This window comes from Streptomyces sp. NPDC001514 (genome assembly GCF_053597075.1).
This window is the reverse complement of sequence record NZ_JBSFHO010000021.1, coordinates 57672-115342: the sequence shown is the minus strand read 5'-3', so window position 1 is coordinate 115342 and position 57671 is coordinate 57672. Positions and strand designations below refer to the sequence as shown.

Annotated in this window: 41 protein-coding genes and 1 pseudogene (2 of these 42 cut by a window edge); 10 read left to right on the top strand and 32 right to left on the bottom strand. The window is 69.8% G+C overall.

The features are described 5' to 3' along the window. The 6 genes from ACWCXB_RS22550 to ACWCXB_RS22525 all read right to left on the bottom strand — a co-directional run. Positions 1–1342 carry the 5' portion of a glycoside hydrolase family 13 protein gene (locus tag ACWCXB_RS22550; protein ID WP_450725246.1) on the bottom strand. The gene continues 266 nt to the left of window position 1, outside the view, so the window shows 1342 of its 1608 coding nt (coding positions 1–1342); it begins with the start codon at positions 1340–1342; its stop codon lies beyond the left edge, outside the window. A gap of 50 nt (positions 1343–1392) precedes the next feature. After that, the gene (locus ACWCXB_RS22545; RefSeq protein WP_450725245.1) at positions 1393–2268 is read right to left on the bottom strand and encodes a carbohydrate ABC transporter permease; all 876 of its coding nucleotides are present in this window, start codon (positions 2266–2268) and stop codon (positions 1393–1395) included. 19 nt (positions 2269–2287) lie between these two features. Next, positions 2288–3253 (bottom strand): carbohydrate ABC transporter permease, encoded by a 966-nt coding sequence (locus ACWCXB_RS22540; RefSeq protein WP_450725244.1) that lies wholly within the window; start codon positions 3251–3253, stop codon positions 2288–2290. A gap of 3 nt (positions 3254–3256) precedes the next feature. After that, positions 3257–4705 (bottom strand): extracellular solute-binding protein, encoded by a 1449-nt coding sequence (locus ACWCXB_RS22535; RefSeq protein WP_450725243.1) that lies wholly within the window; start codon positions 4703–4705, stop codon positions 3257–3259. A gap of 164 nt (positions 4706–4869) precedes the next feature. Then, positions 4870–5877 carry a LacI family DNA-binding transcriptional regulator gene (locus ACWCXB_RS22530; protein WP_450725242.1) on the bottom strand — a complete coding sequence of 336 codons (1008 nt, stop codon included), beginning with the start codon at positions 5875–5877 and terminating at the stop codon, positions 4870–4872. Between the two features lie 64 nt (positions 5878–5941). Next, positions 5942–10234, bottom strand: a complete 4293-nt coding sequence (locus ACWCXB_RS22525; RefSeq protein WP_450725241.1) for a discoidin domain-containing protein — start codon at positions 10232–10234, stop codon at positions 5942–5944. Between the two features lie 304 nt (positions 10235–10538). Between ACWCXB_RS22525 and ACWCXB_RS22520 the strand changes: the two genes are divergently transcribed. Together ACWCXB_RS22520 and ACWCXB_RS22515 are read left to right on the top strand one after the other, a co-directional pair. After that, the gene (locus tag ACWCXB_RS22520) at positions 10539–12215 is read left to right on the top strand and encodes a sensor histidine kinase (RefSeq protein ID WP_450725240.1); all 1677 of its coding nucleotides are present in this window, start codon (positions 10539–10541) and stop codon (positions 12213–12215) included. Between the two features lie 47 nt (positions 12216–12262). Next, a complete protein-coding gene (locus ACWCXB_RS22515) occupies positions 12263–12940 on the top strand; it encodes a response regulator (protein ID WP_450725282.1) in 678 nt (225 codons plus the stop codon). Between the two features lie 150 nt (positions 12941–13090). Here ACWCXB_RS22515 and ACWCXB_RS22510 read toward each other — a convergent pair whose 3' ends face one another. The 4 genes from ACWCXB_RS22510 to ACWCXB_RS22495 all read right to left on the bottom strand — a co-directional run bounded on the left by ACWCXB_RS22510 (position 13091) and on the right by ACWCXB_RS22495 (position 18416). Further along, positions 13091–13903 (bottom strand): DUF899 domain-containing protein, encoded by an 813-nt coding sequence (locus tag ACWCXB_RS22510; protein ID WP_450725239.1) that lies wholly within the window; start codon positions 13901–13903, stop codon positions 13091–13093. 158 nt (positions 13904–14061) lie between these two features. Then, positions 14062–15654 (bottom strand): solute symporter family protein, encoded by a 1593-nt coding sequence (locus ACWCXB_RS22505; protein ID WP_450725238.1) that lies wholly within the window; start codon positions 15652–15654, stop codon positions 14062–14064. Continuing rightward, positions 15651–16166, bottom strand: coding sequence for a DUF485 domain-containing protein (locus ACWCXB_RS22500; protein ID WP_450725237.1), 516 nt, complete (start codon positions 16164–16166; stop codon positions 15651–15653). The genes ACWCXB_RS22505 and ACWCXB_RS22500 overlap by 4 nt, the downstream gene beginning before the upstream one ends. Positions 16167–16298: 132 nt before the next feature. After that, entirely contained in the window at positions 16299–18416 is a 2118-nt protein-coding gene (locus tag ACWCXB_RS22495; protein WP_450725236.1) for a DNA gyrase/topoisomerase IV subunit B, read from the bottom strand. Positions 18417–18857: 441 nt separating this feature from the next. Here ACWCXB_RS22495 and ACWCXB_RS22490 point away from each other — a divergent pair, with 441 nt between their 5' ends. Next, positions 18858–19088, top strand: a complete 231-nt coding sequence (locus ACWCXB_RS22490) for a DUF7455 domain-containing protein (RefSeq protein WP_450725235.1) — start codon at positions 18858–18860, stop codon at positions 19086–19088. A 160-nt stretch (positions 19089–19248) separates the two neighbouring features. Here the strand turns inward: ACWCXB_RS22490 and ACWCXB_RS22485 are convergent, their stop codons facing one another. The 6 genes from ACWCXB_RS22485 to ACWCXB_RS22460 form a co-directional block, all read right to left on the bottom strand. Continuing rightward, complete coding sequence (locus tag ACWCXB_RS22485; RefSeq protein ID WP_450725234.1) at positions 19249–20079, bottom strand: S1 family serine peptidase; 831 nt, start codon at positions 20077–20079, stop codon at positions 19249–19251. 203 nt (positions 20080–20282) lie between these two features. Next, complete coding sequence (locus tag ACWCXB_RS22480; RefSeq protein ID WP_450725233.1) at positions 20283–21854, bottom strand: RNA polymerase sigma factor; 1572 nt, start codon at positions 21852–21854, stop codon at positions 20283–20285. A 469-nt stretch (positions 21855–22323) separates the two neighbouring features. Further along, positions 22324–23277: a FadR/GntR family transcriptional regulator gene (locus ACWCXB_RS22475; RefSeq protein WP_450725232.1), complete on the bottom strand. Its 954-nt coding sequence runs from the start codon at positions 23275–23277 to the stop codon at positions 22324–22326. 55 nt (positions 23278–23332) lie between these two features. Then, positions 23333–25207, bottom strand: a complete 1875-nt coding sequence (locus ACWCXB_RS22470; RefSeq protein WP_450725231.1) for an ATP-binding cassette domain-containing protein — start codon at positions 25205–25207, stop codon at positions 23333–23335. A 229-nt stretch (positions 25208–25436) separates the two neighbouring features. Continuing rightward, entirely contained in the window at positions 25437–26198 is a 762-nt protein-coding gene (locus ACWCXB_RS22465; protein ID WP_450725230.1) for an NUDIX hydrolase, read from the bottom strand. Between the two features lie 286 nt (positions 26199–26484). Continuing rightward, complete coding sequence (locus tag ACWCXB_RS22460; protein WP_450725229.1) at positions 26485–28086, bottom strand: DUF4192 domain-containing protein; 1602 nt, start codon at positions 28084–28086, stop codon at positions 26485–26487. Between the two features lie 110 nt (positions 28087–28196). Between ACWCXB_RS22460 and ACWCXB_RS22455 the strand changes: the two genes are divergently transcribed. After that, the gene (locus ACWCXB_RS22455) at positions 28197–30368 is read left to right on the top strand and encodes a RecQ family ATP-dependent DNA helicase (RefSeq protein WP_450725228.1); all 2172 of its coding nucleotides are present in this window, start codon (positions 28197–28199) and stop codon (positions 30366–30368) included. 214 nt (positions 30369–30582) lie between these two features. Continuing rightward, positions 30583–31209, top strand: coding sequence for a hypothetical protein (locus tag ACWCXB_RS22450; protein ID WP_450725227.1), 627 nt, complete (start codon positions 30583–30585; stop codon positions 31207–31209). 166 nt (positions 31210–31375) lie between these two features. Here ACWCXB_RS22450 and ACWCXB_RS22445 read toward each other — a convergent pair whose 3' ends face one another. From ACWCXB_RS22445 to ACWCXB_RS22435, 3 genes are all read right to left on the bottom strand, one after another. Further along, positions 31376–31996 (bottom strand): hypothetical protein, encoded by a 621-nt coding sequence (locus ACWCXB_RS22445; RefSeq protein ID WP_450725226.1) that lies wholly within the window; start codon positions 31994–31996, stop codon positions 31376–31378. Positions 31997–32102: 106 nt separating this feature from the next. Continuing rightward, entirely contained in the window at positions 32103–32810 is a 708-nt protein-coding gene (locus ACWCXB_RS22440) for a ribonuclease HII (protein ID WP_450725225.1), read from the bottom strand. Positions 32811–32884: 74 nt separating this feature from the next. Continuing rightward, complete coding sequence (locus tag ACWCXB_RS22435; protein WP_450725224.1) at positions 32885–33511, bottom strand: TetR/AcrR family transcriptional regulator; 627 nt, start codon at positions 33509–33511, stop codon at positions 32885–32887. Between the two features lie 125 nt (positions 33512–33636). Here ACWCXB_RS22435 and ACWCXB_RS22430 point away from each other — a divergent pair, with 125 nt between their 5' ends. After that, positions 33637–35190: an MFS transporter gene (locus ACWCXB_RS22430; RefSeq protein ID WP_450725223.1), complete on the top strand. Its 1554-nt coding sequence runs from the start codon at positions 33637–33639 to the stop codon at positions 35188–35190. 77 nt (positions 35191–35267) lie between these two features. Here the strand turns inward: ACWCXB_RS22430 and ACWCXB_RS22425 are convergent, their stop codons facing one another. The 4 genes from ACWCXB_RS22425 to ACWCXB_RS22410 all read right to left on the bottom strand — a co-directional run bounded on the left by ACWCXB_RS22425 (position 35268) and on the right by ACWCXB_RS22410 (position 40026). Then, the gene (locus ACWCXB_RS22425; protein WP_450725281.1) at positions 35268–37097 is read right to left on the bottom strand and encodes a DUF4153 domain-containing protein; all 1830 of its coding nucleotides are present in this window, start codon (positions 37095–37097) and stop codon (positions 35268–35270) included. 511 nt (positions 37098–37608) lie between these two features. Continuing rightward, positions 37609–38475, bottom strand: a complete 867-nt coding sequence (locus ACWCXB_RS22420; protein WP_450725280.1) for an ADP-ribosylglycohydrolase family protein — start codon at positions 38473–38475, stop codon at positions 37609–37611. 150 nt (positions 38476–38625) lie between these two features. Then, the gene (locus tag ACWCXB_RS22415) at positions 38626–39285 is read right to left on the bottom strand and encodes a histidine phosphatase family protein (RefSeq protein WP_450725222.1); all 660 of its coding nucleotides are present in this window, start codon (positions 39283–39285) and stop codon (positions 38626–38628) included. A gap of 135 nt (positions 39286–39420) precedes the next feature. Further along, positions 39421–40026 carry a YdbC family protein gene (locus ACWCXB_RS22410; RefSeq protein WP_450725221.1) on the bottom strand — a complete coding sequence of 202 codons (606 nt, stop codon included), beginning with the start codon at positions 40024–40026 and terminating at the stop codon, positions 39421–39423. 294 nt (positions 40027–40320) lie between these two features. On the opposite strand from ACWCXB_RS22410, the gene ACWCXB_RS22405 reads away from it, so the two are divergent. Next, positions 40321–40851: a TerD family protein gene (locus ACWCXB_RS22405; protein ID WP_450725220.1), complete on the top strand. Its 531-nt coding sequence runs from the start codon at positions 40321–40323 to the stop codon at positions 40849–40851. Positions 40852–41261: 410 nt separating this feature from the next. Here the strand turns inward: ACWCXB_RS22405 and ACWCXB_RS22400 are convergent. After that, positions 41262–41543 (bottom strand): annotated as a pseudogene (locus ACWCXB_RS22400) (DUF6215 domain-containing protein); the annotation flags it as partial. Between the two features lie 341 nt (positions 41544–41884). On the opposite strand from ACWCXB_RS22400, the gene ACWCXB_RS22395 reads away from it, so the two are divergent. After that, positions 41885–42304 carry a nuclear transport factor 2 family protein gene (locus ACWCXB_RS22395; protein WP_450725219.1) on the top strand — a complete coding sequence of 140 codons (420 nt, stop codon included), beginning with the start codon at positions 41885–41887 and terminating at the stop codon, positions 42302–42304. A gap of 80 nt (positions 42305–42384) precedes the next feature. Here ACWCXB_RS22395 and ACWCXB_RS22390 read toward each other — a convergent pair whose 3' ends face one another. After that, complete coding sequence (locus ACWCXB_RS22390; protein ID WP_450725218.1) at positions 42385–45282, bottom strand: vitamin B12-dependent ribonucleotide reductase; 2898 nt, start codon at positions 45280–45282, stop codon at positions 42385–42387. A gap of 154 nt (positions 45283–45436) precedes the next feature. Continuing rightward, a complete protein-coding gene (gene nrdR, locus ACWCXB_RS22385; protein ID WP_450725217.1) occupies positions 45437–45952 on the bottom strand; it encodes a transcriptional regulator NrdR in 516 nt (171 codons plus the stop codon). A 524-nt stretch (positions 45953–46476) separates the two neighbouring features. Here nrdR and lexA point away from each other — a divergent pair. Beyond that, positions 46477–47262, top strand: a complete 786-nt coding sequence (lexA, locus tag ACWCXB_RS22380; RefSeq protein ID WP_450725216.1) for a transcriptional repressor LexA — start codon at positions 46477–46479, stop codon at positions 47260–47262. Between the two features lie 146 nt (positions 47263–47408). Here lexA and ACWCXB_RS22375 read toward each other — a convergent pair whose 3' ends face one another. From ACWCXB_RS22375 to ACWCXB_RS22350, 6 genes are all read right to left on the bottom strand, one after another. Further along, positions 47409–49382 carry an ATP-dependent DNA helicase gene (locus ACWCXB_RS22375; RefSeq protein ID WP_450725215.1) on the bottom strand — a complete coding sequence of 658 codons (1974 nt, stop codon included), beginning with the start codon at positions 49380–49382 and terminating at the stop codon, positions 47409–47411. A 104-nt stretch (positions 49383–49486) separates the two neighbouring features. Further along, positions 49487–50104, bottom strand: coding sequence for an RDD family protein (locus ACWCXB_RS22370; RefSeq protein WP_450725214.1), 618 nt, complete (start codon positions 50102–50104; stop codon positions 49487–49489). A 219-nt stretch (positions 50105–50323) separates the two neighbouring features. Beyond that, positions 50324–52189, bottom strand: coding sequence for an IucA/IucC family protein (locus ACWCXB_RS22365; protein WP_450725213.1), 1866 nt, complete (start codon positions 52187–52189; stop codon positions 50324–50326). Between the two features lie 59 nt (positions 52190–52248). Beyond that, positions 52249–53016: a GNAT family N-acetyltransferase gene (locus tag ACWCXB_RS22360; RefSeq protein WP_450725212.1), complete on the bottom strand. Its 768-nt coding sequence runs from the start codon at positions 53014–53016 to the stop codon at positions 52249–52251. 51 nt (positions 53017–53067) lie between these two features. Beyond that, positions 53068–55146, bottom strand: a complete 2079-nt coding sequence (locus ACWCXB_RS22355) for an IucA/IucC family protein (RefSeq protein WP_450725211.1) — start codon at positions 55144–55146, stop codon at positions 53068–53070. A 42-nt stretch (positions 55147–55188) separates the two neighbouring features. After that, complete coding sequence (locus ACWCXB_RS22350; RefSeq protein WP_450725210.1) at positions 55189–56565, bottom strand: diaminobutyrate--2-oxoglutarate transaminase family protein; 1377 nt, start codon at positions 56563–56565, stop codon at positions 55189–55191. A 302-nt stretch (positions 56566–56867) separates the two neighbouring features. On the opposite strand from ACWCXB_RS22350, the gene ACWCXB_RS22345 reads away from it, so the two are divergent. Next, positions 56868–57671: the 5' portion of a trypsin-like serine peptidase gene (locus ACWCXB_RS22345; RefSeq protein WP_450725209.1), read on the top strand. It continues 414 nt past the right edge of the window; only the first 804 of its 1218 coding nucleotides appear in the window; it begins with the start codon at positions 56868–56870; the stop codon falls past the right edge of the window.

Below are 57671 nucleotides of genomic sequence, written 5' to 3'. Positions count from 1 at the left end.
TGCGGTAGAGGCTGAGCATCGAGCCGGGGTCGGCCGCCTGGCGGTCGGCGGCGTACGAGAACCAGTCGGCCGGCTGCGGCAGCCAGGGTTCGACGGCCGGGGGTGTGCCGGTCCAGGGCAGCGGCACCCGGCAGCCGTCGCGACCAGGGTCGGTGCCGCCGGAGCGGAAGTGCATCGGGTCCTGGATCCGGTCCCGTGGGATCTCCGCCTCCGGGAGGCCGAGCTCCTCGCCCTGGTAGACGTAAACGGATCCGGGCAGCGCCAGCGAGAGCAGGGCCGCGGCCCGGGCGCGCCGGGTGCCGAGCGCGAGGTCCGTCGGGGTGCCGAAGGCCTTGGCCGCGAAGTCGAAGCCGGTGTCCTCGCGTCCGTAGCGGGTGACCGTGCGTGTCACGTCGTGGTTGCACAGGACCCAGGTCGCCGGGGCGCCGACGGGCGCGTGCTCGGCGAGGGTCTCGTCGATCGTGCGGCGCAGCTTCTCCGCGTCCCAGGGGCAGGCGAGGAAGCTCAGGTTGAATGCGGTGTGCAGCTCGTCGGGGCGCAGATAGCGGGCGAAGCGCTCGGAGTCAGGGAGCCAGACCTCGCCGACGAAGACCGCGCCGTACTCGTCGGCGACCGCCCGCCAGGAACGGTAGATGTCATGCAGCTCGTCCCGGTCGATGTACGGGTGCGGGTCACGGCCCGCCCCGAGGTCGGGCAGGTCCGCGTCCTTGGCCGGCAGCGCCGCCGAGTCGATCCGTACGCCCGCGACCCCGCGCTCGAACCAGAAGCGCAGGACCTCCTCGTGCTCACGGCGCACCGCGGGATGCGCCCAGTTCAGATCGGGCTGCTCGGGCGCGAAGAGATGCAGGTACCACTCGCCGTCGCGCAGCCGGGTCCAGGCGCTGCCGCCGAACTCGGACTCCCAGTCGTTGGGCGGCAGTTCCCCGTCCGCGCCACGGCCGGGCCGGAAGTGGAAGAGAGCGCGCTCGGGGCTGCCGGCTCGCGCCGCGCGTGCGGCCCGGAACCAGACGTGCCGGTCGGAGACGTGGTTGGGGACGATGTCGACGATCGTCCTGATGCCCGCCTGGCGTGCCTCGGCGATGAGCTTCTCGGCCTCGACGAGGGTGCCGAAGGCCGGGTCGATGCAGCGGTAGTCGGCGACGTCGTACCCGCCGTCCGCGAGCGGGGAGAGGTACCAGGGCGTGAACCAGAGCGCGTCGATGCCGAGTTCGGCGAGGTAGGGCAGTTTCGCCCGTACGCCGGCGAGATCGCCCGTGCCGTCCCCGTCGCCGTCGGCGAAGCTGCGTACGTACACCTGGTAGATGGCGGCGGAGCGCCACCAGTCCGAATCCGATGCGGACACGTGGATCCTTTCGGGGTGGGAGAGGCGTCAGCCGTTGAGTCCGAGAGACGTCAGCCTTTGAGTCCGCCTGCCGTGAGACCGCTCATGATGTTCCGCTGGAAGATCAGGAAGATCAGCAGTGTGGGCACGGACGCGATGGTGAGGGCCGCGATGAGGACGTTCTCCGGCACTCCGCTGGCGAGCGAGTAGATCCCCACGTTGAGCGTCTGCTTCGTCGGGTCGGGCAGGGTGAGCATCGGCCAGAGGAAGTCCTTCCAGACGCCGACCACCGCGAAGATGGAGACGACGCCCAGGATGGGCCGGGAGATGGGCAGCACCACCGACCACAGGGTGCGCAGCGGCGACGCCCCGTCGATCGAGGCGGCGTCGAGCAACTCCTGCGGGATCGAGTCGAAGAACCGCTTCAGCAGGAAGATGTTGAAGGCGTTGGTGACGGACGGCAGCCAGATCGCCCAGGGCGAGTTGAGCAGGTTGCGTTCCACGATCGGCACGTCCAGGACCGTCAGGTACTGCGGTACGACGAGGACGGTCGCCGGGATCATCAGGGTGGCGAGCATCATCCCGAGGATCGCCTTGCCGAACACCGGCCGGAGCCTGGACAGCGAGTAGGCGGCCGCGACGTCGAGCACGAGCTGGAAGGCGAGCGCCCCGAAGGCGTAGTACAGCGTGTTGAACAGCAGCCGCGCGAGGTCCATCACCTCCCACGCCCTGCCGTACGTCTCCGGGTGCAGGGAGCCGGGAAACAGGGTCGGCGGCGACTGCACGGCCTCCTGGGTGGTCTTCAGCCCGCCGGTAACCATCCAGTACAGCGGTCCGAGGAAGACGACCGTGAAGAGGACGAGGACCAGGGCGAGGACGGTCCAGTAGACGTACCGGGCGCGGGGCCGGGCCAGCTGTGCGGGTGAGATGAGCGTCCGAGTGGTCATGTGCGTCGCGCTCCCCCGTTCATGCGTCGTCGGCGGTGCGGCTGAGTCGTACGTACGCCGCCGAGAAGCCGGCCAGCAGTACGAGCAGGAGCAGGCCGAGCGCCGCCGCGGCCCCGTAGTTGTTGAAGTTGAAGGCGTACTGGTAGATGAGATAGACGACGGTCGTCGTGGATCCCTCGGGGCCCGCGCCGTTCGTCAGCAGGAACGGCTCGGTGAAGACCTGCATCGTCGCGACGATCTGCATCAGCAGCAGGAGCGAGAGGATGAGCCGGGTCTGCGGGACGGTGACGTGCCAGATCTTGCGCAGCACTCCCGCGCCGTCCAGCTCGGCCGCCTCGTAGAGCTCGCCGGGGATGGACTGGAGCGCGGCGAGGTAGATCAGGGTCGCGCCGCCCATGTTCATCCAGGTGGCGGCGATGACGACGGAGAGCATCGCGGTGTCGGGGTCCTGGAGCCACTGCTGCTGCGGTAGGTGCAGGGCGTCCAGGACGGTGTTGAACAGTCCGTACCCGGGGTCGTACAGGTACTTGAAGAGCAGCACGGACGCGACCGGCGGCAGCATGACGGGCAGATAGACCAGCAGCCGCAAGTAGGCCTGGGCGTGCCGGAATTCGTTGATCACGATCGCGATCACGAAGGGAACGGCGAAGCCGAGGACCAGGGCGAGGCCGGTGAAGAGGAGCGTGCCGCGCCAGGCCTGCCAGATGGCGGGGTCGTCGAAGACCGTCCGGAGGTTGTCCCAGCCGGCCCAGGTCGTCCGCCCGTCCTCGGTCTTCTGGAAGGCCAGGAGGAACTCCCTGACCATCGGGTACCAGGAGAAGAAGGAGAAGCAGAGGACGGCGCCGATCAGGAAGGCGTGCGCGGAGAGGTTGCGGCCCAGGGCCCGTACGAACGCCTCGCGGCGCGGGACCGTGCGAGGGCGGGAGGCGGCGTCGCGTACGCGTGCCTCCCGCTGCTCGCCGGCGGGGAGGGTGGGGGCGGACATGGGCTACTGGTTCGCCAGGATCTGGTTCACCTGCTGCTCCGCTGTCGACAGGAGCTTGTCGACGTCGGCGTCCTTGTTCGTGAGTACCCCGGACATCACGTTGTCGAGGACCTTGTAGATCTCCTGGGCCTTGGGCGGCTCGGCCTTGCCCGTGACCGGGTTGTCCATGAAGGTCTTGAAGTTGGCGACCGGCATGGTGGCGTTCTGGGCGCGCTGGGCGTCGTCCTTGGTCTTGCTGTCGTTCAGCCAGAAGTTCGGCTGCGGGAGTCCGACCGGCAGGCCGTCCGCCTTGGTGCGGGCCCAGTCGAACTGGCCCTTGCCGACGGTGAGGTTCTTGAAGTTCAGCCAGGCGATCGCGGCCTTGATCTTGTCCGGGGAACTCCCCTTCTTGATCATGTAGTTGTTGCCGCCGAAGAGGGTGGTCTTCTCGCCGGGGATCGGGCCCATGCCGAAGTTCTCGTACTTCGCGCCGAGTTGCTGGACCATGTACGTGATGTCGTCGGGCGCGGCGAGGAACATCCCGAGCTTGTCGGTCGCGATCTGCTTCTGCAGGTCGCCCCACTTGAGCAGCTGGGTCTGGCCCATGCTGTTGTCCTCCCAGCGCATGGCGTGGAGGTTTTCGACGATCTGCCTGCCGAGCTCGTTGTTGAACGCGGCCTTCTTGCCGCTCGTGTCGACGACGTCGCCGCCGAGGCCGTAGGTGGTGGCGGTGAAGTGCCAGCCGCCGGTGTTCCCCGCGCTGTACTCGCCGAAGCCCGCGATGCCCTTGCCGAGTCCTGCGATGGCCTTCGCGGCGGTGCGGACCTCGGCCCAGGTGCGGGGCGGGGCGTCGGGGTCGAGGCCGGCCTGCTGGAACAGCTTCCGGTTGATCAGCAGACCCATGGTGTAGTTGCTGGTCGGGAGGCCGTAGAGCTTGCCGTCCTTGGTCAGCGAACTCATCACGTCCGGGTCGATGTCCTTGACGGCCGGGACGGACTTCTCGGTGACGTAGGCGGTGATGTCCGCTGCGCCGTCGTTGTCGAGCACCTGCTCCAGGTCGGTGAAGTAGGTGTAGAAGACGTCGGGCTGGGACTTGGCCTTGAGCATCGCGGTGAAGCGCGGCGGCTCCAGGCACTGTCCAGGGGTGGACTTCCCTTCGATCCTGACGTTCGGATACGTCTTGTTGAACGTCTTGACGTCCTCGTTCCACTCCTTGAGCTCGGCCGCCTTGGCGGCCGGCGGCATGCAGTCGATGGTCAGCGTCACCTTGGCCTTGGGGTCCAGGGGCGCCGACGGATCGGAGGAGCCGCCGCCGTCGGAGTCCCCGCCGTTGTTGTCGCTGCTGCTCGTGCCGCAGGCGGCGAGCGCGGTCAGCGCGAGGGCGGAGAGGAAGGCGGCCGCGGAGGTACGGCGCGTACGACGCGTGCGACTCGTAGGACGGAACCGGGCACTGCTCGACCGAGCACTTCTCATCGGTGGTCCCCTTCGGGCATGAGCGTGGAAGCCCCTCGGCGGGCGCCCTGCGGGACAAGGCGTCGTGCGGGGGCGTCGCACACTCAACCACCGGCTTCAGGAAGCCGCAATATGTCGCGCTGATTCTGTAAATGATTGACAGCGGGTTGACAGTGATGCGCAGATCAGCGAGGCGGTTGCGCCGTGGAGCCGCGCACGACCAGCTCGGGCTCGAACAGCAGCTCGTCGGGCGGGACGACACCGCCCTGGATCTGCGCGCAGAGCAGCTCGACGGCCGCCCGGCCCATCGCCTCGATCGGCTGGCGGACGGTGGTCAGCGGCGGTTCGGTGCAGTTCATGAACGCGGAGTCGTCGTATCCGACGACCGAGACCTCACCGGGGACGGCGAGCCCGCGCCGGCGCGCGGCGCGTACGGCGCCCAGGGCGAGCGGGTCGCTCGCGCAGATGATGCCGGTGACCCCGCGGTCCAGCAGCCGCGTGGCCGCCGCCTGTCCGCCCTCCAGGGAGAACATGGAGCACTCCAGGAACTCCTCGGGCAGCTCCCGCCCCGTGGCCCTGGCCGCGGCCTGCGCGGCGGCCCGCTTGCGCCGCGAGGGCACGTGGTCCGGCGGGCCGAGGACGAGACCGATCCGCTCGTGCCCGAGCGAGACCAGATGGCGCCAGGCCTGCTCGACGGCGACGGCGTCGTCGCAGGCGATGCAGGGGAAGTCGAGGTTCGCGATGGAGGCGTTGATGAGGACGACCGGGATCTTGCGCTCGGCGAGCCTGCGGTAGTGGTCGTGGGGGGCGTCCGCCTGCGCGAAAAGACCGCCGGCGAAGACGACCCCCGACACCTGCTGCTGGAGCAGGAGGTCGACGTAGTCCGCCTCGGAGACCCCGCCCTTGGTCTGGGTGCAGAGCACCGGGGTCAGCCCCTGCTGGGCGAGCGCACCGCCGATGACCTCGGCGAACGCGGGGAAGATCGGGTTCTGCAGCTCCGGCAGGACCAGTCCGACGAGCCTGGCGCGCTCGCCGCGCAGCTGGGTGGGCCGCTCGTAGCCGAGCACATCCAGGGCGGTCAGCACGGCCTGCCGGGTGGCGTCGGAGACGCCGGGCTTGCCGTTGAGGACCCGGCTGACCGTGGCCTCGCTGACTCCCACCTTCTTTGCCACCTGAGCAAGTCGTCGCGTCATGTACGCAAGACTAGCGCAAGCCATGCAAATGGCTTGCGCTAGTCTCCACATCTTCGGAGGTCGCCTAGGGATTGATGTTGATCTTGAAGGTGGAGGTGGTGTTCCTGATGTCCTGGGCGTTGTTGCCGAACGTCAGCCCGTTGAAGGTGACCTCGCCGACCGCGGGGCCCTGGCCGTCCTCGGGCATCTCGTTCACCCAGAGCCCGAAGCCGGACTTGGCGTCGAAGGCGTCACCGCTCTTTCTCGCCCCGCTGATGGACACATCGGTCAGGATGCTGTCCTTGATCGGGTACAGCGACTGGCTGCCGTTGTACTTCGTCTGGAACATGATCCCGGAATAGGTCGGATCGGTGATGTCCAGGCCGGTGATCCTGATGCCCTGGAACTCGTACTCCGCCGAGTACATCCACAGTGCAGGGAAGGTCTGGTTGCCCCAGAAGTGGCCACCGGTCCGTTCCAACGTGATGTTCTCGAACGTCGACCGGGTGCTGCCGAAGCCGAGCGCCGGGATCGGGCCGAACTTCAGCGTGGCGATGGTGAGTCCGGAGTACGTGAGCGTGTCCGCGACATAGGCGTTGCGCACGGTGTTGCCGCTGCCGCCGTAGACGGCGATTCCGGCCGCCCGCCAGGTCAGCAGCGAGGTGATGTTCTCGTACACGTTGCCGGTCTCGTCCGCGTTGACGATGTCCACGGCCGGGAAGAGCGCGAAGGCGTCGTCCCCGGTCGTACGGGCCTCGACATTGCTGACCAGGTTGTCGCTGCTGCCGTTGGTGAAGTTGAGACCATCGGCGTACATGTCTCGGATACGGGAGTTCTTGATGGTGATGCGGTCCGTGTCCGTGCCCCAGTAGAGGCACATCATGTGCTCGACCCACACATTGTCGATGGTCATGTTCGAGACCTTGGCCCAGTCGAAGACCTTGCCCGGTCCGTCGTTGCGTGCGGTGTAGTTGCCGAAGAAGCCGAAGCCGGAGAACGACGAGCCGTTCGCGGTCGCCTGGACGTCGAATCCGGCGTCCGTGTTCTCCTGGTCGGCCGGGGTGGCGAAGCGGCTGAACCACGGCCCCGCGCCGACGACCTTGACCGGCTTTCCGTACACCTGGAACTTGTTGGACGTCTGGTACGTGCCCGGCGGCAGATACACGCCGACGAGCGTGTCCGTCGTGTCCATCCGCACCTTGTCCAGGGCGTTCTGCACATCCTGGTGGCTGGTTCCGGCCGGGACGGTGTACGCCGCCGGGTCCGGGTTGGGCGCCGCCGTGACCTGCTCCAGGTTGACGAAGTCGATGGCGTACGTGTGCCCGTTGGTCGCGTCCTTCTGCAGCCGGATCCTGCTGCCCGCCTGGACGGTCTCGCCCAGCATGACGTTCGCCTCGTCGTAGATGTGGCGCGGTGCTCCGGCGCCCGGTGAGTTGCCCGGGCTCGCCTCGGCGCCGTACTGCCACATGTACTTCGAGGTGAGGTCGATGCTCTTGCGGAAGGTGCCGTCGACGTAGATGTTGAGCGTGGAGCTGATGCCTCCGCCGCTGGGTGCGTCGGGGATGGAGAAGCGGGTGACCAGGGTGTTGGCGGCGGCCCGGGTCGTGAACTCGACGTAGTTGCCGGTGTTGTCGAGGGTGACGGCCTTGCGCCCCGACGCCTCGCCCGCGAGATCGCCGATGGTCCGGTTCGGGCCGATGATCTGGGCGCCGCCGCCCGCGACACCGTCCTCCGCCTCGTACATGTCGTACGGCATGTTCGCGCCGCGCCCGACGAACAGCGGTTTGGTGCCGGTGTTGTTCGCGCGCTTCACCGGCAGTTCGTTGGCGTCGTCCGCGATCACCACCTTGACGGTGTACGTGCCGTCGGCGGCCGGCCACGTGCCGAGGTTCACCGGGGAGGCCGTGGCACCGGGGGCGATGGTTCCGGTGTGGGCGCCCGTCAGGGTCTTCACGGTCGTGCCGGCCGCATTGGTCACGGTCAGGGTGATGCCGTGGCTGCCGCCCGCGGACGCGACCGTGCCCTGATTCCTGAGCGCGACGGAGAAGGTGACGGTGTCACCGCCGGCCGGGGCGCTCGGCGACCAGTTCACCGCGGCGGCGACCAGGTCGGAGCTGTCGACCGGCTTGACGACCAGCGGAACCGCGGCGGTGAAGGAGTTGTTCGTCTCGTTCTGCTCGATGACCGTGTTCGCCTCGTCGACGACCGCGCCGAGCGGGTACGTACCGGCGTCGCGCGCCCCGATTCCGGCGCTGACCGTGGTGGACGCACCGGCCTCGAGAGCGCCGACCGCCGCCGTACCGACCGTGGATCCGCCGAGCCGGAAGGCCACGGCCGTGGCCCCGGAGGGCGCCGGTCCGGTGTTGCGTACGGTCGCGGTCAGGGTGACCGGATCCGACTCGACCGGTGCGGTCGGTGCGGCGGTCAGCGCGGTGATCTGGAGGTCGGGATTCGGCGCCGGGACGCCGATGACCTGGAACTCCGCGACCTGTCCCGCGGGCGCTCCGGTGTTGGAAGTGATCTTCAACTGGACGTCGGCGACCCGCGCGGAGACTGGGATGGTCACGGTGTTCCCGGTCGCCGGGTCGAAGGTGTGGTCGTTGGCCGGCACCAGGCTGCTGTAGCCGGTCTCGTTCTGCTCCCGGCCGAGGACCTGGATGTTCTGCGTCCGGGTGCCCCACGCGCTGTCGGGGTCGAGCAGCAGCTTGATGGTGCTGATGTCGGCATTGGCGCCGAGCTCGACGGTGAGGGTGTTCGGATAACTGCCCGGTGCGCCCTCCCAGTAGGTGGTGGCGCTGTTGTCGTTGGCGTTCTCGGCGACGAAGGTGTGGAGATGGCCCGAGGCCGTGATCGGATTTCCGACGGCGAGGTTGGAGCCGGTGCCGCCGCTGCCGTTGCGGGTCACGGAGTTGCTGTTCCCCGATCGGTTCCCGGCAGCGTCCTTCGCGCGCACGTAGTACGAGACGGTCACGCTCGCCGACTGGGTGTCCGTGTACGTCGTCACATTGCCGGCCACGCTCGCGCGCAGGGAGTTGTCGGCATAGATCTCGTAGCCGGTGACGCCGACGTTGTCCGTGGACGCGCCCCAGGTCAGTTTGATCTGGCCGGCGGCGGGCTCGGTGAAGGCCAGGTTCGAGGGTGCGGTGGGCGCCTGGGTGTCGCCGGTGGCACCCGTGCGGGTCACCGTGTTGCTGTTCGCCGACTGGTTCCCGGCAGCGTCCTTCGCGCGCACGTGGTACGAGACGGTCACGCTCGCCGGCTGGGTGTCCGTGTACGTCGTCACATTGCCGGCGACGCTGGTGCGCAGCTCGTTGTCGGCGTAGATGTCGTAGCCGGTGACGCCGACGTTGTCGGTGGCCGCGTCCCAGGTGAGCCTGATCCGGCCGGTGGCGGGCTCGGTGTAGGCGAGGTTGCGTGGCGCGGCCGGCGCCTCGGTGTCCCCGCCGGCCGGGCCGTAGATCTCCAGCTCGGACAGCTGCCCCGCGGGCTGCACGGTGTTGGCGGTGAAGAGGACGCGCAGATGGCGGGTGGTGACGGCGCCGAAGGAGATCGTCACCGACCGGCCGTTGGCGGCGCCGAACTCGTACCCCTGGGAGGCGGTGAGGTCGGTGAAGTCCGTGCCGTTCGAGCTGATCTGGAGACTCAGCGTCTGGGTCCTGGTCCCCCAGCCGTCAGGGAGCCGCAGCACGGCGCGGTCGATACGGACGGAGGCGCCGAGGTCGACCCGGATCCACTGGGGCAGCGCGTTGTTCTCGCTCTCCCAGTAGCTCGCCTTGTTGCCGTCGTTGGCGTTGGCCGCGGTGTACGTCTGGGTGTGGCTACTGGCGGTGAGAGTCCTGCCGAGGGCGAGGTTCCCGGAGGACGTGCCGCCCGCGAACACCTCGAGCTCGGACAGCTGAGCGGCCGGCCAGCCGGTGTTGGCGGTGATGTGGACGCGTACGTACCGGGCGTCGGCAGCCGGGAAGGCGATGGTCACCGCGTTTCCGTCACCGGGGGCGAAGGTGTACGCCGCGGAGGCCCTGAGGGTCGCGAAGGCGGTGCCGTCGGTGCTTCCCTGCACGGAGAGGCTCTGGCTGCGGCTCTCCCACCCTGCGGGCAGACGGAGCACGACCTGGTCGATGCGGGTCGCGGTGCCGAGGTCGGCCTGGACCCACTGGGGGAAGGCGGTCCCGGCACTCTGCCAGTAGGTGGCCGGGTTTCCGTCGGTGATGTTGGCGGCTGGGTACTGGCTGTGCGCGCTGCCGGCGGCTGCGGGACGCCCGGCGGCGGCATTGGGGCCGCCCACCGCGGACGCTCCGGTTAACGGCAGGCCGAGCAGCATCAGACAGGCGGCGATCATGGCGGTCAGAACCCGCCATCTCGAGCATGGGTTTCTCATCGGTCCCCGATCCCTGGGTCGACATGCGTTTGTGCATGGAGAAACTGAGCTATTTGCGGTCTGCCGTTGGAGAGTTGCAGAGATATGCCAAGGCGTCCACAGTTCAGTTCGGCCGTCAGTGGCCGGTGCGAAGCCTGAGCGCCTCAGCCGCTGAACTGGCACATCGCGTTACCAGCAGCTTTCTGCGGGCGCGTACGGAACGCGACAGCGGGCTTGCAATTCACGCAAGCGGCTTGCATGAATTGCAGAGAGCGGTACGGAGGGATTTCCCGAAGCGTGTCCCGGCCCTCTACCGTGCATATGTATGAGCCCCGCACCGACGAGCCCCGCAGGCGCACCCTCGAGACGGCGGCGGTTCGGCTGGCCGCGGCGGGTCTTCGCGCAGGTCCTGCTGATGCAGCTGGCCATCGCCACCGGCGTCACCGTGCTGGCCACCGGCCTGTTCCTGGCCCCGCTGAGCGCCCAGCTCGACGACCAGGCGATGCGGCGTGCGCTGGCGATCGCCGAGACGACCGCCTCGCCGCGGGTCGCCGAGGACCTCCTCAGCTCGCAGCCGTCCGTGCGCGGCCCGGTGCAGCGGGAGGCGGAGCGTATCCGCCTGGCCGCGGGAGCCGAATACGTCGTGGTCATGGACAGGCGCGGCGTGCGCTGGTCGCACACCGACCCGGATGAGATCGGACGGGTCGTCTCCACCGATCCCAGCCAGCCGCTCGCGGGCAGGCACGTCATGGAGATCGACAGCGGTACCCTCGGCCGCTCCGCACGCGGCAAGGTCCCGCTCCGCGACGACCAGGGCCGGATCATCGGTGCGGTCTCGGTCGGGATCGAGTACGACAGCGTCCGCGACCGGCTCCTCGCCGCGATCCCGGGGCTGCTCGCCTACGCGGGCGGTGCACTGGCCGTCGGCGCCCTGGCCGCGTACGTGATCTCCCGGCGGCTCCAGCGGCAGACCCACGACCTGGCCTTCTCCGACATCTCGGCTCTGCTCGCCGAGCGCGAGGCGATGCTGCACGGCATCCGGGAAGGGGTCGTCGCCCTCGACGGGTCCGGCCGGATCCGGCTGATGAACGACGAGGCGCAGCGCCTCCTCGGCCTCGGGCCGGCGGCCATGGGGCGCCCGCTCGACGAGGTCCTCGGCGAGGGCCGCACGACGGATGTGCTGGCCGGCCGGGTCACCGGCGAGGACCTGGTGACCGTACGCGGCCATCGCGTACTGATCGCCAACCGGATGCCCACGGACGACGGCGGCGCCGTCGCCACGCTCCGCGACCGCACCGAGCTGGAGCAGCTCGGCCGTGAGCTGGACTCCACGCGCGGGCTGATCGACGCGCTCCGCGCCCAGGACCATGAGCACGCGAACCGTATGCACACGCTGCTCGGGCTGCTGGAGCTGGAGATGCACGAGGAGGCCGTGGAGTTCGTGACCGAGGTCGTCGGTGTGCACCGGGCCACCGCGGAGCAGGTCACCGAGAAGATCCACGATCCGCTGCTGGCTTCGCTGCTGGTCGGCAAGGCGACGGTCGCGGCGGAGCGTGGCGTGTCGCTGCGGATCGCGCCCGGGACGCTGCTGCCCGACCGGCTGGTCGACCCGCGGGGGCTCGTCACGGTCGTGGGCAATCTCGTCGACAACGCGCTGGACGCGGCTGCCGGCTCCGACGATCCGCGGATCGAGATCGAGCTGCACGGCGAGGGGCGTACGGTCGTCCTGCGGGTCTCCGACAGCGGGCCCGGTGTCCCGGCCGACCAGCGCGAACTTATCTTCATCGAGGGCTGGTCCACGAAGGAGCTTCCCGCGCACGGAAAGCGGGGCCTCGGGCTGGCGCTGGTGCGGCGTTTCGCGGAACGGCAGGGCGGCAGCGCCCGGGTGACCGAGGCGGGGGCGGCCATGGGAGGCGGCGCCGAGTTCACCGTCGTACTCCCCGAGGCGCTGGCCGAGCCGGGACTGGAGCCGGGACTCGCGACCGTGGGAGAGACACGATGACTGCGCTGCCCGGCACCGACGCCGGCGCCGGCGCCGGCGCCGATGCCCTGATCGACGTCCTGGTCGTGGACGACGACGTCCGGGTTGCGGAGATCAACGCGGCGTATGTGGCCAAGGTGCCGGGCTTCCGGGTCGTGGCACTGGCCCACTCGGCCGCGGAGGCACTCGCCCGGGTCGCCGAAGTGCCGGTGGATCTGATCCTGCTGGACCACTATCTGCCGGACGAGAACGGGCTCTCGGTGGTACGGGAGCTGCGCCGCCAGGGGCACCAGACCGACGTGATCATGGTGACGGCGGCCCGCGACGTCGCCACCGTCCAGGCGGCGATGCGACACGGCGCGCTCCAGTACCTGGTGAAGCCCTTCACCTTCGCGGACCTGCGCACCAAGCTGGAGGCCTACGCCGGCCTCCGCAGGACCCTGGCAGGCGGCGGCGAGGCGGAACAGGCCGAGGTGGACCGCATCTTCGGCGCCCTGTCCACCACGAGCGCCCCCGATCTCCCCAAGGGCCACTCCCCGACCACGGCCGAACTGGTCCGCAAGGTCCTGCTGGCCGCCGACGCCGCGCTGTCCACCCAGGAGATCGCGGAGCGGGCCGGTGTGAGCCGCCAGACCGCCCAGCGCTATCTGAAGCTCCTGGAGCGCTCCGGCCGGGTGCGGCTGTCGTTGAGGTACGGCGAGACAGGGCGCCCGGAGCATCGGTACAGGTGGGTGGCGAGCGCCTAGCCCGCACCCCGCCTCCCCCGTCACCTCGCCGCCTTCCCCCGGCACCCCTCAGAGCCGCCCACCGATCGAGCGCGCGGGGGGCCGTTCGCATCGTCCGGAGGTTCCGCCCGGCACCTGACACCTTTTGCCGACGCCGTCGACGAAGGCGCGTCAGTGGTGGCCGTGCCGGCCGAGGGTCTCCACGGGGGTCGCGCCGGGGCGGGTCCACTGCGGCACGGGCCGGCTGGTCGGGCCCCAGGTGGCGACGCCGTCGGCGTCCGAACGCCAGTACCAGCAGGCTTGGCGGCCCTCGGACGGGTACCCCTCGCGGACATCGCCGATCACGGGCCAGCCCTCGGGGTTGTCCTCCCACGCCTCGCCGCGGCCGTAGGGCGTCATGTCGAGCAGGCCGAGGGACCCGTTGACCGGCTCGTTGCCACGGCCCGTTGTGGAGTAGGTGAGGAACACGCGGTCGCCGTCGCGCAGGAAACAGACGATGTGCCCCATTTCTCCGCCGACCGGCGCCTCCACGCCCCGCACCGAGTACCAGGGCTGGGTGTAACCCATGAACTCGACGTAGGGAGCCACCTCGTCCCACGGGCCCGAGGTCAGGACGGCGAACGAGACGCCCCGGGCGTTGAGGTAGACGGCGTCCTTCACGTGCCAGGCCGTGGTGGTGCAGCCCTCGCACTGCCCCTGGTGCGGTGCGCCGTCGTACCACATGTGCTGGTAGACCACGAGCTCGTCGCGACCCTGGAACAGGTCGAGGAACGGGACCGGCCCGTCAACGCCGGTGACCTCGACCGCGCCGTCGAGCTCGACCATCGGCAGCCGCCGCCGGGCCGCGGCGATCGCGTCGCCCTCACGGGTGTGCGCCTTCTCGCGGACCAGCAGCTCCTCGCGCGCCGCCTGCCAGGTGGCCAGGTCGACGACTGGCGGCTTGCCGGGGAGGTTGCTGCTCGCGTTGCCGGGCGTGGTCGTCATGGTGTCCTCCGTGGTGTCCCGTATCGGGCAGCGTCGTACGACGTCCTACGACGCTCACCAGAACAGACTCGCGACCCGGCCGGAACTCATCGCGGCAGGGGCGCCCTCGGCCGAGCCTGCACGGACCACGTCGGGCTGACAAGTTCACAGACGCGCTCTCAGACGGCGCCCGCCCCCGTCAGCGCCCGAACCTCCGTCTCGGCGTGCTTCGCCGCGTCGGGCTCCTCGGAGGAGGCGACCGTGCCGATCCAGCCCGCCAGGAAGCCCAGCGGAATGGAGACGAGCCCCGGGTTCTGCAACGGGAAGATGTGGAAGTCCACCCCGGGGAAGAGGGATTCGGGGCTGCCCGACACCACCGGCGAGAGCAGCACCAGCAGCATCGCGGGGATCAGCCCGCCGTACACCGACCACACCGCGCCACGTGTTGTGAAGCCGCGCCAGAAGAGCGAGTAGAGCAGCACCGGGAGATTGGCCGAGGCGGCGACCGCAAAGGCCAGGCCCACCAGGAACGCCACATTCAGATCGCGGGCGAGCAGGCCGAGCGCGATCGCGGCCGCGCCGATGCCGACCGCGGCGACGCGTGCCACCGCGACCTCGCTGTACTGCTTCGCGTGGCGGCGCTTCAGCGAGGCGTACAGATCATGCGCGACCGAGGCCGAGGAGGCGAGTGTGATCCCCGCGACGACGGCCAGGATCGTCGCGAAGGCCACCGCCGCCACGACGGCGAACAGCACCGTGCCTCCGGTGGAGCCCGCTCCCCCGCCGAGGTCGAGTGCGAGCAGCGGAACCGCCGTGTTCCCCGCGGCGTTCGACGCGCGCACCTCGTCCGTGCCGAGGATGGCCGCTGCGCCGAAGCCGAGCACGATCGTCATCAGGTAGAAGCTCCCGATGAGACCGATGGACCAGACGACCGAGCGGCGGGCGGCCCGCGCGGTCGGCACGGTGTAGAAGCGGGACAGGATGTGCGGCAGGCCGGCGGTACCGAGCACGAGCGCGAGCCCGAGGCTGATGAAGTCGAGCCGTGCGGTCCAGTCACCGCCGTAGCGCAGGCCGGGCGAGAGGAAGTCCTTGCCGTGGCCGCTCTGTTCGGCAGCGGAGTTGAGCAGCTCGTTGACATTGCCGTGGAAACGCGTGAGGACGAGCACCGTGAGCGCGATCGCGCCCGCCATCAGCAGCACGGCCTTGACGATCTGGATCCATGTAGTGGCTCGCATCCCTCCCAACGACACATAGATCACCATCAGGGCACCGACACCGATGACGGTCCATGAGCGCGCGGCTTCGCTCGTCCCGCCCAGGAGCAGCGCCACCAGGCTGCCCGCCCCCACCATCTGCGCCACCAGATAGAGAACGGACACGGTGACCGAGGAAGTTCCCGCCGCGATACGGACAGGCCGCTCGCTCATCCGGGCGGCGACGACATCGGCGAGCGTGAACCGGCCGCAGTTGCGCACGAGTTCGGCGACGAGGAGCAGAACGACCAGCCACGCGACGAGGAAGCCGACGGAGTAGAGCATTCCGTCGTAGCCGTACAGCGCGATGAGTCCGGAAATGCCGAGGAAGGAGGCCGCGGACATGTAGTCGCCTGCGATGGCGAAACCGTTTTCCATGGGCGAGAACAACCGTCCGCCCGCGTAGAACTCCTCCGCCGAACCGCGCCGGTTGCGGCTGACCCAGGTGGTGATGGCCAGGGTCACCGCGATGAAGGCGCTGAAGAGCAGCAGGGCGAGGGTCTGGTGGTCGCCGGTCAACGCTCGTTCCCCCGTGCCGTCTCCCGGTCCCCGACCGGCTCCTTGGAGCGTGTCTGATCGAAGACCGTCCACCGCAGATCGAGCGCGGCACGGTCCCTGCGGAGCCTGGCGTGCCGGGCGTACGCCCAGGTGAGCAGGAAGGTGCTGAGGAACTGCCCGAGCCCCGCCACCATGGCCACGTTCACCGCGCCGGCCACGGGCCTGGCCATCAGCCCGGGGGCGGCGGTGGCAGCGACGACGTACGCCACGTACCAGACGAAGAAGACGGCGGTGGCCGGGACGACGAATCGTCGGTAGCGGCTGCGGACTTCCTGGAAAGCCGCACTGCGCTGGACCTCCTGATAGATGTCCGTCGCGCTGTGCCGGGGCGCGCCGCCCGCGGCCCCCGGGGCCGGCACCGCGGGCACGGGCACGCCCGTTCCGTCCAGTTCGCCCCAGCCGGAGGCCAGCGCGTCGTACCACGGGTCGTCGAGCCGCACCGCCCCGGCGTCCCGGCCTTCCTGCATCTCCACGCTCAACTCTCCTTGTCAGCGAACCGTTTCGGCCGCTTGCCCAAGGATGGACAGAACGGGGAGATCCAGGACTCTTCTCTTCCCTCGCTTCACCCCATCAGGTGACGGCCGAAGCCGCCACCCGGGTTGTCGTCAGGCGTCGATGCGCGAGCGGTCCAGCGTCGCGGCAGAGCTGGTGATGAACTCCTTGCGCGGGGCCACCTCATTGCCCATCAGCAGATCGAAGACCTGCTCGGCGGACTCCAGATCACCGATGTTGATCCGGCGCAGCGTGCGATGGCGGGGATCCATCGTGGTCTCCGCCAGCTGGTCGGCGTCCATCTCGCCGAGGCCCTTGTAGCGCTGGATCGAGTCCTTGAAGCGGATGCCCTTGCGCTGGAACTCCAGCAGCGTGGAACGCAGCTCGTTGTCCGAGTACGTGTACACGTACTTGTCCTGGCCCTTCTTGGGCTGGACGAGCTCGATCCGGTGCAACGGGGGCACCGCGGCGAAGACCCGGCCCGCCTCGACCATGGGCCGCATGTACCGCTGGAAGAGCGTGAGCAGCAGGCAGCGGATGTGCGCACCGTCGACATCGGCGTCGACGAGGAGAACGATCTTGCCGTACCGGGCGGCGTCGATGTCGAACGTGCGGCCCGAGCCCGCTCCTATGACCTGGATGATCGCGCCGCACTCGGCGTTCTTGAGCATGTCGGAGACGGACGACTTCTGGACATTGAGGATCTTGCCGCGGATCGGGAGCAGCGCCTGGAACTCGGAGTTCCGGGCGAGCTTGGCCGTACCGAGCGCGGAGTCTCCCTCGACGATGAAGAGTTCGCTGCGCTCGACGTCATCGCTGCGGCAGTCGGCGAGCTTGGCGGGCAGGGACGAGGTCTCCAGGGCCGTCTTCCGGCGCTGCGCCTCCTTGTGCTGGCGCGCCGCGATGCGCGTACGCGCGGCGGCGACGGCCTTCTCCATGACGGCCCTGGCCTGCGCCTTGGCGTCCCGCTTGGTCGACGTCAGGAACGCCTTCAGCTCCTTGGCGACGACGTTGGCGACGATCCGGTTGGCCGCGGAGGTGCCGAGGACCTCCTTGGTCTGGCCCTCGAACTGCGGCTCGGCGAGCCGCACGGTCACGACGGCGGTGAGGCCTTCGAGTGCGTCGTCCTTGACGACGTCGTCCTCGGCCACGCGCAGCAGCTTCGTGGCACGGAGCACCTCGTTGACCGTCTTCGTGAGGGAGCGCTCGAAGCCGGTGACGTGGGTGCCGCCCTTGGGCGTGGCGATGATGTTCACGAACGACTTGACCGTCGTGTCGTAGCCGGTGCCCCAGCGCAGTGCGATGTCGACGGCGAGATCGCGCGTGACCTCGGTCGGCGTCATGTGGCCGCGGTCGTCGAGGACCGGGACGGTCTCCTTGAAGGTGCCGTGGCCGGTGAGGCGCTGGACGTCGCAGACGGCCTTGTCCTGGGCGAGGTACTCGCAGAACTCGCTGATGCCGCCGTCGAAGCGGAAGATCTCCTCCGACTTGCCCTCGCCCTCGAGATCGCGCTCGTCGCGGACGACGATCGTGAGGCCGGGAACGAGGAAGGCGGTCTGGCGGGCACGCTGGTGGAGCGTGTCCAGGGAGAGCTTGGCGTCCTTGAGGAAGATCTGCCGGTCCGCCCAGTAGCGCACCCGGGTGCCGGTGCGGGTCCTGGGAACCCGCTTGCCCTTGATCAGCCCGTTGGCCGGGTCGAAGGGGGAGTCGGGGCCGGACTCGGTGAAGATGCCGGGGGCGCCGCGGCGGAAGCTGATCGAGTGCGTCGCACTGTTCCGGTCGACCTCGACGTCGAGGCGGGCCGAGAGGGCGTTGACGACGGAGGCGCCCACGCCGTGCAGACCGCCGGAGGCCGCGTACGAACCGCCGCCGAACTTTCCGCCGGCGTGGAGCTTGGTCATGACGACCTCGACGCCGGACAGGCCGGTCTTGGGCTCGACGTCGACGGGGATGCCCCGACCGTTGTCCCGGACCTCGACGGAGCCGTCGTCGTGGAGGATCACCTCGATGTGGTCGCAGTAGCCCCCGAGGGCCTCGTCCACGGAGTTGTCGATGATCTCCCAGAGGCAGTGCATGAGGCCGCGGCTGTCGGTCGACCCGATGTACATACCCGGCCGCTTGCGGACCGCCTCGAGCCCTTCGAGAACCAGCAAGTGCCGCGCGGTGTAGTTGGAACCGTCACGGTCTGCGGTCAGCAGCGCACTGGACGGCACGGACGTTTCGGCGGTCACGCGGTTCGCTCCTCGCTGAATTTGGATCTGGCCCCTGTGGGGTAAAGGCCCCGGCGTCGGTCGCCGGTCAGAGGGTACCGAGGCCTGGTAGAGCCGATGTAACGCCACCCTCATGATTCCTCATGCTAGTCCAGAGTCGCATACACGTTCGATCCCTCGTTGGAGTGACGTGCACATCACGTTCCCTTCCAGGCATGAACCATTTAGGCTCCGGGCACGTCCTCATGAACAACCGGCAACCCAGCCGGGAGGACCGAACGAGACAAGCAAGCCAAGCGAAACCGTAAAGCGAAGCAGCGATACGGCACATTCGCCGCCAACCGGCAGCAGACAGCCACCTTGACGAAGAAGTTTCAAGGAAAAGGCCCGAGCGGGAACGTTTTCGGCCTGGTTGGATGTTGACCCTGGTACGACAGCTCGTCGAGCTAGAGAAGAGGCGACGTGACTACTGTTCTGACCCCCGCGAGCCCGCTGACGGCCGCTGACCGCTGCGACCGCTGCGGCGCCCAGGCGTACCTGCGCGTCGTCCTGACAAGCGGCGGTGAGCTGCTCTTCTGTGCCCACCACGGGCGCAAGTTCGAGCCGGAACTCAAGAAGATCGCCGCGGAGATACAGGATGAGACCGACCGGCTGACCGCCGTACCGGCAAGCACCGGCGACGACGAACGCTGACTCTCGCGTCCGACGACGAGCCAAGGGCCGGTCCAGGACCGGCCGGTGGGCGGCCGCCCCTCCCGTAGGGGCGGTCGCCCGTTCTCATGACCCCTTGCACTCGCGCGGTCACCATGCGCGTTCGCATCATTGCCGCGAAGGGCGACCAACTGCCCAGCCCTCACAGGAGATCGGCCACCGATCGCAGTGCCGCCGAGATCCGCGTGTACACCCCGGGGTTGTCCGCCCGCCCGCAGCCGCCGCCCCAGGAGACCAGCCCGATCAGCCGGCCGCCCGCCACCAGTGGCCCTCCGCTGTCCCCCTGGCACGCATCGTGCCCACCTCGCTCGTCTCCCGCGCAGAGCATCGTGGAAGCTTCGTAGCGGCTACTCGCACCGCCCGGGTAGGCCTGCGCGCACCTCTCGTCCGGCAGCACCCGCACCGGCGCGGCGCGCAGCGCGTGCGCGTAGGTCCCGACCCCGGTCGTGTCGCCCCATCCGTAGACCTCGGCGGCGGTACCCGCCTCGTACGCAGGGTCTCCGTTGCCCGCAGTCCTGATCACATGGCCCGCGGGGAGCGCGCTCGCCAGCGTCAGTACGGCCAGATCGGTGGTGTTCGCGCGCGGGTCGTACGCGGGCGCGATCCGTGCCTCCCGTACGGGAATCTCCTGGCCGCCCGTACCGAGCAGCTCCTCCCGGCCCGTGATGACGCTCAGATCGCGGACCTCCTCCACAGTCGTCCCCAACACCTCGGGGCTGAGGCAGTGAGCCGCCGTGAGCACCTTCGTCGGCGCCACGACGACTCCCCCGCAGAAATGCCCGGCCCGCGTACCTCCGAACCGGTCACGGCTGGACAGGGCGACGACCCAGGGGCTGTCCACGGACCGCGCCGGACGACCGCCGATGATCACACTGTCGGCGGATGCAGGAGCCGGGTGGGCGAGTGGCACCAGGACCGCTGCAGCCGCCAGGGCCATGGGTCCTGTCAGTGCTCGGGCGATGGGGCGACTCATACCGATCTCCTGACTCTCCGGTGGACTCCGTCCACTCAGAGTCAGTCAGCCCGCGTCGGCCCGCACCCGCTGTACGACGGCCGAAACCACCGCACGACGGCTACCCACTGCACGACGGCCGAGGGCCCGGCTCCCTCATGGGAACCGGGCCCTCGGTCAGGCGGCTGTGCTGCGCAGTCGCAGACTCAGCGGATTCAGCGGACTCAGTCGAGATAGTCGCGCAGCACCTGCGAACGGGACGGGTGGCGCAGCTTCGACATCGTCTTGGACTCGATCTGGCGGATCCGCTCACGCGTCACGCCGTAGACCTTGCCGATCTCGTCGAGTGTCTTCGGCTGACCGTCGGTGAGGCCGAAGCGCATGGAGACCACGCCCGCCTCGCGCTCCGACAGGGTGTCGAGCACCGAGTGCAGCTGCTCCTGGAGGAGCGTGAAGCTGACCGCGTCGGCCGGGACGACCGCCTCGGAGTCCTCGATCAGGTCACCGAACTCACTGTCGCCGTCCTCACCCAGAGGGGTGTGGAGAGAGATCGGCTCGCGGCCGTACTTCTGGACCTCGATGACCTTCTCAGGGGTCATGTCGAGCTCCTTGGCCAGCTCCTCCGGGGTGGGCTCGCGGCCCAGGTCCTGGAGCATCTGGCGCTGCACACGCGCGAGCTTGTTGATGACCTCGACCATGTGCACCGGGATACGGATGGTGCGGGCCTGGTCGGCCATGGCGCGGGTGATCGCCTGACGGATCCACCAGGTGGCGTACGTGGAGAACTTGTAGCCCTTGGTGTAGTCGAACTTCTCGACGGCACGGATCAGACCGAGGTTGCCCTCCTGGATCAGGTCCAGGAACAGCATGCCGCGGCCGGTGTAGCGCTTGGCGAGCGAGACGACCAGTCGGAGGTTGGCCTCCAGCAGGTGGTTCTTGGCGCGACGACCGTCCTCGGCGATGATCTCCAGCTCGCGCTTGAGCTTCGGGGCGAGCTTGTCGGAATTCGCCAGCTTGTCCTCGGCGAACAGACCCGCCTCGATGCGCTTGGCCAGCTCGACCTCCTGCTCGGCGTTGAGCAGGGGGACCTTGCCGATCTGCTTGAGGTAGTCCTTGACCGGGTCGGCGGTGGCGCCGGCCGCGGCGACCTGCTGTGCGGGAGCGTCGTCCTCGTCCTCGTCGGAGAGGACGAAGCCCGCGCTCTCGGCGCCTTCGGGCTCGTCGGCGCCGCCCTTGCCGGGCTGCGCCTCCTCGATCACCTCGTCGCCCTCGAGCAGCTCGTCGCTGTCCTTCTTGGCGGCCGTCGTCTTCTTCGCGGCCGTCGTCTTCTTGGCGGCGGTCTTCTTGGTCGCCGCCGTCTTCTTGGCCGCGGTCTTCTTCGCGGCCACCTTCTTCGCGGACGCCGCGGTCTCGTCGGCCGTGGCCGCCGCGATCTCGTCGGACGTGGCCGTCGGTGCCGCGGTGGCGGCCGCGACGGTCTTCGCCGTGGTCGTCTTGGCCGCGACGGTCTTGGTGGCGGTGCGCTTTGCCGGGCTCTTAGCTGCGACGCTCTTGCGGGTGCGCTTGGGCGACTCCGCGGCACTGACCATCAGCGTCACACCCTCTTCCTCGAGGATCTGGTTGAGGCTGCGCAGAACATTCTTCCACTGGGTTGGCGGAATTTGGTCAGCCTCGAAGGCCCGACGCACGTCATCGCCGGCAATCTGCCCATCAGCCTTTCCCCGCTCGATGAGCGCCATCACAGACTCGGACTCGGCGATCTCCGGCGGGAGCGTACGGGATGTGCTGGCCGACACGAACAACCTCTCGGAACGATGGAAAACGGCTTCCGGCCCCGCCCATGATCGGGCCGGAGCCGACGACCGCCGGTTGGGGATGTACCGACGGCGCGGGCTGAGCCTCAGAGCTGGACAGCGCCATGAACGGCGTCTGTATTCCCTCCGCGGCTGTCACCTCTTAGGTCATCGCGCTGTTTCGAGGAGCGTTACGCCCAATCCGCGTGGCCCGAGTCACACCTCATTTGCGACGAAACGACCAAATGGGAAGTTAGCTCCGCAATCGTCTCGGCGATCGCCTGCACGGCCGTCGTTGCCCGACTACGTTACGGGCGGCTCCGCACGAGGTTTCGTACGACCTTCCGAACGGGATTCCGCACAGGATTCGTACGGCCGTCCGCTGGAACGTTTCCATGATCGTGTCGCCGGACCCCTGGGGTCCGGCGACACACGATGGGTCCGCCCTGGAACGCCCCGGCCGTGTCCGCGGTCAGTGTTCGCGCGGAGCGGGCACGACGCGCTCGACCTCCGGGTGAACGGTGAGAAGTTGGCGCATTGCCGTCTCGGCGCCGTTCGCGTCGCCGGCGGCGAGAGCGTCGACGATGCGAGCGTGGTGCGTCAGGGACGCCTCGGAAGGGCGGTCGCATCCGGCGGCCGGACCACCCGACACCTGGAGGGCGGCGGCAACGATTCCGGACAGGTGCTCCAGCATGCGGTTGCCGGCGACCTGGATCAGGAGGGAGTGGAACTCGGCGTCTGCACGCGCGAAGGTGATGCCATCACCCTGGGTAAGCGCGTGGCCCATGATCTCCACCATGTCGCCGAGGCGCTGCTGCACGTCCTCCCGACCGTGTCCGGCGGCGAGGCGGGCGGCGAGCGGCTCGATCGTCCAGCGGAGCTCGGTGAGCTCGCGGCGCTGGTCGTCCCGCTGCGGGCCGAAGGCGCGCCACTCGATGATGTCGGGGTCCAGCAGATTCCAGTCGCTGACGGGACGGACCCGGGTGCCCACGTTCGGGCGGGCACTGACGAGGCCCTTGGCCTCGAGGACGCGGAGCGACTCCCGGACGACGGTCCGGGAGACCTCGAACCGCTGGCCGATCTCCTCGGGGACAAGCGGACGGTCGGCCCCGAGGTCTCCGGAGACGATCATCTGACCCAGCTGCTGGACGAGTTGGCCGTGGAGTCCGCGACCCCGGCTGCCCGCCGCGCGGCGGCCGGCCGCCCGGCCGAGGTCGGCGTCCGAGGTGTCCCAGGCCGGGGGTCCGACACGGTCCACGCGGTCGACGCCGGGCGCCTCCGGGTAGGGGTAGCGGTCGAGATCGCCCGGGCCGGCGAGGCCGGACTCGGCGGGGCGGGCGGCGGTCATCATGGTGTGCGCAAGGGTACTCACGCATCCTTTGTCGGCGTGCCCCTCTCGGCCCTTGAGGTCTTTGGTGAAAAGCACACGAAAGGGTGATCGCCGCCCACTCCACAATTGACGACTTATCGGGAAGAAACGGTCATTCACCGGGGAGTTGCGTGGCGCTCATTGCCTTCGCAGGCCGTTTCTGCCACCAACGGGCCCTCCCGCGAAGGCCGGTGAACAGATACCCGCAGAGCAGCGCGGACAGCGACAACGCCAGTGCCACACCCTCGGGTTGGGCGAGCACGCGCAGGGCTGCGAGCAGCCAGCGGTCCACTTCGTACGGCCACTGCAGCCAGGCCAGCTCACGCAAGCGGCCCGGAAGTCCGGCGATCGAACGCGCGGACGACCCTGCGAGTGCCTTCTGCACCAGCGGTACGACCATCACCGGTACGGCGAGCACGGCCGCCACTCCCGCGACGGTGAACCGGAAGATCCCGGCCGCGAGCAGGCCCGACCAGGCGCAGCCGACCACCAAGCCGGACCAACTCGCGGACAGTGCGGCCCAGTTTTCCGGAACGGACGCCAAGTCGCCCCCGTACACGAGGCGGAGTACCTGAGAGTCCAGCACGGCGACGAGAAGGGCGAGGACGAGCGCGACCGCCGCCGTCACCGCGAGCTTCGCGAGCAGCAGCCCGGGGCGGCGCTGGACGGTCCCGCGGCCGGACGCGAGGGCGGGGTAACGGAACTCGTCGCCGAAGGAGAGGGCGCCGAGGAGTCCGGCCCCGAGGGCGGCGGGCGGCAGCGGCAGCAGCCCGGGCCAGGCGACGAGGAGGCGGGGCAGCGGGGTGCGACCGGTGTGGGCTAGCAGGACCGAGAGGCCCGCGGAGACGACGAGAACGGCCGCCACGATCAGATGGGTTGCCGGGACGCCGATGAGGCGGCGGAGCTCGTAGCGCACGGGCTGGAGAGGCGTGCGCAGCAGGCGGGCATGGAGGGGAGGCAGCGGCGTCCCGGCGCTACCGGCCGTGGGCAGGGTGGATGTGGCGGTGGCGGTGGGGGTGGGGGCGTCCGGGTCGGGGGCGTCGGGGGTGGGGGCGATCGGGGCGGGGCTCGGCGCGGGGGCGATCGGGGCGGGGCTCGGCGCGGGGGCGATCGGGGCGGGGGCGCCGATCTCGTCGGCGAGCTGGTGGACGAGGACACCGTGCCGGTAGGCGATCTCGCCGATCTCGGCACAGCTGCTGCCGAAGACGGAAAGCCGGCTGCCGTGCTCGGCGACCACTTCGACGGAGCGCTGAGCAGCCCGGGCCTCGCGGCTTACGACGGCGGCGAGCCGCGCGGCGTGCGGGGTACGGACCACGACGTGAGGCCGCAGCCGGGTGCGGGCGAATGCGGCGATGTCCTGGTCGGCGACGAGGCGGCCGCCGTCGATGGTGACGACGCGATCGGCGGTCCGGACCGCCTCCTTGGGGTCCTCGGTGGCGTACAGCACGGTGCGGCCGTGCGCCGCATGGGCACGCAGCAGCCCGAACAGCCAACTGCTCTCCCGTGGGGAGAGCCCCTTGGCCGGGTCGTCGAGCAGCAGTGTGTGCGGGTCCCCCAACAGGGCGCAGGCCAGGCCGAGTCTGCGGTCCATACCCAGGGAGAGGCGGCCGAGCCGGGTGTCGCGCAGGGCGCCGATCCCGACGACCTCCAACATGTCGTCGGCCCGCGATGCCGGCACTCCGGCGGCGGCGCAGAGCATACGGAGCTGGCCACGCACCGTACGGGCCGGATGCCCGGGCACGTCGCCGAGCAGCGCCCCCACCTCACGCGCGGGGTGGGCGATGCGGTGCAGGGGGCGGCCCCGGAAGCAGGCGACCCCGCGGCCCGCTTCGAGTTCGAGCATCAGCCGCAGGGCTGTGGTCTTGCCGGAGCCCGGCGCGCCCAGCAGTGCGGTGACGGTGCCGGGCAGCGCCTCGAAGGTCAGGTCGTCCACGGCGGGCGGGGCGTCCCGGTGGGGGGTGCTGGTGAGTCCGATGACCTGGAGCATCGCTTCTCTCGCGGAAGGTGAGACCGCTGAGCGGGCAGGGCGGTACGCGGTCGCATGCGGTTACCGCAGAAAGATAACGCGACATTTGCGACTTTTAGGGCAAGGCGGCCCCGGTGGGCAAGCCACCGGAGTACCGGCCCCGCACGACCACCTCGTCGGAAGACGCCGGCGCACGTCGGACCGCGATCCGACGGCGAATCGACGGCGAATCGACGGCGAACCGGCTGTCTCAGACCTCGGGCCGCAGCATGGGCGGGTTGAGCAGCGTCGCGCCACCGGCCCGGAACAGCTGGGCCGGGCGGCCGCCCTGGCGGGTCGTCGTCCCGCCCGCAGGAACCAGGAAGCCCGGCGTCCCTGTCACCTTCCGATGGAAGTTCCGGGGGTCCAGGGCCACACCCCAGACCGCCTCGTACACCCGCCTCAGCTCGCCCACCGTGAACTCGGGCGGGCAGAACGCCGTCGCCAGCGACGAGTACTCGATCTTGGACCTGGCTCGCTCCACGCCGTCCGCCAGGATCTGTGCATGGTCGAAGGCGAGCGGCGTGGGCGGCTCGCCCTCGTGTCCGCCGTTCTCCTGGTTCAGCAGTGACTCGACGGGCGCCCAGCGCGCACTGTTCGCGTCGCCGCCGGCCCGGGGCGACGGCAGATCCGGGGAGAGCGCGAGATGGGCGACGCTCACCACCCGCATACGGGGGTCGCGCTTCGGGTCGCCGTAGGTGGCGAGCTGCTCCAGATGAGCACCGTTGTCCGGCTCGGGCGAACCGGGGTCGTGCACACACAGCCCCGTCTCCTCGACGAGCTCCCGCGCCGCGGCCGCCGCCAGATCCTCGTCAGCCCGTACGAATCCTCCGGGCAGCGCCCAGCTGCCCTGGAACGGCGGCTCCCCGCGGCGTACGACAAGGGCGCAGAGCGCGTGGCGACGCACGGTGAGCACGACCAGGTCGACGGTGACTGCGAAGGGCGGAAAGGCCGACGGGTCGTAGGGCGACATGCCGCGATCATAGTCGTCTTCCTGACGATAAACACTCCCTTCGTGATCGATGACGACGACTTCTTCGGCCACCTCGTTCCCCTGTTCCGATCAGGGGGACATCCCCCTCGCTGCCCCTCACCCGCCTGGACTGAAGTCCGCCGGCGGCCTCCTCGACCATGCCGGGCCGAGCCTTCCGACGCCTATGGAGAAGGGCTCCCCGCGGGCCACAGCCCGGGACGGCGGCACATGCCGAACGACACCGCCACACACGTGAACGGCCCTGCACCCGGGAGGGTCACGCCCGTTATCGTCCCTCGCCCGGACCGCGCCGCCCATCGTCACGATCCACCGTGCGCGCCCGGCCCCGGCCGGCCACCGTGCCGGGGCTCGGTGCGGGGCGGCGCCGGGACGGGGTGGTTGCCCCCGGCACCGAAGGGCCGGGCCGCGGGGCCGGTGCCTTCCCGGACCGTGAGGCCTTCCTCTTCACGGCCTTCTCCACCGGATGCCCGGTCCCCGTGCGCGACCGAGACGACAGTGTCGTGGCCCGGCTGCCCGAAGCGCCCCCGGCCGCGGTCCCGGCTTCGGCTCCGGCTTCGGCTCCGTCGACGGCCTCCGATGCACGCTCCCCGCGCAGGCAGCGACGTAGCGACTCCGGGTCCAGGCCGTCGTTGCACGCCTGGTGAAGCAACCGCGCGAATACGTACTCCGGGTCGGCGCGCAGGGCGAGACTGAGTGCGACTCGGGCACCGGGCTCATCGCCGATCGACCAGGAGACCCACCCGGCCAGGGCAAGCGGTGCGGCCGCGTGCTCCATGTACGGCCCGACGCAGCGCCGGGACAACGCTCGCCAGAGTCGCAGCGCCCGATCGGCCTCCGGCCCCTCCATCCACGCCGCGGCGCGGTCTCGGGTGTCCCGGTCCTGGAGCCCCAGGATGACGGCCGCCGCCTCGTCGTGCGAGATGAGTCTGTCGTCCCCCGCGTCCGCCTCCGGCCAGCCGACGCCCAGGGCCGCTTTCTCCCCGAGCCGCTTCATCAGCCGACGGGCGAGCCGCAGCGTCTCGGCACCGACCTGATCCCGGCTTTCCTGATCCAGAATCCTGGGCACCATCGCGGAAGCCCTGTTGTCGAGCGCTCGCTCCTGCTCGGCTGCCACGGACATCCGCGGCTCCAACCGTGCCTCCATGTCCCGCAGCGAACCCCGCACCTGAATCCCGGCATAGGCTGCGGCCGCGGCCATCACGGAAGTGCCCTGCATCGCCATGGCCGTCCCCTCCGCCGGACAGCACCGCGAATCCGGGCAGCAGTAGGACCAGAAGCGACGGCCGGAGATGCACAGTGCTTCGTACACCGGCACGTCGAGCGAGCCGCAGGCCGTCCGCAGCCACTGCGCCAGCGGTCTGAGCCGCTCCATCACCAAGCGGCCCGTCTCTCCTTCTCCCGGGTCCTGGCAGAGGAAGACGACAATGCCGTCCGGCCTGGCTCCACGCCGCTCACTGGCTTCGACGAGGCACTCGGCGAGCTGCTCGGCCACCGGCAGCCACTCCCGCTGAGTGGCGGGAATGCCGACCCTCAGCCGCCCGCCGAAGCGGCCTCGCGGGCCGTGGAGGGCGACCAGGACCACCGAATCGGTCGGGTGAAATCCCATCAGATAAGGCAAGGCATCGGCGAGCTCGGCCGGTCCGCGCAGGGTGATGGACGGCTCGTCGGCTCGACCGCGGGACTCAGCGGCCAGGCTGAGGGGCTCACCTGTCCCGTCTCGGGGCTCGCCGGCCCGACCGTGAGACTCGGCGGGCGCGCTGTGGGACTCGCCGGCCCCACCGCTGGACTCGGGCCGGCCGTGGGACTCGGTCCGGCCGTGGGACTCGTGGGGTTCATGGGACCGGTTGTTCTCGTTGCTGTTTCGCATGCCTCGACGGTCCCGTGATCAAGAGATTCCCACCAGCCCTGTGGATAACGTTATCCACAGGCTGGTCGCCACGTTCGCGCTTTGTCCGTGCCATCGGGTTGCATGGGGGCATGACCAACACAGACCGCGCAGATCTGAGGGCCTCGGCCGACTCCGTCCTCGCACGCCTCGTCGGGGACGCCACCGGCTCCGCCAGGCTGCGCGAGGACCAGTGGCGTGCCATCGAGGCGCTCGTCGCCGACAGGCGCAGGGCGCTGGTGGTGCAGCGGACCGGTTGGGGGAAGTCGGCCGTCTATTTCGTCGCGACCTCGCTGCTGCGGGAGCGCGGAAGCGGCCCGACGGTGATCGTCTCGCCGCTTCTCGCGCTCATGCGCAATCAGGTGGAGGCCGCAGCCCGCGCGGGCATCCGGGCCCGGACGATCAATTCGTCGAACACGGAGGAGTGGGACACCATCCAGGCGGAGGTCGCCGCCGGCGAGGTCGATGTCCTGCTGGTCAGTCCGGAGCGGCTCAACAACCCGGACTTCCGGGACCAGGTGCTGCCCAAGCTCGCCGCCGCGACCGGGCTTCTGGTCGTCGACGAGGCCCACTGCATTTCGGACTGGGGTCATGATTTCCGGCCCGACTACCGGCGGCTGCGCACGATGCTCGCCGATCTGCCGCCGGGTGTTCCGGTGCTCGCGACGACCGCCACCGCCAACGCCCGCGTGACCGCGGATGTCGCCGAGCAGCTCGGGACCGGTGCGGGCACCGACGCGCTGGTCCTGCGCGGTCCGCTCGACCGGGAAAGCCTCAGCCTGAGCGTGCTTCAACTCCCTGATGCCGCTCACCGCCTGGCCTGGCTGGCCGACCATCTCGGCGACCTGCCAGGCTCCGGCATCATCTACACACTCACGGTCGCGGCGGCCGAGGAGGTCACGGCATACCTTCGGCACTGCGGACACACCGTGGCGTCGTACACGGGGCGTACGGAGAATGCGGACCGGCAGCAGGCCGAGGACGATCTGCTCGGCAACCGTGTGAAGGCTCTGGTGGCCACCTCCGCCCTGGGCATGGGCTTCGACAAGCCCGACCTCGGTTTTGTCGTCCATCTGGGCTCGCCCTCCTCCCCCATCGCCTACTACCAGCAGGTGGGCCGGGCCGGGCGAGGCGTGAAGCACGCCGACGTGCTGCTCCTGCCGGGCAAGGAGGACGAGGCGATCTGGAAGTACTTCGCCTCGGTCGCCTTCCCCCCGGAGGATCTCGTGCGGCGCACCCTGGACGTGCTGGCCCAAGCGGGCAGGCCGCTCTCGCTGCCCGCGCTCGAGCCCCTGGTCGAGCTGCGGCGCACGAGGCTGGAGACGATGCTCAAGGTGCTCGACGTGGACGGCGCGGTGCGCCGGGTGAAGGGCGGCTGGACGACGACGGGCGAGCCTTGGGTGTACGAGTCGGAGCGCTACGCCTGGGTGGCACGGCAGCGGGAGGCCGAGCAGCAGGCGATGCGTGACTACGTGTCGGCGGTGGGCTGCCGGATGGAGTTCCTACGGCGGCAGCTGGACGACGAGGAGGCGGCCCCGTGCGGCCGTTGCGACAATTGCGCGGGGGCCCGCTTCGACGCCGACGTGTCGACCCGGGCGCTGGACGCGGCGCGCGGGGAGCTGGGCCGGCCCGGTGTGGAGGTGGAGCCGCGCAAGATGTGGCCCACCGGACTGGCAGCCGTCGGCATCGATCTGAAGGGCCGTATCCCGATTGGCGAGCAGTCGTTCACGGGCCGGGCCCTGGGACGGCTCTCCGACATCGGATGGGGCAACCGCCTCCGCCCGATGCTCGCCCCGCAGGCTCAGGACGGACAGGTTCCGGACGATGTGGTGAACGCGGTGGTGAGTGTCCTGGCCGACTGGGCCAAGGGGCCTGGCGGCTGGGCGTCAGGTGCCGCCGACGCACCGCCCCGCCCGGTCGGTGTGGTCACCATCGCCTCGCGGAGCAAGTCGCGGCTCGTCTCCTCGCTCGGGTCCCGCATCGCCGACGCCGGTCGTCTTCCGCTGCTCGGCACGGTCGAGTACGCGCCAGAGTTCCAGGACACGCACATCTCGCGAACGAACAGTGCACAGCGGGTACGGGGGTTGCACGATGCGCTGATCATTCCGCCTGCCCTCGCCGCTACGGTCGAGTCGGCGGCAGGGCCGGTGCTGCTCGTAGACGATCTCTCGGACAGCGGCTGGACTCTCGCCGTCGCGTCGCGGCTGCTGCGCCGAGCCGGAGCGGAGGGGGTGTTTCCGCTGGTCCTCGCGGTTCAAGCCTGAAATAGCGTGGCGGTTGGCCCGATTGGGCAGGGATATGAGCGTCATACCTGCCTATTCCAGTCAGCGGGCTCAATTGCTCGTTGCCGCTCGCCCGCAGGCCCGCAAGAATTGGAAACGCCCCCCGCACGGCCCGTTCGCGGTCCGGAAGGGCTGTGCTGCGGTGCGCCTCACCGACCCCTGCCCGCACTGTGGGCGCGTATGCGAAGGGAGGAACGTGACCTTCGGATTCGCTTCGTCCGCAGCCACTTCGATCAACGGATCGACCAATTCCGCCGGCCTCGCCAGGATGCTGCAACCGGCCGAGTGGGCAGCAGCCGGGATACCTCTCCTGCGCAACCCCCGCGACGTCGTCAGCGGCCTGCACACCCGCCATAGGCCGACTCCGTCGACGGCCGTCGTGGCCGTGCTCGACCAGGAGGAACGGCTCACGGCCAGCGCCTCGTTCGCCCGGCGTGCCGTGCCCGCCGACGGCTGGGAGTTCCGCAATGCGCTGCTGGCCCAACTGCGCCGGGTCATCCCGCACGATCTGCGCCGTCGCACTCCGGTCCGCACCGCCGTGCTGCTCTACTGCCGCGAGGGCGACGAGCGCTGGACGGAGGAGGACGGGGCGTGGATGTGGGGGCTGCGCGACGCCTGTACCCTGCACGGGCTCCGCTGCGGCGCGTACATCACGCTGACGCGTGGCGGGTGGCAGGTACTCGGTGAGGGGCGCGGCGGGCGTCGGCCCAACTCCGAGTCCTTGCCCGGCGGTTTCGGCGACGAGATGGCGGACCCGACGGTGCTTCCGCTGCGCACGGCGAGCGGGGCGGCCGAGGTGCTTCGCCGGACTGCGGCCCGCTGAGCCGCGCGCCACGCGGCCACGGTCACCGCTCCAGGGTCCCGTTCCACCGGGACCGTCCCCGTACGTGTAGGGCGAAGTGACCGGCCGCGGTGCACGGCCGGCCTGGCACGACGACCGCACCACGCACAGGGCGCGGGCGGCACCGTGGCACCGGCGCGGCGCAGGCTCAGACGCCCGCGCCGAGTACGGCGTTGATGCGCTGCGGGTCGCCGCACACGATGAGCAGCGCTCCCGCGCGACTCATGGCAACGGGCAGGGCCCGGGCGGCCACGTCGTCGCTGCCACCATTGACGGCGACGACGACCACAGGCCGGGTCGACGCGCGCCCCGCCGAGTCGGCGTCCGCGTAGAAGACATCGTCACGGGCGTCGTGCTGCGCCCAGTAGGCGCCTTCGCCGAAGGACAGTTCGTGCGCCGCCCACGGGTGCTGTTCACCGGTGGTGAGGACCAGGATGTCGCCGGGCGCCCGACCGGAGTCGAGCAGCAGGTCGACAGCCTCGCCGGCGGCGTCGAGCGCGCCCGTGGGCGTGGCCGGGATCAGTTGGATCTGCGGTACGGAACGATTCTCCTGCCGGGGCGAAGTGCTCTGCCCGGCAGAGGTGTGTGTGCGCTGTGCAGGCGGCGTGGGCCTGGCCGGACCGGGGCCCGGGCGACCGGGACGAGGCGCGGCCGCGGTACGCGGACCGGGTACGGGACGGGGGGTCGGCGCGGTGCGGCCGGCGGCCGGAGTAGCGCGGGGACCCTGGGCACTCTCGTGAATCTGAGGCTCCTCGGGGATGAGAGGCATGGGTGGATATCTATCAAACGCCGATGCGCTTTACATCGGCGGGTGGGTACATAAGTGCGACCCGGCTCGTCAACCGGCTCGCACAGCGGTCGGTCGACCGGCCGGATCAGAAGTCGAAGCCGAGTTGGCCCCCGCTCTCCAGAGCGGCCGCCTCCGGGGAGACCCGGACCTTCTTCAGGTGCCGCCATCGCGGCAGCGCGTCGAGGAAGGCCCAGGAGAGCCGGTGGTACGGCGTGGGGCCCAGCTCCGCGAGCGCCGCCTTGTGCAGGGGCGAGGGATAGCCGGCATTCTCCGCGAACCCGAAGGGTTCGCACACCGGCTCCAGCCCCAGCTCGGCCATCATCGCGTCCCGGCGCACCTTGGCGATCACCGAGGCGGCCGCGACAGCAACGCAGGACTGGTCACCCTTGATGACCGTACGAACGCGCCAGGGCAGACCCAGATAGTCGTGCTTGCCGTCGAGGATGACCGCGTCGGGCCGCACCGGCAGGGCGTCCAGGGCGCGCATGGCGGCCAGCCGCAGCGCAGCGGTCATCCCGAGCTCGTCGATCTCCTCAGGGGACGCATGCCCGAGGGCGTGCGACGTGACCCACCCCTCCAGCTCTCCCGCCAGCTCCGTACGGCGCTTGGGAGTGATCAGCTTGGAGTCGGTGAGTCCGGCGGGGGGTCGGCGCAGTCCTGTGACGGCTGCGCATACCGTGACCGGCCCGGCCCATGCCCCGCGCCCGACTTCATCGACTCCGGCGATGATCTTGGCGCCGGTGGTGGCCCGGAGCGAGCGCTCAACGGTGTGGGTGGGTGGTTCGTACGGCATGGCGCCAGACAGGTTACGCCGCCCGGACGGGCCGCAACACCCCGGATCCCGATCTCCGGACCCGTCCCCGGGGCTCAACCGGTGCGCGGGCTCAGCAGAGGCACCATGACCTGATCGATCATCTCGGCGATATCCGCGTCGCCCCATTCGCTTCCGCACACTTTGGAGCGGTACATCATCATCGCCGGGATCACGTCGAAGACCAGGCCGCCGGTGGCGTCGGCGCGGACGTCACCCCGCTTGATACCCCTGTGCACGACCTCCTGGAAGAGGCGGATCGAGGGTTCGATGACCCCGCTGAGGATCAGGGCGTGGAAGCGCTCGGCGGTGGACGTATCGCATTCGTGAAGTACCGAGCGGAGCGCACACCCCGGCCTGGAGTACATCGCCGCACGCATCCGCCGGCAGAGCTGATAGAGGTCCTCGCGGACGCTTCCGTGATCGGGTGCGTCACCCAGGCTGGGGAGTCCGGCCTGCAGGGCGTCCGCGACAAGGTCCTCCTTGGACGGCCAGCGACGGTAGACCGCGGCCTTGCCGGTCTGGGCGCCGGCGGCGACTCCCTCCATGGTCAGACCGTTCCAGCCGACGGTGCTCAGCTGGTCGAGCGCGGCGTCGAGGATCGCCCGCTCCAGCACAGGTCCGCGGCGTCGCAACGACATCGACCGCGGCCGAGCGGTGGCCGCAGATCGCGAAGTACCCATCAACAACTCTCCATCGCAGCAGTGCGGTAGCTCCAGTGAACGCTTGCGTTCACTGTCGGGGACTCACTACCGTTGAGGACACAGTGAACGGATCCGTTCACTAACTCAAATGCGGGGGGACCATAGTGACAACCTCTCAGTTAGAAGCACAGCGCAAGCCGGGCGCGGCCCGCCGGGAGGGGCGTCCCGGAATCGCCCTCACCGTAATCGCCGCCTGCCAACTCATGGTGGTACTCGACGCGACGATTGTGAACATCGCGCTTCCGCATATTCAGGACGCGCTCAGCTTCTCCACCACAGACCTCTCCTGGGTGCTCAGTGCCTACACCCTGACCTTCGGCGGGCTGCTGCTGCTCGGAGGTCGCGCGGGCGACATCCTGGGCCGCCGCCGGGTGTTCATGGCGGGCATCCTGATCTTCACGCTCGCCTCACTGCTCGGCGGACTCGCGCAGGAGCCATGGCAGTTGCTCGCCGCACGAGCACTCCAGGGCGTCGGCGGCGCGATCGCCTCGCCCACCTCACTGGCACTGATCACGACGACGTTCCCCGAAGGGCCGGAGCGCAACCGGGCGTTCGGCGTCTTCGCCGCCGTCTCCGCCGGCGGTGGCGCGATCGGACTGCTGGCAGGCGGCATGCTCACCGAGTGGCTCGACTGGCGCTGGGTGCTCTTCGTCAACGTCCCCATCGGCATCCTGATCGCGTTCCTCGCCCCGCTGTACATCACCGAGTCGGAGCGCCATCCCGGTCGCTTCGACATAGCGGGCGCGCTGACTTCCACCGCCGGTATGGCCTCGCTGGTGTACGGATTCATCCGGGCCTCGGAGGAGGGCTGGCGCGACACGCTCACGCTCGGGTCCTTCGGCGCGGCGGTGGTGCTGCTCGCGGCCTTCGCGGTCGTCGAGTCGCGGGCGCGGGAACCCATCACTCCGCTCAGGATGTTCGCCGACCGGAACCGATCGGGTACGTACATCATCATGCTGAGCCTGGCCGCGGCGATGTTCGGCATGTTCTTCTTCATCGTGCTGTTCGTCCAGAACGTGCTCGGTTACAGCCCGATCGAGGCCGGTCTGGCGTTCCTTCCCGTCACGGTCGCGATCATCACCGGCGCCGGGCTCTCCCAGCGGCTGCTGCCCGTACTCGGCCCCAAGCCGTTCATGGTCACGGGTTCCCTGCTCACCGGCACCGGCCTTTTCTGGCAGACCCTGATCAGCCCGGACAGCTCGTACGTGAGCGGGGTCCTCGGGCCGATGGTGCTCTTCGGCTTCGGCATGGGCCTCAATTTCGTGACGCTGACCCTGACCGCCGTTTCGGGGGTCGCCCAGCACGAGGCGGGTGCGGCCTCGGGGCTGCTCAATGCGACGCAGCAGGTGGGCGGATCGCTGGGGTTGTCGATCCTGGTCACCGTGTTCGGCACGGCGAGCCGGGACGAAGCGGAGAAGCAGGTTCCGTCCTTCCTGGCGGAGTCGACACCGGAGCAGCAGGCGGAATTCGCCAAGACGCACGAGCTGCCCGCGCCCTGGGGCCACGAGGTGCTGACGGAAGGCATCTCGACGTCGTTCACGGCGGCGGTGGGGATGGTGCTTCTGGCACTGCTCACGGCGGTCGTGGTGATACGTGTCCGCAAGAGCGACCTGGAGGCGCTGAGCGGCGCGGCGGGGACGGCCGGGCCCTCGGCCTAGCGAGGTGTCCGAGCGAGGCTGTGCGGTCCGCCCCACGGGGGGGACGGACCGCACACCATGCCGTACGTGCCCGGTTCTCAGTCCATGCCGGTACCCGGGTCGTAGTCGTCGTAGCTGTCTCCGTCGCCGAACTCGGCGTCCTCGTCGTATTCGTCGCGCTCCCCGCCGTAGAGGCCCTCCCCGTCCGAGCAAGCGGCCCTGTCGGCCTCGGCAGGCCGATCCTCCAGGATCGACCGGGCCCGCACCTCGCCCCAACTGGTGGCGTACCAGGGTTCCGGCTCCTTGAGATCGAACTCGAAGCTCTTCAGCGCGCAGGAGCGCAGCGGCTCGGGCAGCCGGTCGAGGGCAGGCACAGCATCCGCTGACAGATCGCGCAGATAGTCGACATCGATCTTTTCGGTCTGCTCGTAGCGCTGTACGTTCCGCTCGGCGATCAGCGCATCCGGGGACGCGAGGCCGAAGGCCAGCACGGCGGCCGCGGCGCTGCCCACGACGGCGCGGGGCAGCCAGCGGCTGCCGAAGAGCCCCGCTGCGATGATCAGCACGATCACCAGGCCGAGCCACAGCTCCATCGCGGCCACGGACACGCGCAGCCGTGTCAGCCCGTACGCATCGACGTACAGATCCATCCTGCGCAGCGCGGACGCCACGACGACAAGGGTGAGCACGCACAGGGTCCCGAGCACCGCGCGCACCAGGGTGCGGTCGCGTGCGCCCTCGCGCGGGGCCCAGCGCAGGGCGAGTCCGATGACGATCAGCGTGAGCAGGGTGGCCCAGAGCAGCTGCCAGAAGCCCTGGCGGGCGTACTGCGCATAGGTCAGTCCCGTCTCGCTCAGGACCTTGCGGTACCCCCCGAAGAGGACGGCGAGCTGGACCGCGATGAAGGCGGCGAAGAGGAGGTTGAGGACGACGAGGGGGAGCGCCCACTCCAACCTGCCCCTGGCCTTGCCGGGGTGCATGGTGAGGCGGTCCCAGCGGAGCGGGGCGGCGGCGGTGCGGGCCGCGGCGAGTGCTCCGACGAGTCCGAGTAGGAAGAGGAAGAACCGCCACGGGCCGTCGACGAGCGAGACATCGGGGATCAGCTCGCCGAGCAGATCCGCGAAGGCGGCGTCGGCGCCCGCGAACAGCGCGCCGAACACGACGAGCAGCGCCGCCGCCACGGCGATCGTCCGGACCACGGGCCCCCATCGGCCGCGGGAACCGTCCGCCCGCTCACGCAACCCCCGCCAGCCCCAGACCGGCCCCGAGACGAGCGAGTCGAACAGGCCCACCGAACCGAAGAGCACGCCCGGCCACCCGCGGCCACCGTGCAGTGTGAGCGAGCCGACCGCGAGGGCGGAGACAACGGCGAGGAAAGTGGGCCAGCCTGCGTCGCGCAGCGCGGGAACGGCGAGCAGGGCCAGGGCGCCGAGTGCCCAGACCGCAGTCCAGGGGCGGAGCCGACGGCCGGCCGGCCGAGCGGCGAAGAAGGCGGCGAGTGCGGTCGGCACGGCCACGATCAACAGGTTGACCCCGAGCCCGTCGCCGAGCAGGAGTGCGCTCAGCAGCGCGGCGGCGAGGGCGCACCAGAGCGTGGCCACGCGTACGGGTGCGGGCGGGCCGGGCCGTATACCGGCAAGCCGGGACTGGGCCGGCGGCGCCTTCGGCGGCCAGGGCTGCGCGTGGTGGGGCCAGGGCGACGGGGACACGCGTCCCGGGATCGGTGCCGGCTGCGGAACCGGGCCGTAGCCGTACGACTGCGGCGGCGACGCCGTGACCGACGCGCGCGGCTCGGATCCCGGCGGCTGCGCCGGCGCGTCCGCCGCGCGCGGCTCGGGAGCTTCCTGCCCCCGCTCCCCCTCCTCGGTCCGATCCGGGCCGGTGCCGCGACCCGACTCCTCGCTCAGGCCTCGCTCCTGATCCGGTATTCGGTCGTGGACACCGTCCGGGCCGAGCTCCGGGCGCCGGTCGAGGCCCGCGTCCGCATCCGAGCCCTCGTCGGCGGCAGGCTCCGGCTCGGAACCCAGGGCGGCGTCCGCCTCCGGGTCCGGTCCCACGGCACGGTCCAGGGCCTCGCCCTGGCGCGGACCGGGCGCCTCGGCACCCGGTCGGTCTTCCCCTTGCGGCCCGAGGCCGGATGGTGTGGACGGTACGTCTGACACGGGACCCCCTCCCCGCCGGGTGGGCATGCACTGCCACATGGCGGCGCAGCGGTCCCGGCGTCTCATTGGCGCACGCCGGTCATGATCAACACAGCGGCGTGGCCGAAAGGGTAGCTCGCCGCAAACCGGCACGGTCGTCCACGGCCGTGCTGTGGCAGGACCGTGACAGTCGGACCGCACCACCGACCGCCGCACCACCGACCGCCGCACCACCGACCGCCGCACCACCGACCGCCGCGCGGCCGACGCGAACCGACCAGCGCTGGGGGGCCGGCGCTCAGCCCACGCGGGTCGGCAGCCAGGCGGGCAGGGCCTCGGTGCGGTCCAGCCAGTCCGCCGGCGGGGCCCCCGCAACCGCCGCCGCAACCACTCCCCCGGCGATCGCGCAGGTCGTGTCCACGTCTCCGCCCACCTGGGCGGTCGTCCAGAAGACCTGCTCGAAGTCGCCGAGCGCCCGGGCCGCCGACCAGAGCGCGAACGGCACCGTGTCGTGCGCGCTCGTACGGCGCCCGCTGCCGAGCACCGCGGCGACCGTCCCCGCGTCGCCGTAGTCCAGCATGTCCCGCGCCCTGCGCAGCCCCGCCCCCACCGCACTGCGCGGCACGAGCGCGACCACCCCGTCGAGCAGCTCGGTGGGCGTGGGCGGCCCTGCCGGGGAGGCGACCAGCGCCGCGGCCGCCGCGACCGCCATGCTGCCCACCACGGCCTCGCGGTGCTGGTGCGTCGTGTACGACGAGATCTCGGCCTGGTGCGTGGCCTGCTCCGGATCATCGGCGTACCAGGCACCGAGCGGGGCGATCCGCATCGCCGCACCATTACCCCACGAGCCCTGCCCGTTGAACAACGCCGCGGCGAGTTCACGCCAGTCGGCGCCCTCCCGGATCAACCGGAGCATCCGGTTCACCGCAGGCCCGTAGCCGCGGTCGAAATCGTGGTGCTCGGCGAAGGAAAGGGCGAGTTCGTCCTGGTCGATCCGGCCGTGGGTGGCGAGCACTGCCACCACGGAGCACGCCATCTCGGTGTCGTCGGTCCACTGCCAGGGCCCGGACGGCAGCTCGCGCCGCTTCAGCAGCGGGTAGTTCGAGGGGACGAAGAACTGGGAGCCCAGGGCATCGCCCACGGACAGTCCGCGCAGGCTCGCCAGGGCACGGTGGAAGCGCCGGTCGACAGACTCGGGCGAGCCGGGAGATCCGGCAGAGCCCGAGGAGGAGCCGGAGGAGGAGCCGGAAGAGTCTGAGGAGCCGGAAGCGTCTGGAGAGGTAGGAGAGGAATCAGCGGTCATCGCACGGCTACTCTATCCGGTGGTCCCGTACGACTCGGGGATACACCAGCGCTCGAACGGCCGGTCCAGCGTGTAACGCCCGTCCTCACCGAGCAGCAGCATCCTCATCTCCCCGTTGTCCGGGTTCGACAGCGACTCGAACTCGGCCACCGTCCAGTGGAACCAGCGCATGCAGAACAGCCGCATGGTCAGCCCATGGGTGACGATCAGTACGTTGGGCGGATGGTCCGGCGCCTCGAAGCTCCGGTAGAGGCTCTCCAGGAACGCCCCCACCCTGTCGTAGACATCGGCACCAGACTCGCCCTGCGGCAAGCGGTAGAAGAAGTGCCCGTAGGCGTCGCGGTAGGTCTTCTGCAGCCGTACGTCGTCCCTGTCCTGCCAGTTCCCCCAGTCCTGCTCGCGCAGTCTGGGCTCCTCCCTGACCCGAACGAGCGCCGGGTCGAGGCGGAACGCCCGGTATGTCTGATGGGTACGGCGGTACGGCGAGACATAGACGCTGACCTGTTCCCGCCCGAAAACCTCACGCAGCCGCTCCCCGGCTTCCTCGGCCTGGCGCCACCCGCGCTCGGTGAGCCGCAGGGCGTGGTCGGGCTTGCGCTCGTACACCGAGTCGTCGGCGTTTCCCTCTGACTCGCCGTGCCGGACAAGAACGATGCGCCGCGGTCGTGCCATATGACAAACCCTAGATCGGGAAGGGCCCGGTCGAGCAATTGTCCGACCCGTGTCCGGCGTGTCCTCCCATCGGGGGGCCGTGGAGCACCGCCGCCCGCGAGCACACCGCCGCATCCCCCCGATCACACCGTCCCCTCACACCGTCCAGGAGGGTTCGAGCTCCACGACGTCCCCGGCCAGGGCGGCGACATCCGCCTCTGTCTGCGCGCGCAACGAGAGCCGCTCCACCCGCTCCACACGGTATTTGCCGTGCTCCGCGGCCGACCGCCACATCGAAAGCACCAGGAACTCGCTCCCGGGCGCCTCGCCGAACAGCCCCCGCACCATCCCCGGCGACCCTGCCATCGCCGGGTTCCACACCTTCTCCTGCATCAGCGAGAAATGCTCGACCTTGTGCTCGTGGACCTTGCAGTGCGCGACACGTACGACGTCGGCGTCGGTGAAGCGGGGCTCGAAGCCCGTCTTCACGTCGAAGCGGTGGTCGAAGAGCTTGACCTGACCGTTCTTGTACGTGCCCGACTGGGCGGCGGCCAGCCGGTCGTGCGAGCGCGCCATGAACGAGTCGTAGAACGCACGGGTCTCCCAGAACGCGAAGACATGGGCGACGTCCGGCCGCAGCCGGCTCCACCCTCCGCCCTGTCCCCGGAATCCCGGCTCACCCAGCAGCCCCGCCCACTTCCGCTGTCCCCGCTCGAACCCTCGACGGTCCACCACAGTGCAGCGAATCCACTTGACCAGCACCGCGCCATCGTACGGCCCGGAAAGACACCCTGGTCACTCTCCGGCAGAAGCCGATACCCGCCGTCACACCGCACCGGGCACATGGTTCGCAAGAGTTTCCGCACATCGCTCGGCCCATCGTTCCGGACAATGTGCGCGGCGACGGCAGCGCCCGCCCCGGCGCATCCCGCACTGACCGAGCGACCGAGCGACGACCGAAAGTGTTCGGAGTGCGTACTCTCGCGCGTGACAACATGGGCCTTCCACAAGGGGCGTTGACATCCGCAACGGCCGTCCACGAGGAAGGGAAGCACGGTGAGCAGTCTCAGCAAGGGGCTCCGGAAGGTCCAGGTGTCGCTCAAGTGGGACCCCAGCCCCATCGGCACACCGGCCATTGACCTGGACATCGTCGCCGCGACCTACAGCGCGGACGCTCCGCACGGCAAACCCGCGTATCTGGTGCACTTCGGGAGCCGGTCCCCCGACGGCACCATCACCCTCAACAGGGACAGCCAGACCGGCCAGGGCTTCGGCGCGGACGAGGTGATGACCCTGGAACTGGACCGCCTGGCCGACGGATACATCCGGGTCGTGGTGGGTGTCGTCATTCAGCAGCGCAGTGGTGAGAGGACTTTCTCCGACATCGCGAACACCGGCGTACGGATACTCGAAGGCCCCGTCGAGCTGGCGAACGACAATCTCTCGGGCGTACCCGACGCCACCGCCGCGACGGTCGCGGAGTTCACCCGTGACGGCAGCGGCGCATGGCAGCTCCGTACCGTCGTCCGCGGCTTCGCCGCCGACCCGGCCGAGTTCGCGGAGCTGATGGGCGCCACGCCCTCCTGAGCCCAGGCAGCGGCAACGGCATCCACGTGACAGCGGTGCTCTTCGTGCCGGCCGTCTCCAGCCGAGACGCAGACTTCGGCCTGGTCGAACACCGCAGATGACTCGTCAGCCGGCGTCCAGCCCGGGATCGACGCAGCACTCGCTCGGCAACGCGGAACAACGCCGCGCCATCGGGCGGCACGCCGTCCTGGCGCCGGATGACGACGTCGAAGGAGCCGCCGCTGCCCTTCCGCTGTCCTTCGCGTTCCGGGCGACCAGCAGGCGGGGGGCAATCCTGCCGGGGGCGGTGTCGGCCTTGCCGTCGTTGAAGGTGAGGGCGATGGTTCGGGTCCGAGTGGAGGACCGCCGGATTTCCCCGGACCGTTTTCGTCTGCGTGGTCTCGCCCAGGTAGTCGACCGTAGTCGACCGCCTCGACGACCGGGAGTTGGTCGTGGGATGTCGGAAGCTTCACGGAGTAGGTCTCCAGCACGACGTTCGCCCAGGGGTGGCGATCTTGGTGCCGCCCGGGGAGGGTGATCCAGCCCTCGCTCCCTCCGGCGGTCTCCGCGCGGTCTGCCGGCCTTCCGAGGAACGCCGACAGTTCCGGACGGTTCAACGCCGAGCACAGTTGTGCCCCGGAAACGTACTGCGACGGCAGGGCGTCATGCGCGCTTGAAGTTGAGCAAGCGGCCGGCGGCCTGGGCGCGTGCACTGATGTTCCTTCTTGGATCGGGTGAAATCGTCGGCCATGTCCCCCACCCTGCCGTTCGTGCCCGCGGCGTCAAGAAAACGCCGAGGGCGGTGGAGCCGGATACCAGCTCCACCGCCCTGACCGGCTAGTTCATGTCCAGCAGGCGCCCCGAAATACTGGCGCAGAGCGCTTATTCCTGGTGTGCGCTACTCCCCACCTCTGGCCGGTCGGCCCGACCGCCCGGGTACCTGCGCCGTCGCTCCCGCCATGCCTGGCCTCTCCCAAGAAAGGTCGCCCGCGACGGCACTCCGGCCTGTTGAATGGCAGGCCGGATCTTCAAGGCGTGAGACGACGGAGGAGCCATGGGCGAGACCGAGAACACGCGACTGATGCAGCGCATCTTCGCCGGGCTGGCGGAAGGGGACGGCAGGCCTCTCGCCGAGAGTCTCACCGACGACTTCCGCTGGACGATCATCGGTACGACGAAATGGTCTGGGACCTATGAGGGTAAACAGACCGTCCTCAACGAGCTACTTCGGCCTCTGGCCGCCCAGTTCGCGGATACGTACACGAATACCCCACAGCGTTTCATCGCTGCCGGCGACTACGTCGTCGTGGAGTGCAGAGGCCGCGTCACCACCACGGAGGGGAAGCCCTACCACAATACGTACTGCTGGGTTTGCCATATCAAGGATGGAAAACTGCGAGAGCTGACCGAATACTGCGATACCGACCTGATTGCAAGAACACTTGGGGAACCGGGCGATATAAAGCCCCGATAACCACGACAGCAGAGTGGGGAGCCGGAACTTCGCCGACTCCCCACTCGAACAGTCACTTCACGCCCGGAAGGCGCTCACATTCAGCTGCAGCCGCTGGTCGAACCGCAGCCCTCGCAGATGTAGCAGGAGCCGGCCCGCTGCATCTTCGTACCGCACGAGAAGCACAGCGGCGCGTCCGCGCTGATGCCGAGCTGCATCTCGACCAGTTCGGCCGAGGTGTGCGCCTGCTTCGGGGCCGGGACCTCGGCCTTCCTCGGCGGGGCGACCGCCTTCAGCGTCTCCTGCTGGCGCGGGGCGGACTGGGCCAGGCCCTCGACGTCCACCTCGTCGTCGGCCGGCTCGTACGAACCGGTCTCCAGGTGACGCTGGCGCTCCTCGGCGGAGTGGATGCCGAGCGCCGAGCGGGTCTCGAAGGGAAGGAAGTCCAGCGCCAGGCGGCGGAAGATGTAGTCGACGATCGACTGCGCCATCCGCACGTCCGGGTCGTCCGTCATGCCGGCCGGCTCGAACCGCATGTTGGTGAACTTCGAGACGTACGTCTCCAGCGGCACGCCGTACTGCAGACCGACCGAGACGGCGATCGAGAAGGCGTCCATCATGCCCGCGAGGGTCGAGCCCTGCTTCGACATCTTCAGGAAGACCTCGCCGAGACCGTCGTCAGGGTAGGAGTTGGCGGTCATGTAGCCCTCGGCGCCGCCGACGGTGAAGGAGGTGGTGATGCCGGGGCGGCCCTTCGGGAGGCGCTTGCGGACCGGGCGGTACTCGACCACCTTCTCGACCGCGGTACGGATCGTCTCCTCGGCCTTCTCGGTGATCTCGGTCTTCTCCTGCTCCTTCTTCTTGGCGGAGAGGGGCTGGCCGACCTTGCAGTTGTCGCGGTAGATCGCGAGCGCCTTGACGCCCATCTTCCACGCCTCGAAGTAGACCTCTTCGACGTCCTCGACAGTGGCCGTCTCGGGGAGGTTGACGGTCTTGGAGAGCGCCCCGGAGATCCACGGCTGGATGGCCGCCATCATGCGGACGTGGCCCATCGCGGAGATGGAGCGCTCGCCCATGGCGCAGTCGAAGACCTCGTAGTGCTCGGGCTTCAGGCCCGGGGCGTCGATCACATTGCCGTGGTCGGCGATGTGGGCGACGATCGCCTCGATCTGCTCCGGCTGGTAGCCGAGGCGGCGCAGCGCCTGCGGAACGGTGCCGTTGACGATCTGCATCGAGCCGCCGCCGACCAGCTTCTTGAACTTGACCAGTGCGAGGTCGGGCTCCAGGCCGGTGGTGTCACAGGACATCGCGAGACCGATGGTGCCGGTCGGGGCGATGACGGAGGCCTGGGAGTTGCGGAAACCGTTCTTCTCGCCGAGGCGGATCACGTCCTGCCAGGCCTCGGTCGCCGCGGCCCAGATCGGGGTGTCCAGGTCGTCCATGCGGACGGCCTTGGCGTTGGCGTCGGAGTGCTGCTTCATGACGCGCTTGTGCGGCTCGGCGTTGCGCGCGTAGCCGTCGTACGGGCCGACGACCGCGGCGAGCTCGGCGGAGCGCCGGTACGACGTGCCGGTCATCAGCGAGGTGATCGCGCCGGCCAGGGCGCGGCCGCCGTCGGAGTCGTACGCGTGGCCGGTCGCCATCAGCAGGGCGCCGAGGTTGGCGTAACCGATGCCGAGCTGACGGAAGGCGCGAGTGTTCTCGCCGATCTTCTGGGTCGGGAAGTCGGCGAAGCAGATGGAGATGTCCATCGCGGTGATGACCAGCTCGACGACCTTGGTGAAGCGCTCGACGTCGAAGGACTGGTGGCCCTCGGCGTCGTCCTTGAGGAACTTCATCAGGTTCAGCGAGGCCAGGTTGCAGGACGTGTTGTCCAGGTGCATGTACTCGCTGCACGGGTTCGAGCCGTTGATCCGGCCGGACTCGGGGCAGGTGTGCCAGTGGTTGATGGTGTCGTCGTACTGGATGCCCGGGTCGGCGCACGCCCACGCGGCCTCGGCCATCTTGCGGAAGAGGGCCTTTGCGTCGACCTCTTCGATGACGTCCCCGGTCATGCGGGCGCGCAGCCCGAACTTGCCGCCGGACTCGACGGCCTTCATGAACTCGTCGTTCACCCGGACCGAGTTGTTGGCGTTCTGGTACTGGACGGACGTGATGTCGTCGCCGCCCAGGTCCATGTCGAAGCCCGCGTCGCGCAGCGCGCGGATCTTCTCCTCTTCCTTGACCTTGGTCTCGATGAAGTCCTCGATGTCGGGGTGGTCGACGTCGAGGATGACCATCTTGGCGGCGCGGCGGGTCGCACCGCCGGACTTGATCGTTCCTGCGGAGGCGTCGGCGCCGCGCATGAAGGAGACCGGGCCGGAGGCGTTGCCGCCGGAGGACAGCAGCTCCTTGGAGGAGCGGATGCGGGAGAGGTTCAGGCCGGCGCCGGAGCCGCCCTTGAAGATCATGCCCTCTTCCTTGTACCAGTCGAGGATCGACTCCATGGAGTCGTCGACGGACAGGATGAAGCAGGCGGAGACCTGCTGCGGCTGGGGCGTGCCGACGTTGAACCATACCGGGGAGTTGAAGCTGAAGATCTGGTGCAGGAGGGCGTACGCCAGCTCGTGCTCGAAGATCTCCGCGTCGGCGGGCGAGGCGAAGTAGTTGTGGTCCTCACCGGCCTTGCGGTACGTCTTCACGATCCGGTCGATGAGCTGCTTGAGACCGGTCTCGCGCTGCGGGGTGCCCACGGCACCACGGAAGTACTTGCTGGTGACGATGTTGACCGCGTTCAACGACCAGAAGTCGGGGAACTCGACGCCACGCTGCTCGAAGTTGACCGAGCCGTCGCGCCAGTTGGTCATGACGACGTCACGGCGCTCCCAGACGACCTCGTCGTACGGATGTACGCCGGGCGTGGTGTGGACGCGCTCGATACGCAGACCCTGCCGGGCCGCTGCGGCCTTGGACCCCTTGGCTCGGGAGCCCCGTGCCGGGCCGCTCGTCGTCTCTGTCATGCCGCCTCCCATATATGGGCAAAAACGCCCTGAAGTGCCCAGATCTTCCCGTGGCACAGTGTCTGTCTGTCGCCCCGAACGCCGCGCACAGCGCCCGTGGCAGGTCCTTTGCCGCTCTGCGGCCGATCGCCGGGCCCCTCGCGGGGCCGGTCGGTCAGTCGGTGGCGGTGGCGGCGGGCACGGGGACCCCGGAGGTCACACCGGGCCCGCTCTCTTGTGCGGGGGGCCGCTGCTCGCGGAGCTCCGCGATGGCGGCCTCGAAGTCTTCGAGCGAGTCGAACGCTCGGTACACGGACGCGAAGCGCAGGTACGCGACGAGGTCGAGTTCCTGCAAGGGGCCGAGTATGGCCAGCCCCACGTCGTGGGTGGTCAGCTCGGCGCTGCCGGTGGCGCGCACCGCTTCCTCGACGCGCTGGCCGAGCTGAGCGAGAGCGTCCTCGGTGACCGGCCGCCCCTGGCATGCCTTGCGCACGCCGGAGATGACCTTGGTACGGCTGAAGGGTTCGGTCACCCCGCTGCGCTTGATCACCATCAGCGACGCGGTCTCCACCGTCGTGAAGCGACGGGAGCAGTCGGGGCACTGGCGGCGACGCCGGATCGACGTTCCGTCATCGGTGGTCCGACTGTCGACGACACGGCTGTCCGGGTGCCTGCAGAAGGGGCAGTGCATGGCTCCCAACCCTCCTTCACAGCACGACTGAATAGCCCCGGAAGGACCGGTCGGACCCCCTCGAAGCAGCCACAAGCATAGGCGATGGCCGCGGGCTTGATGACCGGGGACCACAACTTCTGGGTGGCTGCCACAATCCAACCACTAGATCTGGGGTTCGGCTGCCTTTTACAGGCCCCAGCGCGTGTCGCACGGCGCGGCGCGGAACCGGAGCCAGGGCGAGGCGGAACCAGCCGGCCACGAGGGTACGGGAAACACGCTGCTTCCCCCCTTCCGGGTCCCCGGGTGCCACACTGGAGGCACACCCGCGGGTACACCCCCACGGCGTCGCGCCCGGCGGCGAAGGCTACCGTCGTAGCCGGGACGGCCGACGCGACAGCAGGCGCGGTCGCACCCGCATATACACCCGGTCACATACACACGTCAGGCGATCTGGGATTTTTCACTCGAACGTGTGTTTGGCGCAACCTTTCGAAAGCAACTACCGTTGTCCAGCTAGGGAGACCATTTCGAGAGGGGCCGACGTGACCACCACCGCAGACAGTGCCACCATCACTGCCCAGGACCGCTCCCAGAACCGATTCGAGCCGGTGCATGCCATGAATGACGCAGCCACGACCCCGGAGGGGCCCAAGCCCACGCGCTCGCTGCCCGGCCGACCTCCAGGTATCCGCGCGGACAGCTCGGGTCTCACGGACCGGCAGCGGAGGGTCATCGAGGTCATTCGCGATTCCGTTCAGCGTCGGGGATACCCGCCGTCGATGCGCGAGATCGGTCAGGCGGTGGGCCTGTCCAGCACGTCGTCCGTCGCACACCAGCTCATGGCCCTGGAGCGCAAGGGCTTCCTGCGCCGCGACCCGCACCGCCCGCGGGCGTACGAGGTGCGCGGCTCCGACCAGCCGAGCACACAGGCGACGGACACGACCGGCAAGCCCGCCGCGTCGTACGTGCCGCTGGTCGGCCGTATCGCCGCCGGTGGACCGATCCTCGCGGAGGAGTCCGTCGAGGACGTCTTCCCCCTCCCCCGCCAGCTGGTCGGCGACGGTGAGCTCTTCGTGCTGAAGGTCGTCGGTGACTCGATGATCGAGGCCGCGATCTGTGACGGCGACTGGGTGACGGTCCGCCGCCAGCCGGTCGCGGAGAACGGTGACATCGTCGCGGCAATGCTGGATGGCGAGGCCACGGTCAAGCGCTTCAAGCGGGAGGACGGCCATGTCTGGCTGCTCCCCCATAACGCTGCCTACCAGCCGATCCCTGGTGACGAGGCGACGATCCTCGGCAAGGTGGTAGCGGTGCTCCGGCGGGTGTGACCCACCTCGTCGGCTCTGACCGGGCCCCGGGAACCACTGCGCCGGTCCCGGGGCCCAGCTGTGCCCGCAGGCCCATCGGGCCCACGCTTGTGCCCGCGGGCCCACCCTGCTCCCTCGGCCCCTTAACTACGTGTCGTCCTTCTTCGCTACGCGCCGTCCTTCTTCGCCGCGGCGTCGATGGCAGCCAGCGAGCGGCGCACCTGATTACGGTCCGTGGTGTACCAGAAGTCGGGCAGTGACGCCTTGAGATAGCTGCCGTAGCGGGCCGTGGCCAGCCGCTGGTCCAGCACGGCAACCACACCTCGGTCCCCCGTCGCCCGTACGAGACGGCCCGCGCCCTGCGCCATCAGAAGCGCCGCATGCGTGGCCGCGACGGCCATGAAGCCATTGCCGCCGGCATCCTCGACCGCCTTCTGACGGGCGCTCATCAGCGGGTCGTCGGGGCGCGGGAACGGGATCTTGTCCATGACGACCAGCTGGCAGCTGGGACCCGGGACATCCACGCCCTGCCAGAGCGAGAGCGTGCCGAACAGACAGGTCTTCGGGTCGGCCGCGAAGTTCTTGATCAGTTCGCCGAGTGTCTCCTCGCCCTGGAGCAGGATGGGGAACTCGGGAATACGGGAGCGGAGCTCCTCCGCTGCGAGCTGAGCAGCTCGCATCGAGGAGAACAGACCGAGCGTGCGGCCGCCCGCCGCCTGAATCAGCTCAGTCAGCTCGTCGAGCATGTCACCGCGGTCGCCGTCGCGCGCGGGACGAGCCAGATGTTTGGCGACGTAGAGGATCCCCTGCTTCGGGTAGTCGAAGGGCGAGCCGACGTCGAGGCCCTTCCATACGGGCACGTCCTCGCCCTCCGTGCCCTCCGGGGCCAGCCCGAGCGACGCGCCGACACCGTTGAAATCCCCGCCCAGCTTGAGCGTCGCCGACGTGAGGACCACCGACCGGTCGGCGAAGAGCTTCTCGCGGAGCAGCCCTGAGACGGAGAGGGGTGCGACCCGGAGGGACGCCCCGAAGCGGTCATGGCGCTCGTACCACACGACGTCGTACTCGGAACCGTTGGTGATCCGCTCGGCAACGTCATGGACGGTCTCGACCGAGGCGAGGGCCTGCTTGCGCACGGCGTCCTCGTCCTGGACGGACTTGTCGCGAGTGGAGCCGAGGGCGGAGATGACCGTACGGGCAGCGTCGCGCAGTGCCATCAGCGCGTACCCCAGATCCTCCGGGATCTCCTCCAGACGTCCGGGGAGGGCGAGCTCCATCAGTCGCTCGAAGCCCTCGGCCGCCGTCTGCAGCTGGTCGGCGGCCTTCTCGTTCACGAGCTTGGCGGCACGGCGCACCGCGCGGTTGACCTGGCCGGGAGTGAGCTCCCCCGTGGCGACGCCGGTGACCCGGGAGACCAGCTCGTGGGCCTCGTCGACGATCAGCACCTCGTGCTGGGGAAGCACCGGAGCCCCCTCGATCGCGTCGATGGCGAGGAGGGCGTGGTTCGTCACCACGACATCGGAGAGCTTGGCGCGCTCCCTGGCCATCTCGGCGAAGCACTCCGCGCCGTACGCACACTTGGCGGCGCCCAGGCACTCCCGGGACGACACGGAGACCTGGGACCAGGCGCGGTCGGAGACGCCGGGGGTGAGGTCGTCGCGGTCGCCGGTCCCCGTCTCGTCGGCCCAGTCCCGCATACGGAGCAGGTCCTGACCCAGCTTGCTGGTGGGGGCGGCGGCCTCGAACTGATCGAAGAGGCCGTCCTCCTCTTCCTGCGGAACGCCCTCGTGGAGGCGGTGCAGACAGAGATAGTTCGACCGCCCCTTGAGCATGGCGAACTCGGGTCGGCGGCGCAGCAGCGGATGCAGCGCCTCCACCGTCCGCGGAAGGTCGCGCTCCACGAGCTGGCGCTGCAGCGCGAGCGTCGCCGTGGCCACGACGACCCGCTCCCCGTGGGCCAGGGCGGGCACCAGATAGCCGAGGGACTTTCCGGTGCCCGTGCCGGCCTGGACGAGCAGGTGTGAGCCGTCGTCGATGGCCGCGGCGACGGACTCGGTCATGGTGACCTGGCCAGGCCTTTCCACCCCGCCGACGGCTGCGACGGCGGCGTGGAGGAGCTCGGGGAGGGATGGCTTCGTCATAGGCCGTCCACCCTAATCCGTCGCTCTGACAGTCCCGGACGAGACGAGATCTTGTTACGGGCTGTTCGAGCGGTGGGCTCCGCCGCGGGCCGGGTTCTCAGCCCTTACCTGACGCGGATGACGACGGTGCCGCACACCTTGTCGGCGAAGGTCTGCTTCTTGTCGTCCCACAGCGGCCACAGCCAGCCGAGGTAGCAGGCGAGGCTGTCCAGGAAGTGGGCCAGCTTACGGACGAGGGCCATGCCGAAGCCGACGGTGCTGCCGTCCCGCTCCCGGTGAAGGCTGATCCCGAGGACCTTCTTGCCGATCGTCTGGCCGGTCCTGCCTTCCTTGTAGAGCTGGAAGATGCCCATGCCGAGGGCGTACAGCATGCCGATCATGCCGAGGATCTGAGGGCTGGACGGATCGTCGCTGGTGGCGAGGTCGACGAAGGCCAGCGCGTACATCGGACCCGCGATGATCAGAATGTCGAGCAGGTACGCGCCGACGCGCAGGCCCCAGTGGGCCAGCGGGGGCAGCCCGGCTCCGGGCATGCCCGGCATGCCGGCCGGCGGGTTGGCCCCGTGCGGGTAGGGCTGCTGCTGGGGGTAGCCGTACTGCTGCTGCGGCGGCTGGCCGTACTGGTGCGGCACGCCCTGCGGGGCCTGCTGCGGGTAGCCGTAAGGGGGTTGGCCCTGCGGGGGCTGCTGGCTGTACGGGTTGTTCGGGTCGCCGAAGCTCATGGCGATTTCCCTCCGTTGGTGAATCTGGGACAAAGGCGGTCCGGGCGGAGGGACTTCACATTGTGTGCGGTTTGCTCCCCCAGCAGTGCCGCGCTGCTGCGCGGATCATCGTCGTAGGCTGGAGGGCCCTTTGTCCAGCCGGACAGGTGAGGAGGGCGCGCAGTTGAGCCTGCATCGGTAGCAGTTGTGAACGCCGACAACAGCCGAGCGGGCTCGGTCTCAGCCCCCGGCAAGCGGGTTGGGGACCGTGCCGTGAACGGCGGCGTGCGGACGCTCGGAGCGGTCGCGGTAGCCGTCGAGGTGCAGTCGGTTGCGGTTGAGGCAGAGCCGCTCGATACGCGGCGTGAGCAGGTCGAACGTGTCGTAGCGCTCCTTGAGCCGGGGGAAGCGCGCCTGGTGGCGCAGGATCTCCGCTCGTACGAGGCACCAGAAGTCGCGCTCCGGCACGCCCAGTTGTTCCTCGCAGAGCGGGGCGAGGAATCGGAAGACGCCGACGAAGAGCCCGGAGTGGATGAACTGGGTGAGGAAGGCGGGCTCCTCGGTGAGCAGGATCGCCCGGACCTCGTCGGGCATCCCGTCGTGCTCCGGCAGCGGCCGGGCACTGATGTTCACGTCGTCGACGAAGTCCTTGATCGCCAGCCGTACGGGCACGTCGTGGTCGTCGAAGACGACGATGGCGTTCTCCCCGTGAGGGGAGAAAACGGTGCCGTAGCGATAGAGGAAGTGGAGCAGGGGTGGCAGGAGAGCGGCGAAGAGACGCCGCAGCCACGCGGTAGGAGCGAGTCCGGAGCGCGCGACGAGCTCGGCGGTGAAGGCGCGTCCTTCCGGGTCGGTGTGCAGGAGCGAGGCGAGGGTGCGCGCCCGCTCGCCCGGTGGCAGCCGCAGGGGTTCACGCCAGATGGCGCCGAGGAGCTCCTTGTACTGGTACGGAACCTCGGGCAACCGGTCGTAGTGCGGGTGCTCGACCGTGACGGAGGCGACCTCGCCGAGCAGGATGACGCCGCATTCGTCGCGCAGGAAGGGATCGGCGTCGCGCAGGCCGTGGACCCAGGCGGTGACGGCCGGCGCCGCGAGGGTGCGTTCGGTGGGCAGTCCGCGCCAGACGAGAGTGTTGAGCACGGAGAGCGGGAGCTTGACGGTGTGCCGGTCGGGGCGGCTGGTGTTGAGGAAGGTGCGGACGGACTGCTGGGGAATCCGGAGATCGTTGTCCGTGGTGGTCAGCGGGACGATGTCGCCACTGGCGATGGAGGCACCGTAGAGGGGCAGCAGCACCTGGTCCCACTGCCAGGGATGCACCGGGAGGAGGAGGTAGCTCTCGGGATCGAGGCCGCGGGCACGGAGTTCTGCCGCGTAGGTGTCGCGTACGGCCGCGTCGAGTTCCCGGGCGTAGAGACGGTCGGGGGTGGCGAGCGCGGGCACTCCGCGGTATGTGGCGAGGGTGGTATTGACGGCGATCCAGGGGAGGCGGGTCGGCGTGCGGGCTTCCGGGGCCCAGCGGGCGGCGTCGCGGGCGGAGAAGCCGATGCGGCCCTTGTTGAGGACGAGCCATGGGTGGCCGGTCTGATGGCCTTCGAGTGCCGCGTAGTCGAGGTCGGCGAGCAGGGCTGCGGGGAGAGCGGTGCCGTCGAGCCTGCAGTCGGCCGCGAGTGTCGTGTTCAGTTCGCGGATGAGATGGCCGAGGGTTGCCCCGTCGAGGGCGAGGAGGAGGCGGGCCGCGACGAGGAACCTGAGCGGATCGGTGAGGGGTTCTCCACCGATTTCGATCGAGTCGGGTGCGACGCGCCAACTGCCGTACGCGCCGCGCCCGGCGCGGAAGGTGAGGGTCTCGCCGTCGTCGAGGCGGAGGGTGTAGGGGCCGCGGTCCCGATCGCCGTTGCCGTTGCCGTCGTCATCGCCGTTGCCGTTGCCGTCGTCATCGGCGTTGCCGTGCGGGAGCGGCTCGATGAGTTCCTCGTAGGCGAACTCGCCGATCATTTTGGCGAGAAGGCGGCGGGATGCCCGGCGCCATGTTTCCGGGTTCAGCTCGGGCGGGGTGAGAAGGGCAGGCGGCTCGTCGGAGTCTGGGGTGGCAGGGGACTTCGGCACGGGGACTCCTCGGATGGAACCGATGCGGGGCGAGCGGTGTACGTAAAGCAGCGGGTCGTTCAGAGCAGCTTGCTCAGCGCTCGGTCGCGGACCATGAGCGCGGCTCGCTTGTCGGGGAGGTCGACTTCCGCTGAGAAGCGGAAACCGGCGCTCAGGAACGCGGACACGGAGGGGGTGTTGCGCAGGTCGGGTTCTGCGATGACGCGTGCGCAGCGCGGGCGGTTGTCGAGGACGAGTTCGGCGACGGCGCGGAGCAGCGCGGTGCCGACGCCGCGTCCGCGGTCGGCGACACCGCCGATGAGGATGTGGACGCCGGTGTCATGGGGGCGGGCCGGGTAGTGGCGGGCGAGCGGGTCGAGGTCGGCGCGGTAGATCTCGAAGTAGCTCATGGGCGTGCCGTCGAGGACGCCGAGGCAGGGGATGCTGCGGCCGTCGCCGTCCAGCTGGGGGCGGAGGTGAGCGTTGGTGACCGACTCGGGTCCGGCCAGTTCCCAGAAGGCCGCGACGGCGGGGTCGTTCATCCAGCGGCTGATCAGCTGGAGGTCGCGTTCGATGCGGACGGGGAGAAGCCGGAAGGAACCGAAGGGGGTGGTGGCCGTGCCCCACGAGGCAAGGGAGTCGAGGAGGTCTTCGCGATCGAGTGCCGCGTCGGCGGCATCGGCGGGGGTCCCCTCGTCAGGGACCTGGCATCCGTCGTCCGACTGGTTTTTTCCGAACAGCGCGAGGAGTTCGTCGGGCAGCCGAAGGTCCAGCGTGTCCTCGGTGCTCCCCCCTGAGTGGGAGACGGGGGACGGTCCGGTCTCGGTGCTCGAGTCGGTGGGAGGCATGGAAGGGCGCTCTCCTCTCAGCGGTCAGCGGTTCGGAGGGGTCGATGTCATTCAGGAGTGAAGGGGGTTGGTGATCGTGACGTAGACGGACTGGGTGTCCACGGGGCCGACAAGCTCGTCGAGGCCGTGCAGCCGGGTGAGCAGATTGGCCTTGCAGCGCAGCGTGGGGGTCTCGAGCAACAGCGCCGGCAGCGGTGAGCCGAGTGCGACGGTGGAGGTGAGGAACCGCCGGAGGGCTGCGATCAGTACGCGCTCGTCGGCGAGGCGCTGGGCTCCGAAGGCCCCGATCAGGCCGAGGACGTTGTTGATGCCGAGGTAGTAGGCGAAGCGCTCGTCCGTGACGGAGTCCTGGACGAAAGTGTCGCTTGCGCTGCCGATGCCGGGGAGTCTGCGTTCGAGGGCTGCGCGGTGGGACTCACGGAAGTAGTAGCCCTGGTTGTCGCGGTAGCGGCCGCCGACCGGCCAGCCGTCGGGGCCGAGGATCACCAGCGTGTTCTGCTGGTGGGCTTCGAGGGCGACTCCGGCCTTGCCGTCCAGCCAGAGCACCGGGCGCACCACCTGGTCGAGGTAGCGCAGGAACCACTCGGCGGCGACGGCGCCGCTGGGCCGGCCTGTGCGGATGGCCAGCCGGTTCACGATGTCGGCAAGGCGCGAGTGCATCCGGGGTCGGTCCGGCCAGGGCCGGGGCGCGGTGAGTCCGGCGATGCAGACGGCGTCGTCTCCGGGGCCGAAGGGGTTGTGGCGCAACATGACGTCGAGACCTGGCACGGGCAGACCGCCGGGTGCGTCGACTGCGAGCCAGGCGGGGTCGCGGACGATGTCGAAGCCGGGGTGGGCTGCCTGCCACTGCTCGGCCAGACCGCTACGGAGCAGACGGTGGACCTCCACACCGCGGTGGAGTTCCTTGCGGAGGTTTTCCCGACGGGAGTTGGTGATGCGTACGCCGAGAGAGAGCTTGAGCATGGCGGGGGCGCCGGGCCGGTGAACGGTGCGGACCGATGAGGTGGGGTGCCACGGGTCGCCGCTGGGGCCGAGATCGTGGAGCAGGCCGGCGTCGAGCAGTTCGGTGACGGCGGGACGGTGGCCGAGTTCGCGTGCCTGCCATGGGTGGAGCGGCAATGGCACGGAGTCGGGCGGGAGCCGGAGGTCGCCCGCGAGGCGGTGGGTGATCCGCTCGGCGGGGACAACGCGGCCCTCCTCCATCCAGGCCGAGTCGGTGGCCAGGACACTCCGGTCGACGGCCATCCAGTGGAGCGGAAAGGAGCCGTACAACTCGGGTGAGTAGAGGCGTGCCTCGGCCTCGGAGAGTCCTTCCCGGCTCTTGGGCGTGGGGTGGAGCGGGTGTCCGAGGATCAGCGACTGTTCGGCGGTGAGGAACAGGTCGGCATCGGGGCGCGGGCCGGGGCTCTGCCGGCGGTCGGTGATGAAGTCGGCGGTCCGCCGGAGCGAGTCGGCAACCCTGCCGACGAGTTCCGCGCCTTCGGAAAGTCGCCCGCGGACGGGCTCCTCGCGTCCGGACCCGAGTCGGGTGATTTCGCAGCGGGCGAGCTCCGGCCGGGTGGTCTCGGGGAGGGCGGGGACCTGGCCGGTGCTGCCTGTCTCGCGGGTGAGGAGGGCGGCGACGGTGACGGCGTCGGCCGGCGGGGCATCGTGGGGAGCGCCTTCGAGGGAGGGCGGGCCGAAGCGGTGCCAGCCGGTGGCGGACCAGTAGAGGACGGGGACAAGGAGGGCGGAGCCGCTGGCATCGAGCGGAATACGCAGAGTGCGGCCGTCGGGCCGGGGAAGGTCGTTCTCCCGGACCCAGCAGCGCAGCAGGCTCTCGAGCGCGGCCGCGTCACCCGCGATGTGCGGGTCGGGGTGGTCGAGCGGGTCGGGCGCCACGGCACCGGACCGGGCCGAGAGCGGGACCGGGTCCGCGCCTGATCCGCCCATCGCCGGGGACGCCGACGCGGGAATGGCGGCGCCCGAGGTGGGGGTCGGGGCAGTCCGCTCGCCGGGGGACCCCGACAGCTGTCGCGGCACCGTCGCCTGCCCGACCGTGAGGGGACCTCGCGTACCGCTCTGCACTCCGGGGTGGGCGGTGGGGCGGCTGTCGGGCTCGGGGACGTCGGGTGCGGGAGTGGGGTTCACGGGGGACTTCCTTGTGATGTCGTCCGGGATCAGGAGACGGGATCAGTGAGCCGGTCCGGTTTCGGTCCGGCGGCGGGGGGAGCGTTCGGCCGCTGCCAGGGCGTCGGCGAAGCGGTCGAGGACCGCCATGGCCTGTTCGTCGGTGAGGGTGAGAGGCGGCAGCAGGCGGACAACGCCCGAGTGGCGGCCGCCGAGTTCGACGATGAGCCCGCGGCGCAGGCATTCCTGCTGGACGGCGGCGGCGAGGGCGGTGTCGGGCGGTGGGGCAGCCGCGTGCGGGGCGTCGAGGTCGGGGTCGACGAGTTCGACGCCGATCATGAGGCCGCGGCCGCGTACGTCGCCGATGCAGCGATGGGTCGCGGCGAGGCCCTGGAGCCGGCCGAGCATGCGGGCGCCGAGGGTGGCGGCCCGTTCGGCGAGGCGGTTCTCGCGGACGTAGGCGAGGGTGGCCGCGCCCGCGGCCATGGCGAGCTGGTTTCCGCGGAACGTCCCGGCGTGGGCTCCGGGTTGCCAGGCGTCGAGACCCGAGCGGTAGACGATGACGGCCAGGGGAAGGGAGCCGCCGATGGCCTTGGACAGGACCATCACATCGGGGACGATTCCGCTGTGCTCGACGGCCCAGAAGGTTCCGGTGCGGCCGACGCCGGTCTGTACCTCGTCGGCGATCAGCGGAATGGAGCGGGACGCGGTGATGTCGCGCATCCGTCGCATCCAGGCGTCGGGCGCCGGGATGACTCCGCCCTCGCCCTGCACCGGTTCCAGGATCATTCCGGCCGGGGCGGGGACGCCGCCCTTGGGGTCGTCGAGGAGGTTCTCGGTCCAGCGTGCGGCGAGTTCGGCACCGCGCTCGCCGCCGATCCCGAAGGGGCAGCGGTAGTTGTGCGGGTAGGGCAGCCGCGTCACACGTACGCCTGTGGCGCCGCCCGAGACGTCGAGGGCCCCGGCGGTCATGCCGTGGTAGGCGCCGGTGAAGGCGAGCAGTCCCGTACGGCCGGTGGCGATGCGGACGAGTTTGAGGGCGGCTTCGACGGCGTCGGTGCCGGCCGGTCCGCAGAACTGGATGCGGGCGTTGTCGGCGAGCTCGCGCGGCAGGGTGGCGAACAGCTCCGTGGTGAAGGCGTCCTTGACCGGGGTGGCGAGGTCGAGGACGTGCAGGGGTGCACCCGAGTCGAGTACCTTCCTGATCGCTTCCAGGACGACGGGGTGATTGTGACCGAGGGCCAGGGTGCCCGCGCCCGAGAGGCAGTCGAGGTACCGGCGACCGTCGGCCCCCTCGATCGTCAGTCCCCTGGCCCGTACGGGAACGATCGGGAGCGAGCGCGCATACGTACGGGCCGACGACTCACGGAGCGACTGGCGCCGGAGGATCCCTTCGTGCGCGGCGGGCTGCGCCACCGGGGCAGGTTCGGTCACGGCCACTGCTCTGTGTCCTCCAGCTGTCACAGTTGCGTTCCACGTCGGTACGGAGCTCCTGCGCCGCACCGCGGGGCTGAACGCTGACCTTGTGTCGCCCGTACGTACCAACGACGACGGCCCCAAGGGATCACGGTTCTCCGGAAGATCGTTACGGCGCGGGGAACCGCGCACCTGCCGTACACCGTCCCCATCGGCACCGGCATAGTGGGGGGCTGCACTTCCGGCACCGGGCAGGGTCGCCCGGTGTGCGACGGCAGTTCGTTTCAGCAGGTACGCAACTCATGAAGTCCCAGGGGGATCACGACATGCGACTCAATCGCCCGACCTTCGCAGCACGCCGTGGGAGGAGCGCCGGTCGCAGAACTCCGGCGTTCGCTGCGGCTGCTGTCGCCGCGGCACTCGCGCTGACGGCCACGGCCTGCGGTCCGAGCGAGGACAACGCGGGAGGCACGCCCAGCGCGAGCGCCCCGTCCGCCGACGACAAGATCACGATCCCGGACGATCTCAAGGACCGGCTCAAGGAGCACGGGATCGACCTGGACAAGTGGAAGAACGGCGAGTGGAAGAACTGGGACAAGGAGACCTGGCTGCGTGAGGCCAAGGACTACGTCAACCCGATCATCGAGGACCTCTGGGACCCGGACCGGATGCGGGACGCCGAGCAGCCCGACAAGCCGGTCGAGGAGGAGGACATCTCCGGTGACGACGGTGTCACCGACCCGACGCCGCAGCCGGTCAAGGCTCAGGCCGTGAAGTCCCCGTACCACGACAACGTGGCCGAGGCGGGGAAGGTCTTCTTCGACGGACCTCAGGGTTCGATGGTCTGCTCCGCGACCGTCGTGAAGGACCCCGCGAACCCCGGCAAGTCCAACCTGGTGTGGACGGCCGGCCACTGCGTGCACGCGGGCAAGGAGGGCGGCTGGTACCGCAACATCGCCTTCGTTCCCTCGTACAACGACGACGCCAAGTCCGCCGCCGAGCAGAGGAAGCCGACGAAGGAGGAGATCGCTCCGTTCGGCGTCTGGTGGGGCGACTGGGCGCAGACCTCCGAGCAGTGGATCTCCCAGGGTGCCGCGACGGGCGGACAGGGTGCGCCGTACGACTTCGCG

Coding starts and splice junctions, on each gene's coding strand:
- ACWCXB_RS22460 (WP_450725229.1), bottom strand. CDS start 28,086: ATGCGAAACAGCAACGAGAACAACCGGTCCCATGAACCCCACGAGTCC.
- ACWCXB_RS22485 (WP_450725234.1), bottom strand. CDS start 20,079: ATGAGTCGCCCCATCGCCCGAGCACTGACAGGACCCATGGCCCTGGCG.
- ACWCXB_RS22440 (WP_450725225.1), bottom strand. CDS start 32,810: ATGCCGTACGAACCACCCACCCACACCGTTGAGCGCTCGCTCCGGGCC.
- ACWCXB_RS22525 (WP_450725241.1), bottom strand. CDS start 10,234: ATGAGAAACCCATGCTCGAGATGGCGGGTTCTGACCGCCATGATCGCC.
- ACWCXB_RS22395 (WP_450725219.1), top strand. CDS start 41,885: ATGGGCGAGACCGAGAACACGCGACTGATGCAGCGCATCTTCGCCGGG.
- ACWCXB_RS22470 (WP_450725231.1), bottom strand. CDS start 25,207: ATGCTCCAGGTCATCGGACTCACCAGCACCCCCCACCGGGACGCCCCG.
- ACWCXB_RS22370 (WP_450725214.1), bottom strand. CDS start 50,104: ATGAGCTTCGGCGACCCGAACAACCCGTACAGCCAGCAGCCCCCGCAG.
- ACWCXB_RS22455 (WP_450725228.1), top strand. CDS start 28,197: ATGACCAACACAGACCGCGCAGATCTGAGGGCCTCGGCCGACTCCGTC.
- ACWCXB_RS22520 (WP_450725240.1), top strand. CDS start 10,539: ATGAGCCCCGCACCGACGAGCCCCGCAGGCGCACCCTCGAGACGGCGG.
- ACWCXB_RS22545 (WP_450725245.1), bottom strand. CDS start 2,268: ATGACCACTCGGACGCTCATCTCACCCGCACAGCTGGCCCGGCCCCGC.
- ACWCXB_RS22465 (WP_450725230.1), bottom strand. CDS start 26,198: ATGTCGCCCTACGACCCGTCGGCCTTTCCGCCCTTCGCAGTCACCGTC.
- ACWCXB_RS22375 (WP_450725215.1), bottom strand. CDS start 49,382: ATGACGAAGCCATCCCTCCCCGAGCTCCTCCACGCCGCCGTCGCAGCC.
- ACWCXB_RS22530 (WP_450725242.1), bottom strand. CDS start 5,877: ATGACGCGACGACTTGCTCAGGTGGCAAAGAAGGTGGGAGTCAGCGAG.
- ACWCXB_RS22415 (WP_450725222.1), bottom strand. CDS start 39,285: ATGGCACGACCGCGGCGCATCGTTCTTGTCCGGCACGGCGAGTCAGAG.
- ACWCXB_RS22435 (WP_450725224.1), bottom strand. CDS start 33,511: ATGGGTACTTCGCGATCTGCGGCCACCGCTCGGCCGCGGTCGATGTCG.
- ACWCXB_RS22360 (WP_450725212.1), bottom strand. CDS start 53,016: ATGCCTCCCACCGACTCGAGCACCGAGACCGGACCGTCCCCCGTCTCC.
- ACWCXB_RS22535 (WP_450725243.1), bottom strand. CDS start 4,705: ATGAGAAGTGCTCGGTCGAGCAGTGCCCGGTTCCGTCCTACGAGTCGC.
- ACWCXB_RS22510 (WP_450725239.1), bottom strand. CDS start 13,903: ATGACGACCACGCCCGGCAACGCGAGCAGCAACCTCCCCGGCAAGCCG.
- ACWCXB_RS22445 (WP_450725226.1), bottom strand. CDS start 31,996: ATGCCTCTCATCCCCGAGGAGCCTCAGATTCACGAGAGTGCCCAGGGT.
- ACWCXB_RS22390 (WP_450725218.1), bottom strand. CDS start 45,282: ATGACAGAGACGACGAGCGGCCCGGCACGGGGCTCCCGAGCCAAGGGG.
- nrdR (WP_450725217.1), bottom strand. CDS start 45,952: ATGCACTGCCCCTTCTGCAGGCACCCGGACAGCCGTGTCGTCGACAGT.
- ACWCXB_RS22540 (WP_450725244.1), bottom strand. CDS start 3,253: ATGTCCGCCCCCACCCTCCCCGCCGGCGAGCAGCGGGAGGCACGCGTA.